This window comes from Pseudomonas sp. SAR267, assembly GCF_052077595.1.
Classification (GTDB): Bacteria; Pseudomonadota; Gammaproteobacteria; order Pseudomonadales; family Pseudomonadaceae; genus Aquipseudomonas; species Aquipseudomonas vlassakiae.
Genome location: NZ_JBQIHU010000001.1, coordinates 5055001 through 5112475, shown reverse-complemented (window position 1 = coordinate 5112475; position 57475 = coordinate 5055001). Strand labels below are relative to the sequence as shown.

Genomic DNA, 57475 nt, shown 5'->3' with positions numbered 1-57475 from the left:
GGCCGTTCGAGCCATTCGTCAACAATGGCCTGTTCCGCGCCATCGCCGGCTACCAGGCGCACCACCCGCAAGTGGTGATGCTGCGCGGTGGCAGCATCACCCTGGCGCAGTTGCACGACGCCCTGAATGATCCACGCATCCTCAAGCGCTACAAGGACGGCTACCTGCTCAGCTACCCGCTGATGATCGCCAGCGATGCCGGACTGGTGCTCGAAGGCACCAGCCTGTACCTCTCGAGTTTCTCCGGCACGGCGCTGATCAACCAGGGCTGGCTCGGGCTCAACCAGTCCAGCCTGGAGAGCATGGCCGGCGACAAGCCGGGCAGCACCGACCGGGCCTGGCGGCCGTTCGTGGTGGCCTGGGCCGGCAGCCATACCCAGGTGATCGGCTCGACGCTCAAGCGCCTGGGCTACAACGCCAACCTCTCCCATGGCCTGACCACCGCCTTGAGCACCCAGCAGGCCGCCAGCACGCGCCCGGCCACGCTGATCATCCGCGACAGCCAGTTCAGCGAGATGTCCAGCGCGGTGGAGCTGCAACACAGCCAGGCGACCATCACCGGCAGCCAGTTCGGGCAGTCGCAGCAATACGCCATCGATGTGCAGAACAGCCAGGTCAGGCTGCAGGGCAACCAGCTGCGCGGCATCGACAACAACAGTGGCGTGCGCCTGCGTGGCCAGACCCGCGCCCTGGTCGAAGGCAACCTGATCCTCGGCGCGACCAAGGCCGCCATCGAAGTCAGCGAGCAACAAGGCGCAGTGCTGCTGGCCGGCAACCGCATCGGCGACAGCCGTGGCAACGGCATCCAGCTGCGCGACCTGGCACCCACTGCAACGGCACCGCTGGTGATCGACGACAACCTGCTGGCCAGCAGCCAGGGCAGCGCGGTGGATGCCAGCGAGGTGGGCGCGGTGGCGCTGCTCGACAACCGCATCGGTAATACCGCGGAATATGCCATCAGCCTGCGCAATGCCACGCCGCTGGCCGGGCCCTTGCTGCTCAGCGGCAATCGCCTGGGCCGGGTCGGCAAGGCGCTGGTGCGGGTCGAGGGTGTGCGGGATGTGGTGCTGGGGGGCAACAGCTTCGATGGCAAGCCGTTGCTGCAAAACCTGTTGATCGGCGATTTGTTGCCCTTGCAGGGGCAGTTGCTCGAGGCCACGGTTCGCCAGGGTGAGACTGTGCGTGTGAGGCAGCAGTGATCCAGCATCTGCTGTAACTGCACCGCCCTCTTCGCGGGCTCGCCCGCTCCCACAGGTACTCCACAACATTCAGAATTGTGGTGATCCTGTGGGAACGGGCGAGCCCGCGAAGAGGCCGGCACAGGTCAACCGATAACTCGCTGCATCCTCACAAAGCAATCATCCTCACCCATCTCGACAAACCCATGGCGCAGGTACAACTGCCGCGCCGGGTTGCTCCTGAACACCATCAACCTCAAGAGTGGCAAACGCCGCTGCGCCGCCCAGTCTGCCAGGGTTTCCAGCACCTGGCTTCCCACCCCGCGCCCACGCTGCTCCGGCACCAGGTGCAACTCACGAATGAACAATGCCTGCCGGTCCTGGCTGAGGCTGCAGAAACCCAGCACGACCTCCCCTTCCATCACCAGCCATTGCTCGCGCCAGCCCCAGGCTTCGTCGAAGGCCGCCTCGATCCACAACAGGTCGAACTCGCGGTAATAGGGCAACATCGCCCGTCGCGTCAGGTCCCGGGCAAACGTGCACCAGGCATCGCTCGCGGCGATCAGCTCAACGGGCATAGCACACCGGCGAGCTGCCCGGGCCGCGCCGCTCCAGTTCGTCTTCCAGCCAGGCCGCCAGCACCTGGGCATTGTTGTGCCCGGCGTCCTTGCCGGCATACAGCAAGGTCAGGTTGCCTTTGGCCGCGAGGTCCAGCAGCGGATACCAGTGTTCCGGGTGCGCCGCCAGTTCCTGCTGATAGCGCTGGGTGAAACCGGCGAAATCCACCTCGCCCTGGTGAAACGCCTTGCGCAAATCAGTGGATGGCGCTACTTCGCGAAACCACTCGCCATGCAGTTGGTCCTTGCGTTTATTGCGCGGCCACAGGCGGTCGACCAGCACGCGCCGGCCATCTTCCTCCTCTGGCGCGTCGTAGACGCGCTTGCAACGAATCATGGGGTTCTCCTGCCTTTACCGTCTGTCTTGAGCCTAGGTAAATCATTGACCGAGGTCACGTCCAGCCGGGGAATTGTTTCTATGCTCAGAGCCACCCTCGCCGACGCCAATCGGAGCTCCCATGGCAACCCCGTCCCTGGCCAGCCAGCCGCCACTGGTCCACAGCGATGCTCGCCCGCAGCTTTCACACAAACCCGGGCGCGCCACCCTCGTGCTGTTCTTCGGCCTGCTGCTGGCCGGCATCGCCTACACCGCCTGGAGCCTCAAGCAGGACGTGGCCGCCAGTGGGACGGCGATCACCACCGTCACGCCGTTTCTGCTGCTGGGCCTGGCGCTGCTGATTGCCCTGGGCTTCGAATTCGTCAACGGTTTCCATGACACCGCCAACGCGGTGGCCACGGTGATCTACACCCACTCGCTGCCGGCACCGGTGGCGGTGGTCTGGTCCGGCTTGTGCAACTTTCTAGGCGTGTTGCTTTCCAGTGGCGCGGTGGCCTTCGGCATCATCGCCCTGTTGCCGGCAGAGCTGATTCTACAGGTCGGTTCCTCGGCTGGCTTCGCCATGGTCTTTGCCTTGCTGCTGGCGGCGATCATCTGGAACCTCGGCACCTGGTGGCTGGGGTTGCCGGCGTCCTCCTCGCATACACTGATCGGCTCGATCATCGGCGTCGGCGTGGCCAACGCGCTGATGCATGGGCGTGATGGCACCAGCGGGGTCGACTGGGCGCAGGCCAGCAAGGTCGGCTATGCCCTGCTGTTCTCGCCGCTGATCGGCTTCGCCTGTGCCGCCGTGTTGCTGCTGGCGCTGCGCACGCTGGTCAAGCGCAAGGCGTTGTACCAGGCGCCGGAAGGCCGCACGCCGCCACCGTGGTGGATCCGCGGGGTGCTGATCCTGACGTGCACCGGGGTGTCGTTCGCCCACGGCTCCAACGACGGGCAGAAGGGCATGGGTCTGATCATGCTGATTCTGGTCGGCACCCTGCCGATGGCCTATGCCCTGAACAAGACCATGCCCAGCGAGCAGGCCCTGCAGTTCTCTGCCGTTGCCGAAGTCACCCGCCAGGCGCTGGTCCACACCGCGCCGGCGCCGGCCCCCGGCGACCCCCGCCAGGCATTGACCGCGTTCATTGCCGAGCCCAAGGCCACGCCCCAACTGGTACCGGCACTGGCCGCGCTCACCGGCCAGATCGGTGACCAGGTCAAAGGCTACGGTTCACTGAAGCGCGTGCCGGCCGAAGCCATGGCCAACGTGCGCAACGACATGTACCTGGCCAGCGAAACCATCCGCCTGATCGAAAAGAAACAGCTGGTGGCATTTGACGCCGACACCCACAGCCAGGTGCTGGCGTTCAAGACGCAACTGGACGACGCAACCCGCTACATCCCGCTGTGGGTCAAGGTGGCGGTGGCCATCGCCCTGGGCTTGGGGACGATGGTCGGCTGGAGACGTATCGTGGTGACGGTGGGCGAGAAGATCGGCAAGACCCACCTGAGCTATGCCCAGGGGGCTTCGGCGGAATTGGTCGCCATGTGCACCATTGGTGCGGCGGACATGTTCGGGCTGCCGGTGTCGACCACCCACGTGCTGAGTTCGGGGGTGGCCGGGACCATGGTCGCCAACGGCTCGGGGATTCAGAAGCGCACGCTGATCAACCTGCTGATGGCCTGGGTGCTGACGCTACCGGCGGCGATGCTGTTGGCCGGCAGCCTGTACTGGCTGCTGAACCAGATTTTCTAGACTGAAACACAGGACTTGTAGGAGCGGCCTCGTGTCGCGAAAGGGGTGCGAAGCAGCCCCAGCGATATGTGCATTCACACTGAAATCCTGGGGCCGCTTTGCGGCCCTTTCGCGACACAAGGCCGCTCCTACAAGGGCCGGTGTGAGCTGATCAGGCAGGGATTTTCAGGCCACGCTGCACGGCTGGCCGTTCAAGGAACTTCGCCAGCACCCGCTGCACTTCCTTGAATTCATCGAAGCCCACCAGCTCGCGGGCGTTGTAGCGTTCTACCAGGTTGCGCACCCAAGGGAAGATGGCAATATCGGCGATACTGTATTCGTCGACCATCCACTCACGCCCTTCCAAGTGGCGGTCCAGCACGCCCAGCAGGCGCTTCGATTCGTTGACGTAACGGTCCCGCGGGCGCTTGTCTTCGTATTCCTTGCCGGCAAAGAAATGGAAGAAGCCGACCTGACCGAACATCGGCCCGATGCCGCCCATCTGGAACATCAGCCACTGCAGGGTCTGGTAGCGCTGGGCCGGATCCTGGCTCAGCAACTTGCCGCTCTTTTCCGCCAGGTACTGCAGGATCGCCCCCGACTCGAACAGCGGCAACGGCTGGCCGCCTGGGCCGTTGGGGTCGAGGATCGCCGGGATCTTGTTGTTGGCACTGAGCGAAATGAACTCGGGGCTCAGCTGATCATCGTTGTCGAAGCTGACCTTGTGCGGCTCGTAGGCCAGGCCGATCTCCTCCAGCATGATCGACACCTTGACGCCGTTGGGCGTGGGCAGCGAGTACAGCTGCAGGCGCTCGGGATGTTTCGCGGGCCATTTACGGGTGATGGGGAAAGCGCTCAGATCGGTCATGGTCAACCTTGGGCTTGAGAGGGAACCGTCACTGTAGAGACATCCCGGCTGGCTGACCATCACCTGTCGTTTATCAGCTGGCCTGGCCGTGCGCCTTGAGCTTTTTTGTGTCTTCTAGACGCCTGTCTTGGGTTTTGTGGTGGTGCGGATATCGAGCGCCGCCCGCGCGGCGCATCGCGGGCAAGCCCGCTCCCACATTTGTTTCGGGCCAATCTCTCCTGTGAAGCCAACAGGGACCGCTTTGTTAGTATGGCGATGCATCTCGGTGGGCGCTGATGCCGCTCCACCTGTCTCCAGTCATGCACCAAGGCGGATCCTGTTGGCGGCACAGGAGTGACTGGCCCGAAACAGATGTGGGAGCGGGCTTGCCCGCGATGCGCCGCGCGGGCGGCGCTCGATCTCACAGACGCCACAAAACCCAAGGCGAACGCCCCGAATCAAAGCACCACCCTCAAGCGGTCTGGGCAACCACCTTGCCACCCTTCTGGGTCAGCGAGACCAGCAGGATGAACGCGGTCACACCGGCGGTCATCAACGTCTCATAGCGGTAGGCGTCGCTGAACAGCATGTAGCCCAGGACCATGACGATGGTGCCGATCACCAGCCAGGTCAGCCACGGGAACAGCCACATCTTCAGCTCCAGCGGCCGCCCTTCACGTTCGGCACGAGCGCGCATGCGCAGTTGCGACACGGCGATCACCAGGTATACCAGCAAGGCGATGGCGCCCGTGGTGGACAGCAGGAAGCCAAAGACCTTGCCCGGCAGTACATAGTTGACGAAGCAGCCGACGAAACCGGCCAGGGTCGAAAGGAGCACCGCCACGGTCGGCACGCCAGCACCGGAAATGCGCTTGGTCATGCTCAGCGCCTGGCCGCGGGCACCCAGCGAATAGAGCATCCGCGAAGCGGTATAAAGGCCGGAGTTCATGCAGCTGGTCACGGCCACCAGCACCACCAGGTCGACCAGCAGCTTGGCGCCCGGCACGTTGAGCACTTCCAGCACGCGCTGGAACGAGCCCACCGCTTTCAGGCCAGGGTCGTTCCAGGCTACCAGCGACACCACCAGGAAGATCGACGCCAGGTAGAAGATCGCGATGCGGTACACCACCAGGTTGGTGGCACGGCGGATCTTGTCTTTCGGGTTGGCGGTCTCGTCGGCGGCAATGGTGACGATCTCGGCGCCGAAGAACGAGAAGATGGTGATTAGCACGCCACCGAGCACGGTGCCGAAACCGTTGGGCATGAACCCACCGTTGTCCCACAGGCGGCTGATGCCGGAAACCTCGGCCAGCGGCCAGACGCCGAACACGGCCAGGCTGCAGACCGCGATGAAGGCGATGATGGCGACCACCTTGACCAGCGCGAACCAATATTCGAACGCACCGAAGTTCTTCACGCTGACCAAGTTGCTGCCCGACAGCACGACCATGATCAGGAAAGCGAACAGCCAGGATGGCACGCCCGGGAAGTAGGCATGCAGGATGTCTGCACCGGCGATGGCCTCGACCGGGATGATCAGCACCCAGAACCACCAGTACAACCAGCCGATGGTAAAGCCTGCCCAGGGGCCGATGGCCTCCGAGGCGTAAGTGGAGAACGAGCCGCTGTTGGGGTTGGCGATGGCCATTTCGCCCAGCATGCGCATCACCAGCAGCACCAGCAGGCCGGTCATGGCGTAGGAGATGAGAATGGCCGGGCCAGCCGTGGCGATGGCGTTGGAAGAACCGATGAACAGGCCGGCGCCGATGATGCCGGCAATGGAGATCATGGACACCTGACGCGAGGTCAGGCCGTGCTGCAAGGAACGCTGTTTGTTGTTGTGTAGCGAAGCCATGAAGAACCCTCGAATGGGTCGGCCGGCGTGCGGCTTGAGTGCCGTCGTCGGCTGAAAAGTTGGAGCAGAAGTCGGGTAGGTCGTATTGCTCGTTGTTGTTGTTTTATGTCGCCGGTCGCGCCGTTACCTCCTCTTCGCCGTACCGGTTGTAATCGTTGATCGAGGTCAGTATTAATCTATAGGGCGAGGTCAACAAACGACCTTTTCGAAGCACATGATTCCAATACGGAATGAACTTCATCTTTTTTTGCTCGGTACACGCCTGCCATGTCCAAACGCCTGATGCCCTCGACCACCGCCCTGCAGTGCTTCGAAGCCGCCGCCCGGCACCTGAGCTTCACCCGCGCGGCGCAGGAGCTGCACCTGACCCAGAGCGCTGTCAGCAAGCAGGTTGCGCAACTCGAGGACATGCTCTCGCATTCGCTGTTCCAGCGTATCCGCCGGCGCTTGCACCTGACCCCGGCCGGCGCGCTGTACCTCGCCGAAGTGAACAAGATCCTCAACCAGATCGACATCTCCAGCCGCTACATCCTCAGCTACGGCGACGAGACCGAGGTGCTGCGCATCGCCACCCAGCCAACCTTCGGTGCGCGCTGGCTGGTACCCAGGCTCAAGGGCTTCGGCGACCGCCACCCGCGCATCCACCTGGACATCCGCAACGAGCTGGAGCCGTTCGACCTGGTGCAGGCCAAGGCCGATATCGCCTTCTTCTTCGGCCAGGGCACCTGGCCGGGGGCCACCTGCATCGAGCTGTTCAGCGAGGAGGTGGTGCCGGTGTGCGCACCCGAGCTGCTGGCCCGGCACCGCTTCGACAGCGCCGAGGCACTCACCGAACACCGGCTGCTGCAGTGCGCATCACGGCCAGAGGCCTGGCATGAGTGGTTTTTGGGGTTGGGCTTGCACAGCCAGAACAGCTACCACGGGCCGCGCTTCGACACGTTCTACCTGTGCATCCGCGCGGCCATCGCCGGCTGTGGCATTGCCCTGATTCCGCGCTACCTGGTGGCTGAAGAACTGAGCGAAGGCAAGCTGGTGGTGGCCTGGGACCACCCGGTGGCGAGCAATGGCCGGCATTTCATCGCCCACGCCGAACACGCCGCCGAAGTGCCTAAGGTCAAGGCCTTCGTGCAGTGGATTCGTGAGCGGGTGGCCGAGGGGGATTGATGTCGCCTGTACCGGCCTCTTCGCGGGCGAGCCCGCCCCCACAGGTAATGCACAAGGCTTGAACCTTGCGCTGATCCTGTGGGAGCGGGCTTGCCCGCGAAGAGGTAAGTTCATGAATCTGAGGAATGACCGCAATCGAATAATTCGTTTGCGGAATAATACTGCGGCGCGCTTGGATATTAAGAAACTCGAACAAGGTCCGCGTGCCCATGAAACTGGAAAGTATCAGTCAATCCATTGCCATCGTTCATCCGATCACACTTTCCCATGGCCGTAATGCCGAAGTCTGGGATACTGACGGCAAACGCTACATCGACTTTGTCGGCGGTATCGGGGTGCTCAACCTGGGCCACTGCAACCCGGCGGTGGTCGAGGCGATCCAGGCCCAGGCCAGCCGCCTGACCCACTACGCGTTCAACGCCGCGCCCCATGGCCCGTACCTGGAGCTGATGGAGCGCCTGCGCCAGTTCGTCCCGGTCAGCTACCCGCTGGCCGGCATGCTCACCAACAGCGGTGCGGAAGCGGCGGAAAACGCCCTGAAGGTCGCCCGCGGTGCCACCGGCAAACGCGCCATCATCGCCTTCGACGGCGGCTTCCACGGCCGCACCCTGGCCACCCTGAACCTCAACGGTAAGGTCGCGCCGTACAAGCAGCGGGTCGGCGAACTGCCGGGGCCGGTGTACCACCTGCCCTACCCCAGCGCCGATACCGGCGTCACCTGCGAGCAGGCGCTCAAGGCCATGGACCGGCTGTTCAGCGTCGAGTTGGCGGTGGAAGACGTGGCGGCGTTCATCTTCGAGCCGGTGCAAGGCGAAGGTGGCTTCCTTGCCCTTGACCCAGCGTTTGCCCAGGCGCTGCGGCGCTTCTGTGACGAGCGCGGGATCCTGATCATCATCGACGAGATCCAATCCGGCTTCGGCCGTACCGGCCAGCGTTTCGCTTTCCCACGCTTAGGCATCGAACCGGATTTGCTGTTGCTGGCAAAGAGCATCGCCGGCGGCATGCCGCTGGGCGCAGTAGTCGGGCGTCAGGACTTGATGGCGGCACTGCCCAAGGGCGGCCTGGGCGGGACCTATTCGGGCAACCCGATCGCCTGCGCGGCGGCGCTGGCGAGCCTGGCACAGATGACCGACGACAACGTTGCCACTTGGGGTGAGCGCCAGGAACAAGCGATCGTTAGCCGCCACGCCCGCTGGAAGGCCTCGAACCTGAGCCCGTATATCGGCCGCCTGACCGGCACCGGCGCCATGCGTGGCATCGAGTTCGTCAATGCCGATGGCAGCCCGGCGCCAGCCCAGCTGGCCAAGGTGATGGAAGCGGCGCGGGCCAAGGGGCTGCTGCTGATGCCCAGCGGCAAGGCGCGGCACATCATTCGCCTGCTGGCGCCGCTGACCATCGAGGCCGAGGTGCTCGAGGAAGGGCTGGATATCCTCGAGCAGTGCCTGGCTGAACTGAGCTGAGGATTACAGGCCCAGTTCTTCAGGGGTGAGCATGTCGGACTCGAAGGCGATCCAGCCGCCTTCGAGTTCGGCGTGGCCGTTGACGATCGGGCCGTAGTAGGTCAGGCCATTCTCCAGGGTCACGCAGATGTGCGTGGCGGTTTTTTCGGGGGCCGCGAGCGTACCGACGAAATGCACCTTCTTCAGGGTTTCGGTCACCGCTTCCAGCCCGACGCGCATGCCCGGGTTTTCCGAGGCTTCGGTATCCCCCCCGCGGTCTTCGGCACTGATGGTCACGGTGGCGGTGTAAGGGTACTTGGTGCTCAAGCGGGGTTACCTCAAAAGGGTGTCTGGGTATATGGGCGCGTAGAGTACGGCAGGCGATCTCCGTTGTCTCTACCGGCCTCTTCGCGGGTAAACCCGCTCCCACAGGAATTTCACATTGCTCAAGGTGTGCACGGTACCTGTGGGCGAGCCCGCGAAGAGGCCAGGCCTGCAAAAGCTGCCCCGATCTGTTAGGGTGCCCGCCGATGCACGCCACACCACACGAGGACACCTGAGTGAGCGCCGAAGAACCCCTGATCGCCGACCTGTTCGAGGTCGACAAACGCCTGACCCTCAAGCCCGTCGTGGATTTCAACAGCTTCCTGCGCAACGCCTTTGGCGAAGGCCCGTGCCGCTGCCACCGCTGCGCCGAAGGCAGCGACCAAAGCAGCTACAGCCACGCCCACACGTTCACCTTCGAAGGCCGCCCGTGGCATCGCCGCTTCGCCAGCACCGCAGGCAGCGACGTCGCCCAGGTACTGAAAAAGGCCTGGCTGTCGTACACCAAGGCCGACCTCACCCTGCTCGGCGCGCTGGACCTCACCACCCTCAAGACATTCACTGAGGTCGCCCTGCACGAGCGCCTGCTGGCCCTGCTGCCGGCCAGCGGCCTGGCCCGCGAAATCGACGGCCAGTGGATGCTGCAAGCCCAGGCTGACTGACGGCCCGGCGGTCAGGCAGGATTCCCCCGCTCTGCTACCGTGGGGGAATCCGCCCATCTGCAGGTAGTCCGTCATGGCCCGTACAACGCCCATCGAGCTGTACCGCAATATCGGCATCGTCGCCCACGTGGACGCTGGCAAGACCACGACCACCGAGCGCATCCTGTTCTACACCGGGGTCAACCACAAGATGGGCGAGGTGCACGATGGCGCCGCGACCATGGACTGGATGGCCCAGGAACAGGAGCGCGGCATCACCATCACCTCGGCGGCGACCACGGCCTTCTGGCAGGGCTCGACCAAGCAGTTCGCCGACAAGTACCGCTTCAATATCATCGACACCCCCGGCCACGTCGACTTCACCATCGAGGTGGAGCGTTCACTGCGCGTACTGGATGGCGCGGTGGTGGTGTTCAGTGGCGCCGACGGCGTCGAGCCGCAGTCCGAGACGGTCTGGCGCCAGGCCAACAAGTACCACGTGCCGCGCCTGGCCTATATCAACAAGATGGACCGCCAGGGCGCCGACTTCCTGCGTGTGGTCAAACAGATCGACCAGCGCCTGGGCCACCACCCGGTGCCGATCCAGCTGGCCATCGGCAGCGAAGAGAACTTCATCGGCCAGATCGACCTGGTGAAGATGAAGGCGATCTACTGGAACGACAATGACCAGGGCACCAGCTACCGCGAAGAAGACATTCCCGCCGAACTGCAGGCGCTGGCCGACGAATGGCGCGCGCACATGATCGAGGCCGCGGCCGAAGCCAATGATGAACTGACCATGAAGTTTCTCGAGGGCGAGGAGCTGAGCGTCGATGAAATCAAGGCAGCCTTGCGCCAGCGCACCATCGCCAATGAAATCGTACCGACCATTCTCGGCTCGTCGTTCAAGAACAAGGGTGTGCCGCTGATGCTCGACGCGGTGATCGACTACCTGCCCGCGCCCTCGGAAATCCCGGCAATCAAGGGCACCGACCCGGACGACGAGGAAAAGCATCTGGAGCGTCACGCTGACGATAAAGAGCCCTTCTCCGCCCTCGCCTTCAAGATCGCCACCGACCCCTTCGTCGGTACCCTGACCTTCGCCCGGGTGTATTCCGGTGTGCTCAGTTCGGGCAACGCCGTGCTCAACTCGGTGAAAGGCAAGAAGGAACGCATCGGCCGCATGGTGCAGATGCACGCCAACCAGCGCGCCGAGATCAAGGACGTGTGCGCCGGCGACATCGCCGCGCTGATCGGCATGAAGGACGTCACCACCGGCGACACCCTGTGCGACATCGACAAGCCGATCATCCTCGAACGCATGGACTTCCCCGACCCGGTGATCTCGGTGGCGGTGGAGCCGAAGACCAAGGGCGACCAGGAGAAGATGGGCATCGCCCTTGGCAAGCTGGCCCAGGAAGACCCGTCGTTCCGTGTGCGCACCGATGAAGAAACCGGCCAGACCATCATTTCCGGCATGGGCGAACTGCACCTGGACATCATCGTCGACCGCATGAAACGCGAATTCAATGTCGACGCCAACATCGGCAAGCCGCAGGTGGCCTACCGCGAGAAGATCCGCAACACCTGCGAGATCGAGGGCCGCTTCGTTCGCCAGTCCGGCGGGCGCGGGCAGTATGGCCACTGCTGGATCCGCTTCGCCCCCGGCGATGAAGGCAAGGAAGGCCTGGAATTCATCAACGAGATTGTCGGCGGCGTGGTGCCGCGCGAGTACATCCCGGCGATCCAGAAAGGCATCGAGGAACAGATGAAGAACGGGGTACTGGCCGGCTACCCGCTGATCAACCTGAAGGCAGCGGTGTACGACGGCTCCTACCACGACGTCGACTCCAACGAGATGGCCTACAAGATCGCGGCGTCCATGGCCACCAAGCAGCTGTCGCAGAAAGGCGGTGCGGTGTTGCTGGAGCCGGTGATGAAAGTCGAGGTGGTGACACCGGAGGAGTATCAGGGCGATATCCTCGGCGACCTGAGCCGACGTCGGGGGATGATCCAGGATGGCGACGAGACCCCCGCCGGCAAGGTGATCCGCGCCGAAGTGCCGTTGGGCGAGATGTTCGGCTATGCCACCTCGATGCGCTCGATGACCCAGGGGAGAGCGAGCTTTTCGATGGAATTCACCCGCTATGCCGAGGCACCGGCTAGCATTGCCGATGCCATCGTCAAGAAAAACCGCGGGGAGTAAGCATTTTTCCTGTACCGGCCTCTTCGCGGGCGTGCCCGCGAAGAGGCCGGTACAGGCCACAACGATAGTCAGTGCTGCTCGCCAGCCCGCTTCAGCAGCTTCTTGCAACGCTCCGACAGATGCACCACCCGCAGATGCTTACCCGCCTTGGCATAACGCTCACGCAAGGTCTTCAACGCCGCAATCGCCGAATAATCGACAAAGCTCAGATGCTGGCAATCAAGGATGACCTTGGCCGGGTCATTGGCGGGGTCGAACTGGTTGAGAAACGGTGTGGTCGAGGCAAAGAACAACGTGCCATGCACCTGGTAATGCTTGCCCCCTTCCCCGTCCTCGTGGCTGTCGGCATACAGCTCACGGGCATGCTGCCAGGCAAAGTTGACCGCCGCGATGACAATGCCGAACAGCACCGCCACCGCCAGGTCGGTGAACACCGTCACCACGGTCACGGCGATGATCGCCAGCACGTCGCTCACCGGTACCTTGTGCAGCACCCGCAACGAGGCCCAGGCAAAGGTCTGCTGGGCCACCACGAACATCACCCCGACCAGCGCCGCCAGCGGAATGCGCTCGATCAGCGGCGACAGGAACAGTACGAACAGCAAGATCATCAGCCCCGCTACCACGCCTGACAACCGGCCACGGCCATTGGAGCTGAGGTTGATCACGGTCTGGCCGATCATTGCGCAGCCCCCCATGCCACCGCACAGGCCGGAGACCATGTTGGCCGCCCCCAACGCCACGCACTCGCGGTCCGGGTAGCCACGGCTCTCGGTGATCTCATCGGTGAGGTTGAGGGTCAGCAGGGTTTCCAGCAGGCCGACCATGGCCATCAGCACTGCGTAGGGGACGATGATTTTCGGGGTTTCCAGGTTCCAGGGCACCGCCGGCAGGGCCAGCTGCGGCAGGCCACCGGCAATATGCGCCATGTCACCGAGGGTGCGGGTCGGCAGGCCGAGCAGGTACACCAGCATGCCAACACCGAGAATCGCCACCAGCGCAGGCGGCACCGCACGGGTCAGTTTCGGCAACACATAGACCACCAGCATGGTCAGCGCCACCAGGCCGATCATCAGGTACAGCGGTGCGCCACTGAGCCAGTGCCCACCGTCCTTGAAGTGCTCGAGCTGGGCCAGGGCGATGACGATCGCCAGGCCGTTGACGAAGCCGAGCATCACCGGGTACGGCACCAGCCGCACCAGTTTGCCCAAACGCAGCAGGCCGAACAGGATCATCACCACCCCGCCCAGCAGGACGGTGGCCAGCAGGTATTGCACACCATGCTGCACCACCAGGGCGACGATCACCACCGCCATCGAGCCTGCGGCACCGGAGATCATCCCCGGGCGGCCACCGAACAGCGCCGTCAGGGTGCAGATGATGAAAGCGCCATACAGGCCCATCAATGGATTGAGGTGGGCCACCAGGGCGAAGGCGATGCACTCGGGCACCAAAGCGAACGAAGTGGTCAGGCCGGCGAGCAGGTCGGCACGTAGTCGGGCAGGTTTCATGGGCATCCTGTGGTGCGGTCCGGGCGGACGGTACGGAAAAACAAGGGGCGCGATGTTACGGAATTTGTCTGACAGCGGCCACCGCAGCGCCACGGCTTTTATCCTCAATTATCCGGCGGACAATATTTTATAGTTGGCCGGATAATTGAGGATAAAAGCCGTAGCCCGGCAGACTCCTGACAAATTTGCCATCATGTTGATTCCACCTGCGGAGATCATGGACATGCCGCTACGCCCCCTCTTCACTGCCCTGCTGCTGACTGCCAGCCTCACCGCCCAGGCCGCCACCGAAGTGGTGCCCCTGCAGCATCGCAGCAGCGCCGAACTGCTGCCCGCCGCACAGGCCTTCATTGGCCGCGACGGCACGGTGAGCGCTTTCGAGAACAAGCTGATCGTCAATGCCAGCCCCGAGCGCATCGATGACCTGCGCACGCTGCTGCAACAGTTGGACACCGCGCCCAAGCGCCTGCTGATCAGTGTCGACAACAACGACAGCAACTATCAGGACACCCGCGGCAACGGCCAGGTCATCCGCTACGGCACCAGTAACCGCGATGGCGGCTTGCAGCAAATTCAGGCCAGCGAAGGTCAGCCGGCATTGATCCAGATCGGCCAGAGCATCCCGATTACCAGCAGCAGCACCGACGGCTACGGGCGCATCCAGAGCAACACCGAATATCGCAATGTGACCCAGGGTTTCTACGTCACGCCGAGCTTGAGCGGAGATACGGTTCGTCTGCAAATTAGCAGCAATAATGACCGAGTGAGCCAGGAACGTGCCGATGTAGTGAAAGTGCAAAGTACCGACACGACAATCACCGGCAGGCTCGGTGAGTGGATCACCCTGGCCGGCTACAACCAGCAGAGCCAAGCCGACCGCAACCCTTCAAGCCGCACCTACAGCACGCAACGGGGTGAAAACATGACTTTGCGCGTCAAAGTCGACCTTCTGGACTGATCCCAGGCAATTCAAGGCCTCGACCAAAGGCCTTGAAACTGACCGCCAAGTCGCATTAGACCAAAGATGTAGTAATAGAAAAAAACCACTACAAAACATTTGACAGGGTCTTTTTGCCAAGGGCATGATGGCCTCGCTCCCGCTAATCAGGGGCCCTGGCAAGGGCCTTCGAGGCGCCCTCCTCCCACCCCTGGAGGCACCTCGTGTCTATACGGCCCACAAGGCGGTTCGACGGGATTGCGACTGCAACGAAGAAGTTGTCCCGAGGGACGGAAGCGCATCACCGCAGTTCTGGCAATCGCGTAGCACCGCAGCAAGGCAACCACGAGCCGACCTGCCGGAGCGCAACTGCGCCTGACCTGCATCTCCTTCCCCTTCGAGCCTTCGCGTTCGCCGCCGCATTCCCCCGCACAGGACAGCCGCCAGTCCCTGATGAGCCCCGAGCATCAGCACAATTAACCCAAGATCGATGCGACGAGGTTTATTTCCATGGCACTGACACGCGAACAGCAAATTGCAGCCCTCGAGAAAGACTGGGCCGAGAACCCGCGCTGGAAAGGCGTGACCCGTACCTACACCGCCGCCGATGTCGTTCGCCTGCGTGGCTCCCTGCAGCCGGAGCACACCCTGGCCCGCCTGGGTGCAGAAAAACTGTGGAAGCTGGTCACCGAAGGTGCCCACCCGTCCTTCCGCCCAGAAAAAGATTTCGTCAACTGCATGGGCGCCCTGACCGGCGGCCAGGCAGTGCAGCAGGTCAAGGCCGGCATCCAGGCCATTTACCTGTCTGGCTGGCAAGTGGCCGCCGACAACAACTCGGCCGAATCCATGTACCCAGACCAGTCGCTGTACCCGGTCGACTCGGTACCGACCGTGGTCAAGCGCATCAACAATGCATTCCGCCGCGCCGACCAGATCCAGTGGAAAGCCGGCAAGAACCCGGGCGATGAAGGCTACATCGACTACTTCGCGCCGATCGTGGCTGACGCGGAAGCCGGTTTCGGCGGCGTGCTGAACGCCTACGAGCTGATGAAGAACATGATCGAGGCAGGCGCCGCCGGCGTGCACTTCGAAGACCAGCTGGCCTCGGTGAAAAAATGCGGCCACATGGGTGGCAAGGTACTGGTACCGACCCAGGAAGCGGTGCAGAAGCTGGTGGCCGCACGCCTGGCTGCCGACGTATCGGGTGTACCGACCATCATCCTGGCCCGTACCGACGCCAACGCCGCCGACCTGCTGACCAGCGACTGCGACCCGTACGACCAGCCGTTCGTGATCGGCGAGCGTACCCGTGAAGGCTTCTACAAGGTGCGTGCCGGCCTTGACCAGGCCATCGCCCGCGGCCTGGCCTATGCCCCGTACGCCGACCTGATCTGGTGCGAGACCGCCAAGCCGGACCTGGACGAAGCCCGTCGCTTCGCCGAAGCGATCAAGAAGGAGTACCCGGACCAGATCCTGTCGTACAACTGCTCGCCTTCCTTCAACTGGAAGAAAAACCTGGACGACGCGACCATCGCCAAGTTCCAGCGCGAGCTGTCGGCCATGGGCTACAAGCACCAGTTCATCACCCTGGCCGGCATCCACAACATGTGGCACGGCATGTTCAACCTGGCGCACGATTACGCCCGCAACGACATGACCGCCTACGTGAAGCTGCAAGAGCAGGAATTTGCCGACGCCAACAAGGGCTACACCTTCGTGGCGCACCAGCAGGAAGTCGGCACCGGCTACTTCGACGACATGACTACCGTGATCCAGGGTGGCGCTTCGTCGGTGACTGCACTGACCGGTTCGACCGAGGAAGAGCAGTTCCACTGATCGTGGCTTGCTGACTGAGGCCCGGGGCTTGCGAAAGCCCCGGGCTTTTCATTTTCCTGTACTGGCCCTTTCGCGGGCACGCCCGCGAAAGGGCCAGTACAGGCTGAAGCAATTCCCAGGATCAGGGCTATGCTTGTGGCAGCCCAGCAGCAAGGACCGCCCATGCCCCGTCCAAGCCACCTGATGATGCTCGCCCTGGCCGCCGCCGCGCTCTATCTATATGCAGTGGCCAGCGACAACGCGCTGCTCGGCCTGCTGGCCAAGCCCATTCCAGTCATGGCACTGATTGCCTGGCTATACACAGCCCCCGCTACACCCTATCGCCGCCGGATCACCATCGGCCTGGCGTTCTCGGTACTGGGCGACATCCTCCTGGCCATCCCGGCCGACCTGTTCGTGTTCGGCCTGGCCGCGTTCCTTTGCGCTCACCTGGCCTACCTGCGCGCCTACTGCGGCAAGACCATCCGCCCCGCCCTGCCCGCACTGCTGCTAAGCGTCATCACCGGCGTCACCCTGTTCGGCGTACTGGCCAGCCACGGCCTTGGCCCGCTGCTGACTCCGGTCTCGGTCTATGCCCTGGCCATCAGCGCCATGCTCTGGCGCGCGCTTGCCTGCGGGGGTGTCGCCGCTTTGGGGGCCTGCCTGTTCGTCTTCTCCGACAGCCTGATCGGCATTGACCGCTTCGTCAGCCCGTTCGCTGCCGCGCCCTACTTGATCATCCTCGCCTACTGGCTGGGCCAGTGGGCGATCGCTTCGTCAGTCCGTCATGGCTCAAGCGCTGAAGTATTGACCCAGAGCGGTGCGCGCAGCACCGGAAGCTGCTAGAACACGAGTCTTTCGCATTTACAAGTAGGGTGAATCTGCAGATGAACTTTACAAGGCACAGAACAGCCAAATTCAAAGGCATCAGATCAAATGATATCAATTATCATTCCGAAGTTTGTAATTCGTTACCACTCGCAAGAAACATAATTAACAAAACCGCATGCAATGCCCGAATCTCATGGCTTTCAGCCAGTTAGGCGCGGGTTTTGTACTAAATCCTACGAATAAATTTGCAACGGAAATTTTACTTGCACCGGGTTTACCCATAAAATCAGCCCGATTGATTCAGCTGCGACATTTGGTCACTGCACCTGCGACACCACGTCGCCGCTCTACTTATTTCAGACTGCAGAGCTGGGTCTCTGTATAAGGATTTCTAGCATGTCCGATTCGGCAGGACTCATCGCCCACAACTGGGGCTTTGCCATCTTCCTCCTGGGTGTCGTCGGCCTGTGTGCCTTCATGCTCGGCCTGTCCAGCCTGCTCGGTAGCAAGGCCTGGGGCCGCGCCAAGAACGAACCTTTCGAATCCGGCATGCTGCCCGTCGGCAGCGCCCGCCTGCGCCTGTCCGCCAAATTCTATCTGGTCGCGATGCTGTTCGTGATCTTCGATATCGAAGCCCTTTTCCTGTATGCATGGTCTGTGTCCGTCCGCGAAAGTGGCTGGACCGGATTCGTCGAAGCACTCGTTTTCATAGCAATTCTGTTGGCTGGTCTTGTCTACCTATGGCGCGTCGGAGCTCTTGACTGGGCACCCGAAGGTCGCCGCAAGCGGCAAGCGAAGCTGAAACAATGAGGCTTTGGCAATGCAATACAATCTCACCAGAATCGATCCGGATGCGCCCAACGAGCAGTACCCGGTAGGTGATCGGGAAACCGTCACAGACCAGCTGCTCGAGGACCAGGTCCACAAGAACATCTTCATGGGCAAGCTTGAAGATGTGATGCGTGGCGCGGTCAACTGGGGTCGCAAGAACTCCCTCTGGCCGTACAACTTCGGCCTGTCCTGCTGCTACGTGGAAATGACCACGGCCTTCACGGCGCCCCACGACATCGCCCGCTTCGGCGCCGAAGTCATCCGGGCCTCGCCGCGTCAGGCCGACTTCATGGTCATCGCCGGTACCTGCTTCGTCAAAATGGCGCCGATCATCCAGCGCCTGTATGAGCAGATGCTCGAACCGAAGTGGGTCATCTCCATGGGTTCGTGCGCCAACTCCGGTGGCATGTACGACATCTACTCGGTCGTTCAGGGGGTCGACAAGTTCCTCCCCGTGGACGTCTACGTGCCTGGCTGCCCGCCGCGCCCCGAGGCTTTCCTGCAAGGCTTGATGCTGCTGCAGGAGTCGATTGGCCAAGAACGACGCCCGCTTTCCTGGGTGGTTGGTGATCAAGGCATCTACCGTGCCGAGATGCCAGCCCAGAAGGACCTGCGTCGTGAACAGCGCATTGCGGTTACCAACCTGCGCAGCCCCGACGAAGTCTGATCCAGCGACCTGCCGCCCGCTCCCGAAAGAGCCGGCGGCCTGGCTTCATTCTTAACGCTGACCCAAAGCGACCGAGACCATGACAGCGGACAACGCTATTTTCATTCCGCCTTACAAGGCAGACGACCAGGATGTGGTCGTCGAATTGCACAACCGTTTTGGCGCCGACGCATTCGTCGCCCAGGAAACCCGCACCGGCATGCCTGTGCTGTGGGTAAAGCGCGCCCAGCTCAAAGAAGTGCTGAGCTTCCTGCGCGGCGTCGCCAAGCCGTACAGCATGCTGTACGACCTGCACGGCGTCGACGAGCGCCTGCGCACCCAGCGCCGCGGCCTGCCCGCTGCCGACTTCAGCGTTTTCTACCACTTGCTGTCGATCGAACGTAACAGCGATGTGATGATCAAGGTGTCGCTCAGCGAAGGCGACCTGAACCTGCCGACCGTGACCGGCATCTGGCCCAACGCCAACTGGTACGAGCGCGAAGTCTGGGACATGTTCGGCATCGACTTTGCCGGCCACCCGCACCTGAGCCGCATCATGATGCCGCCGACCTGGGAAGGTCACCCGCTGCGCAAGGACTACCCTGCCCGCGCCACCGAGTTCGATCCCTACAGCCTGACCCTGGCCAAGCAGCAGCTTGAAGAGGAATCGGCGCGCTTCAACCCGGAAGCCTGGGGCATGAAGCGTCAGGGCGCCAACGAGGACTACATGTTCCTCAACCTCGGCCCGAACCACCCTTCGGCCCACGGTGCCTTCCGTATCGTCCTGCAGCTGGACGGTGAAGAGATCGTCGACTGCGTGCCGGACATCGGTTACCACCACCGTGGTGCCGAAAAAATGGCCGAGCGCCAGTCCTGGCACAGCTTCATTCCCTACACCGACCGTATCGACTACCTCGGCGGGGTGATGAACAACCTGCCGTACGTGCTCGCGGTCGAGAAGCTGGCCGGCATCAAGGTGCCACAGAAGGTCGACACCATCCGCGTGATGCTGGCCGAGTTCTTCCGTATCACCAGCCACCTGCTGTTCCTGGGTACCTACATCCAGGACGTCGGCGCCATGACCCCGGTGTTCTTCACCTTCACCGACCGCCAGCGCGCCTACACCGTGATCGAGGCGATCACCGGTTTCCGCCTGCACCCGGCCTGGTACCGCATCGGTGGCGTCGCCCACGACCTGCCACGCGGTTGGGACAAGCTGGTCAAGGACTTCGTCGAATGGCTGCCCAAGCGCCTCGACGAGTACGAGAAGGCCGCCCTGCGCAACAGTATCCTCAAGGGTCGTACCATTGGTGTTGCCGCGTACAACACCAAGGAAGCGCTGGCCTGGGGTACCACCGGTGCCGGCCTGCGTGCCACCGGCTGCGACTTCGACCTGCGCAAAGCGCGCCCGTACTCCGGCTACGAGAACTTCGAGTTCGAAGTACCGCTGGCCCACAACGGCGATGCCTACGATCGCTGCATGGTCCGTGTCGAGGAGATGCGCCAGAGTATCCGCATCATCGACCAGTGCCTGCGCAACATGCCGGAAGGCCCGTACAAGGCGGACCACCCGCTGACCACGCCGCCGCCGAAAGAGCGCACCCTGCAGCACATCGAAACCCTGATCACGCACTTCCTGCAGGTCTCGTGGGGCCCGGTCATGCCGGCCAACGAGTCGTTCCAGATGATCGAGGCGACCAAGGGCATCAACAGTTACTACCTGACGAGCGATGGCGGCACCATGAGCTACCGCACCCGGATCCGTACTCCGAGCTACCCGCACCTGCAGCAGATCCCTTCGGTGATCAAAGGCAGCATGGTCGCCGACCTGATTGCGTACCTGGGCAGTATCGACTTCGTTATGGCTGACGTGGACCGCTAAGCATGAACAGCACGCTTATCCAGACAGACCGTTTCGCCCTGAGCGAAACCGAGCGCTCGGCCATCGAGCACGAAATGCATCACTACGAGGACCCGCGCGCGGCGTCCATCGAAGCCCTGAAGATCGTCCAGAAGGAACGTGGCTGGGTGCCGGACGGCGCCATCCACGCCATCGGCGAAGTGCTGGGCATTCCCGCCAGCGACGTCGAGGGTGTGGCCACGTTCTACAGCCAGATCTTCCGCCAGCCGGTTGGCCGCCACATCATCCGCGTGTGCGACAGCATGGTCTGCTACATCGGTGGCCACGAATCGGTGGTCAGCCAGATCCAGAGCGAACTGGGCATCGGCCTCGGCCAGACTACCGCGGACGGGCGCTTCACCCTGCTGCCGGTGTGCTGCCTGGGCAACTGCGACAAGGCCCCGGCGCTGATGATCGACGACGACACCTTTGGTGACGTACAGCCGGCTGGCGTTTCCAAACTGCTGGAGGGTTACGTATGACCATTACTTCCTTCGGCCCGGCCAACCGCATCGCGCGCTCGGCCGAAACCCACCCGCTGACCTGGCGCCTGCGTGACGACGGCGAGCCAGTGTGGCTGGCCGAGTATGAGTCGAAGAACGGCTACGCTGCCGCGCGCAAGGCGCTGGCCGACATGTCGGCCGACGACATCGTGCAGAGCGTCAAGGACTCCGGCCTCAAGGGCCGCGGTGGCGCTGGCTTCCCCACTGGCGTGAAGTGGGGCCTGATGCCCAAAGACGAATCCATGAACATCCGCTACCTGCTGTGCAACGCGGACGAAATGGAACCGAACACCTGGAAGGACCGCATGCTGATGGAGCAACAGCCCCATCTGCTGGTCGAGGGCATGCTGATCAGCGCCCGCGCCCTGAAGGCCTACCGTGGCTACATCTTCCTGCGTGGCGAATACACCACCGCGGCGAAGAACCTCAACCGTGCCATCGACGAAGCCAAGGCCGCAGGCCTGCTGGGCAAGAACATCCTGGGTTCGGGCTTCGACTTCGAGCTGTTCGTGCACACCGGGGCCGGGCGCTACATCTGCGGTGAAGAAACCGCACTGATCAACTCCCTCGAAGGCCGCCGCGCCAACCCGCGCTCCAAGCCGCCCTTCCCGGCCGCCGTTGGCGTATGGGGCAAGCCGACGTGCGTGAACAACGTCGAGACCCTGTGCAACGTCCCGGCCATCGTCGCCAACGGCAACGACTGGTACAAGTCGCTGGCCCGTGAAGGCAGCGAAGACCACGGCACCAAGCTGATGGGCTTCTCCGGCAAGGTGAAGAACCCGGGCCTGTGGGAACTGCCGTTCGGCGTTACCGCCCGCGAGCTGTTCGAAGACTACGCTGGTGGCATGCGCGACGGCTACAAGCTCAAGTGCTGGCAGCCTGGCGGCGCCGGTACCGGCTTCCTGCTGCCCGAGCACCTCGACGCCCAGATGTATGCCGGTGGCATCGCCAAGGTCGGCACCCGTATGGGTACCGGCTTGGCCATGGCGGTCGACGACAGCATCAACATGGTCTCGCTGCTGCGCAACATGGAAGAGTTCTTTGCCCGCGAGTCGTGCGGCTGGTGCACCCCGTGCCGTGACGGCCTGCCGTGGAGCGTGAAGATGCTGCGCGCGCTGGAGAAAGGCCAGGGCCGCGCCGAAGACATCGAGACGCTGCTGGGCCTGGTCAACTTCCTCGGCCCGGGCCGTACCTTCTGTGCTCACGCACCGGGTGCCGTCGAGCCGTTGGGCAGTGCTATCAAATACTTCCGGTCCGAGTTCGAGGCTGGTGTCGCGCCAGCGTCCGCTGCAGACAGCCTGCGCCCTGACCTGGCCAAGCCGATCGTGGTCGGCGCATAACAAGATGACAAGGCGGGTGGCCCGTGCCGCTCGCCAGCTGACAGGCCCGAGTCGATCGTGGCGTGTCGCAAGCTCACCGATTTCCATTAGCCACGCCCGCTCACGCGGGCCAACGAAGAACTTTGAACAATGGCCACTATCCACGTAGACGGCAAAGCGCTCGAAGTCAACGGTGCAGACAACCTGTTACAGGCGTGTCTGTCGCTCGGCCTCGACATCCCTTATTTCTGCTGGCACCCGGCGCTTGGTAGCGTCGGCGCCTGTCGGCAGTGTGCGGTCAAGCAGTACACCGACGAGAACGACACCCGTGGTCGTATCGTCATGTCCTGCATGACCCCTGCCTCCGACGGCACCTGGATTTCCATCGACGATGACGAGTCCAAGGCGTTCCGCGCCAGCGTCGTCGAATGGCTGATGACCAACCACCCGCACGACTGCCCGGTGTGCGAGGAAGGCGGTCACTGCCACCTGCAAGACATGACGGTGATGACCGGCCACAACGAGCGCCGCTACCGTTTCACCAAGCGTACCCACCAGAACCAGGACCTTGGCCCGTTCATCGCCCATGAGATGAACCGCTGCATCGCCTGCTACCGCTGCGTGCGCTACTACAAGGACTATGCCGGTGGTACCGACCTGGGCGTGTACGGCGCCCACGACAACGTGTACTTCGGCCGCGTCGAAGACGGCGTGCTGGAAAGCGAGTTCTCCGGCAACCTGACCGAGGTCTGCCCGACCGGCGTGTTCACCGACAAGACCCACTCCGAGCGCTACAACCGCAAGTGGGACATGCAGTTCGCCCCAAGCATCTGCCATGGCTGCTCCAGCGGCTGCAACATCAGCCCGGGCGAGCGCTACGGCGAGCTGCGTCGCATCGAGAACCGCTTCAACGGTTCGGTCAACCAGTACTTCCTGTGCGACCGCGGCCGCTTCGGCTATGGCTATGTCAACCGCAAGGACCGCCCGCGCCAGCCACACCTGGCCGACGGCACCAAGCTGGGCCTGGACGCTGCGCTGGACAAGGCCGCCGACCTGCTGCGCGGCCGCACCATCGTCGGTATCGGCTCGCCACGCGCCAGCCTCGAAAGCAACTACGGCCTGCGTGAGCTGGTCGGCGCCGACTACTTCTACTCCGGCATGGAAGCAGGCGAACTGGCCCGCGTCCGCCTGGTCCTGGACGTGCTGAACAACAGCCCGCTGCCAGTACCGACCCTGCGCGACATCGAAGACCACGACGCCGTGTTCGTGCTCGGTGAAGACCTGACCCAGACCGCTGCCCGGGTTGCCCTGGCCGTACGCCAGGCCACCAAGGGCAAGGCCGAGGCCATGGCCGAAGCGATGAAGGTTCAACCGTGGCTCGACGCCGCCGTGAAGAACATCGGCCAGCACGCGCTGTACCCGCTGTTCATTGCCTCGCTGGCTGAAACCAAGCTGGACGACGTTGCCGAGGAATGCGTGCATGCCGCCCCGGCGGACCTGGCCCGCATCGGTTTCGCCGTGGCCCACGCCATCGATCCGAGCGCACCGGCAGTCGCCGGCCTGGACGACGAAGCCAAGGCCCTGGCCCAACGCATCGCCGATGCCTTGGTCGCCGCCAAGCGCCCACTGGTCGTGGCCGGTACTTCGCTGGCCGACCCGGCACTGATCGAAGCTGCCGCCAACATCGCCAAGGCCCTGAAGCTGCGCGAGAAGAACGGTTCGCTGAGCCTGGTGGTACCTGAGGCCAACAGCCTCGGTATGGCCATGATGGGTGGCGAGTCGGTCGATGCCGCACTGGATGCCGTCATCAGCGGCAAGGCCGACGCCATCGTCGTGCTGGAGAACGACTTGTACGCCCGCGTACCGGCCGCCAAGGTCGATGCTGCCCTGGCTGCGGCCAAGGTGGTGATCGTCGCCGACCACTCCAAGACCGCCACTGTCGACCGCGCCCACCTGGTGCTGCCGGCCGCATCCTTCGCCGAAGGCGACGGTACCCTGGTCAGCCAGGAAGGCCGCGCCCAGCGCTTCTTCCAGGTGTTCGACCCGCAGTACCTGGACAGCAGCATCCTGGTTCACGAAGGCTGGCGCTGGATGCACGCCCTGCGTGCCACCCTGCTCAACAAGCCGGTCGACTGGACCCAGCTGGACCACGTCACCAGTGCCTGCGCCGAAGCCGCCCCGCAACTGGCCGGCATCGTCAACGCCGCGCCGAGCGCCGCGTTCCGCATCAAGGGCATGAAGCTGGCCCGTGAGCCGCTGCGCTACTCCGGCCGTACTGCCATGCGCGCCAACATCAGCGTGCACGAGCCGCGTACCCCGCAGGACAAGGACACCGCGTTCGCCTTCTCCATGGAAGGCTATTCGGGTTCGGCCGAACCGCGTCAGCAGGTGCCGTTCGCCTGGTCGCCAGGCTGGAACTCGCCGCAAGCCTGGAACAAGTTTCAGGACGAGGTCGGCGGCCACCTGCGTGCCGGTGACCCGGGCGTGCGCCTGATCGAATCGCAAGGCGATCGCCTGAACTGGTTCACCGCCATCCCTGGCGCGTTCAACCCGGCCCGTGGGACCTGGACTGCGGTACCGTTCTTCCATCTGTTCGGCAGCGAAGAGAGTTCTTCGCGCGCAGCCCCGGTGCAAGAGCGCATCCCGTCCGCCTACGTGGCGCTGGCCAAGTCCGAAGCCGACCGCCTGGGGGTCAACGACGGCGCCCTGCTGAGCCTGAACGTCGCAGGCGTGGCTCTGCGCCTGCCGCTGCGCATCAATGAAGAACTGGGCGCTGGCCTGGTTGCCCTGCCCAAAGGCCTGGCCGGCATCCCGCCGGCCATCTTCGGTGCATCCGTCGAAGGTCTGCAGGAGGCAGCACAATGAGCTGGTTCACCCCCGAAGTGATCGATGTGATCCTCACCGTGGTCCGGGCTATCGTGGTCCTGCTCGCGGTGGTGGTGTGCGGCGCGCTGCTCAGCTTCGTCGAGCGCCGCCTGCTGGGCTGGTGGCAGGACCGTTACGGTCCGAACCGTGTCGGCCCGTTCGGCATGTTCCAGATCGCTGCCGACATGCTGAAGATGTTCTTCAAGGAAGACTGGAACCCGCCCTTCGTCGATCGCATGATCTTCACCCTGGCGCCAGTGGTGGCCATGAGCGCCCTGCTGATCGCCTTCTGCGTGATCCCGATCACCCCGCTGTGGGGCGTCGCCGACCTGAACATCGGCCTGCTGTTCTTCTTCGCCATGGCCGGCCTGTCGGTCTACGCGGTGCTGTTCGCCGGCTGGTCGTCGAACAACAAGTACGCCCTGCTGGGCAGCTTGCGTGCCTCGGCACAGACCGTGTCGTACGAGGTGTTCCTGGGCCTGGCGCTGATGGGCGTGGTGGTGCAGGTGGGCTCGTTCAACATGCGCGACATCGTTGAATACCAGGCTCAGAACCTGTGGTTCATCATTCCGCAGTTCTTCGGCTTCTGCACCTTCTTCATCGCTGGCGTCGCCGTGACCCACCGTCACCCGTTCGACCAGCCGGAAGCGGAACAGGAACTGGCCGACGGCTACCACATCGAGTATGCCGGCATGAAATGGGGCATGTTCTTCGTCGGTGAGTACATCGGCATCATCCTCATCTCGGCGCTGCTGGTGACCCTGTTCTTCGGCGGCTGGCACGGCCCGTTCGGCATCCTGCCGCAACTGTCGTTCCTGTGGTTCGCCCTGAAGACTGCGTTCTTCATCATGCTGTTCATCCTGCTGCGCGCTTCGATCCCGCGCCCACGCTATGACCAGGTGATGGACTTCAGCTGGAAGTTCTGCCTGCCGCTGACCCTGATCAATTTGCTGGTGACCGCTGCGATCGTGCTCTACAACACGCCAGCCGTCGCGGCCCAGTGAGGATTTGACCCATGTTCAAGTATATCGGCGACATCGTTAAGGGCACCGGCACCCAGCTGCGCAGCCTGGCAATGGTGTTCTCCCACGGGTTCCGCAAGCGCGACACCCTGCAGTACCCCGAAGAACCCGTGTACCTGCCGCCGCGCTACCGCGGCCGCATCGTCCTCACCCGCGACCCCGATGGCGAGGAGCGCTGCGTAGCGTGCAACCTCTGCGCGGTGGCCTGCCCGGTCGGCTGCATTTCGCTGCAGAAGGCCGAGACCGAGGACGGCCGCTGGTACCCGGAGTTCTTCCGCATCAACTTCTCGCGCTGCATCTTCTGTGGCCTGTGTGAAGAAGCGTGCCCGACCACCGCGATCCAGCTGACTCCGGATTTCGAAATGGCCGAGTTCAAGCGTCAGGACCTGGTGTACGAGAAAGAAGATCTGCTGATCTCCGGCCCCGGCAAGAACCCTGACTACAACTTCTACCGTGTTGCGGGTATGGCGATCGCTGGCAAGCCGAAGGGCGCTGCGCAGAACGAAGCCGAGCCGATCAACGTGAAGAGCTTGCTCCCATAAGGACAGAAAGATGGAATTCGCTTTCTACTTCGCATCCGGGATCGCCGTGGTCTCCACCCTCCGGGTGGTGACGGGCACCAACCCCGTGCACGCCCTGCTTTACCTGATCATCTCGCTGATCTCCGTCGCGATGATCTTCTTCGCCTTGGGCGCGCCGTTTGCCGGCGCCCTGGAAGTGATCGCCTACGCCGGCGCCATCATGGTGCTGTTCGTCTTCGTGGTGATGATGCTCAACCTCGGGCCAGCTTCGGTCGCCCAGGAACGGGGCTGGCTCAAGCCCGGCATCTGGGCCGGGCCGGTGATCCTGGCCGCCCTGCTGCTGCTGGAGCTGCTGTACGTGCTGTTCGTCGCGCCGAGCGGCGCGGCCATCAGCGGTACCACCGTCGGCGCGAAAGAAGTGGGTATCAGCCTGTTCGGCCCGTACCTGCTGGTGGTCGAACTGGCCTCGATGCTGCTGCTCGCTGCTGCCGTCACCGCCTTCCACCTGGGCCGCAACGAGGCGAAGGAGTAAATCATGGGTGCTATCCCTCTCGAACATGGTCTGGCAGTCGCCGGCATCCTGTTCTGCTTAGGTCTGGTTGGCCTGATGGTCCGCCGCAACATCCTCTTCGTGCTCATGAGCCTGGAAGTCATGATGAACGCCTCTGCCCTGGCGTTCATCGTCGCCGGTGCCCGTTGGGTCCAGCCCGACGGCCAGGTGATGTTCATTCTGGTGATCAGCCTGGCAGCCGCCGAGGCCAGCATTGGCCTGGCGATCCTGCTGCAGCTGTATCGCCGCTTCCACACTCTCGACATCGATGCTGCCAGTGAGATGCGCGGATGAACCTTCTCTTCCTGACTTTCGTCTTCCCCTTAGTCGGCTTCCTGCTGCTGTCGTTCTCGCGCGGGCGGTTCTCGGAGAACCTGTCCGCCCTGATCGGCGTCGGCTCGGTGGGCCTGTCGGCCGCCACCGCCGCCTACGTCATCTGGCAGTTCAACGTCGCCCCGCCTGAGGGTGGCGCCTACAGCCAGCTGCTCTGGCAGTGGATGTCGGTGGACGGCTTCGCGCCGAACTTCACCCTGTACCTGGACGGCCTGTCGGTCACCATGCTCGGCGTGGTCACCGGTGTCGGCTTCCTGATCCACCTGTTCGCCTCCTGGTACATGCGTGGCGAAGCCGGCTACTCGCGCTTCTTCTCGTACACCAACCTGTTCATCGCCAGCATGCTGTTCCTGATCCTCGGCGATAACCTGCTGTTCATCTACTTCGGCTGGGAAGGCGTGGGCCTGTGCTCGTACCTGTTGATCGGTTTCTACTACAGCAACCGCAACAACGGTAATGCGGCACTCAAGGCGTTCATCGTCACCCGTATCGGCGACGTGTTCATGGCCATCGGCCTGTTCATCCTGTTCGCCCAGCTGGGTACCCTGAACGTGCAGGAACTGCTGGTGCTGGCACCGCAGAAATTCCAGGCTGGCGACACCTGGATGGTCCTGGCGACCCTGATGCTGCTGGGTGGCGCGGTCGGTAAATCGGCCCAGCTGCCGCTGCAGACCTGGCTGGCCGACGCGATGGCGGGCCCGACCCCGGTTTCGGCACTGATCCACGCGGCAACCATGGTGACCGCGGGCGTGTACCTGATCGCCCGTACCAACGGTCTGTTCCTGCTGGCGCCGGACATCCTGCACCTGGTAGGCGTGGTAGGTGGCGTGACCCTGGTACTGGCCGGCTTCGCCGCGCTGGTGCAAACCGACATCAAGCGTATCCTCGCCTACTCGACCATGAGCCAGATCGGCTACATGTTCCTCGCCCTGGGCGTGGGCGCCTGGGACGCGGCGATCTTCCACCTGATGACCCACGCCTTCTTCAAGGCCCTGCTGTTCCTGGCCTCCGGTGCGGTAATCGTTGCCTGCCACCACGAGCAGAACATCTTCAAGATGGGCGGCCTGTGGAAGAAGCTGCCACTGGCCTATGCCAGCTTCGTGGTCGGTGGCGCTGCCCTGGCAGCCTTGCCGATCGTGACCGTGGGCTTCTACTCCAAGGACGAGATCCTCTGGGAAGCCTTCGCCAGCGGTAACACCGGCCTGCTGTACGCCGGCCTGGTCGGTGCGTTCATGACCTCGCTGTATACCTTCCGCCTGATCTTCATCGCCTTCCACGGTGAAGCCAAGACCGAAGCCCACGCTGGCCACGGCATCAGCCACTGGTTGCCGCTGGGCGTGCTGATCGTGCTGTCGACCTTCGTCGGCGCCTGGATCACCCCGCCGCTGGCCGGTGTACTGCCAGAAAGCGCCGGCCATGCCGGTGGCGAAGCCAAGCACGCGCTGGAGATCACCTCGGGTGCCATCGCCATCGCCGGCATCCTGCTGTCGGCCCTGCTGTTCCTGGGCAAGCGCAGCTTCGTCAGCGCGGTCGCCAACAGCGGCATCGGTCGGGTGCTGTCGGCCTGGTGGTTCGCTGCCTGGGGCTTCGACTGGATCTACGACAAGCTGTTCGTCAAACCTTACCTGCTGATCAGCCACGTCCTGCGCAAGGATCCGGTTGACCGCAGCATAGGCCTGATCCCGCGCCTGGCTCGCGGCGGTAACGTCGCCATGAGCAAGACCGAGACCGGCCAGCTGCGCTGGTACACCGCTTCGATCGCCGTTGGTGCAGTGCTGGTACTCGGCGCTGTGGTAGTGGCAGCGGTATGACCATGAACTTTGCGAACCTTGCGACTCTGCGAAAGGAAACCAACCCGTCATGATTTTGCCTTGGCTGATCCTGATCCCCTTCATCGGCGGCCTCCTGTGCTGGCTGGGTGAGCGCTTCGGCGCCACCCTGCCGCGCTGGATCGCGCTGCTGACCATGTCCCTGCTGCTCGGCATCGGCCTGTACCTGTGGGCCAACGGCGACTACACCCTGGCGCCCGCCCCGGGTGGCGAGCCTGCCTGGGCCCTGGAATACAAAGTCCAGTGGATCCAGCGCTTCGGCATCAGTATCCACCTGGCCCTCGATGGCCTGTCGCTGCTGATGATCCTGCTCACCGGCCTGCTCGGTGTGCTGTCGGTACTGTGCTCCTGGAAAGAGATCCAGCGCCACGTCGGCTTCTTCCACCTCAACCTGATGTGGATCCTCGGCGGCGTGGTCGGTGTGTTCCTGGCCCTGGACCTGTTCCTGTTCTTCTTCTTCTGGGAAATGATGCTGGTGCCGATGTACTTCCTCATCGCGCTCTGGGGTCACAGCTCGGCAGATGGCAAGAAGACCCGGATCTACGCGGCGACCAAGTTCTTCATCTTCACCCAGGCCAGTGGCCTGATCATGCTGGTGGCGATCCTGGGCCTGGTGCTGGTCAACTACAGCAACACCGGCGTGATCACCTTCAACTACAGCGACCTGCTCAAGGCCGAGCTGCCGGCCGGTACCGAGTACCTGCTGATGCTGGGCTTCTTCATCGCCTTCGCGGTGAAGCTGCCGGTGGTGCCGTTCCACTCCTGGCTGCCTGACGCTCACGCCCAGGCGCCGACCGCAGGTTCCGTAGACCTGGCCGGTATCTTGCTGAAGACCGCGGCCTATGGCCTGCTGCGCTTCGCCCTGCCGCTGTTCCCGAACGCCTCGGCCGAGTTTGCGCCGATCGCCATGACCCTGGGCCTGATCGGTATCTTCTACGGTGCCTTCCTGGCCTTCGCGCAGACCGACATCAAGCGCCTGATCGCCTTCTCCAGCGTTTCGCACATGGGCTTCGTGCTGATCGGTATCTACTCCGGCAGCCAGCAGGCCCTGCAAGGCGCGGTGATCCAGATGCTGGCCCACGGCCTGTCGGCTGCCGCGCTGTTCATCCTGTCCGGCCAGCTGTACGAGCGCCTGCACACCCGTGACATGCGCCAGATGGGCGGCCTGTGGCACCGCATTGCCTACCTGCCAGCCATCAGCCTGTTCTTCGCCGCCGCGTCGCTGGGCCTGCCAGGTACCGGTAACTTCGTCGGCGAGTTCCTGATCCTGATCGGCAGCTTCGTGCATGTACCGTGGATCACCGTGATCGCCACCACCGGCCTGGTATTCGGTTCGGTGTACTCGCTGATCATGATCCACCGCGCCTACTTCGGCCCGGCCAAGGCCGACACCGTGCTGGCCGGCATGGACGGTCGCGAGCTGGTCATGGTGCTGGGCCTGGCGGTACTGCTGATCCTGCTGGGCGTGTATCCGCAGCCGTTCCTCGATACCTCTGCCGCCACCATGTCCGGCGTGCAGCAGTGGCTCGGTTCCGCTTTCACTCAACTCGCTTCGGCCCGGTAAGAGCGCTATGGAATTCACCACTCAACACTTCATCGCATTGGCGCCGATGCTGATCACCACCATCACCACCGTGGTGGTGATGCTGGCGATCGCCTGGAAGCGCAACCACTCGCAGACCTTCCTGCTGTCTACCGTGGGCCTGAACCTGGCCCTGCTGTCGATCCTGCCGGCACTGAAAGTCGCGCCCTTGGCGGTGACCTCGCTGGTCACCATCGACAAGTTCGCCTGCCTGTACATGGCGATCATCCTGGTGGCCACGCTGGCTTGCGTCACCCTCGCCCACGCCTACCTCGGCGAAGGCTCCAAGGGGTTCCCGGGCAACCGTGAAGAGCTGTACCTGCTGCTGCTGATGTCTGCCCTCGGTGGCCTGGTGCTGGTCAGCGCCAACCACCTGGCCGGCCTGTTCATCGGCCTGGAGCTGCTGTCGGTACCGGTCTATGGCCTGGTGGCATACGCCTTCTTCAACAAGCGTTCGCTGGAAGCTGGCATCAAGTACATGGTGCTGTCGGCCGCAGGCTCCGCCTTCCTGCTGTTCGGCATGGCCCTGCTGTACGCCGACGCTGGCAGCCTGACCTTCGACCAGCTGGGCAAGGCCCTGGCCGCCACCAGCATGCCAAGCCTGCTGGCGCAGCTGGGCCTGGGCATGATGCTGGTCGGCCTGGCCTTCAAGCTGTCGCTGGTACCGTTCCACCTGTGGACCCCGGACGTGTACGAAGGCGCCCCGGCGCCGGTCGCCGCGTTCCTCGCCACCGCCAGCAAGGTTGCGGTATTCGCCGTGGTCGTGCGTCTGTTCATGCTCTCCCCTGCTGCTAGCAGCGGCGTGCTGAGCACCGTCCTGGCCGTGATCGCGGTAGCGTCGATCCTGATCGGTAACCTGCTGGCACTGACCCAGAGCAACCTCAAGCGCCTGCTCGGTTACTCGTCCATCGCCCACTTCGGCTACCTGGTCATCGCCCTGGTCGCCAGCAAGGGCCTGGCCCTGGAAGCCATGGGCGTGTACCTGGTCACCTACGTGATCACCAGCCTCGGTGCCTTCGGTGTCATCACCTTGATGTCGTCGCCTTACGCCGGCCGTGACGCCGACGCCCTGTACGAGTACCGCGGCCTGTTCTGGCGCCGCCCGTACCTGACCGCGGTGCTGACCGTGATGATGCTGTCGCTGGCGGGTATCCCGCTGACCGCTGGCTTCATCGGCAAGTTCTACATCATCGCCACCGGCGTTGAATCGCAGCTGTGGTGGCTGGTCGGTGCGCTGGTGATCGGTAGCGCCATCGGTGTCTACTACTATCTGCGCGTCATGGTCACCCTGTACCTGGTCGAGCCCAACCTGCGTCGCCACGACGCCCCGCTGAAGTGGGAACAGCGCACAGGTGGCGTGATGCTGCTGGCCATCGCCATCCTCGCCTTCGTCCTCGGTGTATACCCGCAGCCTCTGTTGGACATGGTCCAGCACGCCGGCCTGCAACTGCTGGGCTGATCACTCGGCAATACGCAAAACCCCGCCTCGGCGGGGTTTTTCTTTTTCAAAGGTTACACAACGAAAGCTGTGCTTCGTCTGACACTTGCAGCGTCAGAATCCCGCTTATCGATCTGGAACCCCTGAAATGCGCCCCACCCTCCCCCTTTCGCTGCTGGCCCTGCTGGTCACCAGCGCCGCCCAGGCCGCTGGCAATATCGAACTCGACCAAGTACTGATCGATGATCGGCAACAGACCGAACTGGAGACTGCCGCCGAGCGTCTGCGTGAGATCCCAGGCGCCAGCAACCTGGTCGACATGGACAAGGTGGGGCAAGGACGGGTGGCCAGCAATCAGGACGTGCTGGCCTATCAACCTGGCGTGTTCGCCCAGTCCGCGGGTAACGATGGCATCAAGTTGTCGATCCGCGGCTCGGGCATCAACCGTGCGCCTGGAGCCCATGGCTCCGGGGTCTACACGATGTTCGACGGCCTGCCGCTGACAGGCCCGGGCGGTACGCCCTACGAGCTGTTCGAACCCCTGTGGCTGAGCCGTGCCGAAGTACTGCGCGGGGCCAACGGTTTCGATCAAGGCTCGCTGGCCCTGGGCGGGGCCGTCAACTATGTGACCCATACCGGTTACGACGCCGCGCCGCTGCAGGTGCGATACGAGGTCGGCAGCCGAGGCTACCAGCACCGGCAGATCAGTTCCGGGCAAGTACTGGGCAACCTCGATTATTACGTGGCCCTGACCGACTCGGAGTACGACGGCTATCAGGACCACAGCAGCGGCAGCTCGAAAGGCATTGCCGCCAATGTCGGCTACCGCTTCAACCCGAACCTGGAAACGCGCTTCTACCTGCGCTACCGGGAAACCGAAAACGAACTGGCCGGGCGCCTGACCAAGGACCAGATCAGACATGACCCTCGCGCTGCCAACCCAGGCTATCTGTCGCGCAACGACAGCCGCCCGCAACCGGGCAGCACCTGGGTGGGCAACAAGACCACCTTCTTCCTCGACGACGATTCGCGGCTGGAGGCCGGGCTGGTCTATCACGACTACCCGATGGACCTGCGCGAGGGCGCCATGCGCCTGAAGGTGGCCTACACCGATGTCAGTGGCACGCTGAACTACTTCCGGCGTGACACCCTGCTTGGCCATGAGAGCAAGACCACCGTTGGCTGGCGCACCACCAAGCACCTGCCCAACAGTGGCGCCTCGCAGTTCTCCCGGGTCAATGACGTGGTCGGCGCGCGCACGCGTGACTTCACCTACCAGGGTTCGGACACCGTGCTGCACCTTGGCAATGATCTGGAACTGGTCCCCAACCTGTGGCTGACCACGGGACTTGCGGTGATCTATACCCGACGTGAAAGCGATGTGACTTACCCCGCCGATGGCGGCAAAGTCAGCCAGCATGACTGGGACTATGCCCCGCGTGTGGGCCTGCGTTACGACATTCGCCCGGACCTGCAGGTTTACGGCAATCTCAGCCGCTCGGTCGAACCGCCTCACCCATGGTCGCTGATCTGGAGCGCACCGACCAAGTTCCAGCCCATCGAGATGCAGAACCAGACCGCAACCACGCTGGAGCTCGGCGCCCGCGGTGAATCACTGCTCGGCCGCTGGGACCTGGCCTGGTACTACGCCCAGGTGCGTCACGAACTGCTGGCAGTGGAGCTGGCCCCAGGCATCACTGGCGAATACAACGCCAGCCCCACCGTACACCAAGGCGTCGAAGCCGGCCTGGACAGCCTCCTCTGGGAGCAACCCGGCACGGGCAAGCTGAGCCTGCGCCAGGCCTACACCTTCAGCGACTTCCACTACCGCGACGACGACAAATTCGGCGACAACCGCCTACCTGGCATCCCCATGCACTACTACCAGGCGGAACTGCGCTACGACTGGCCGAGCGGGTTCTACGCCGGGGTCAACACGCAGATGGCGTCGAAAGTCCAAGTCGACTACGCCAACAGCTACCACGCCGACGCCTACGCCTTGTTCGGCGCTCGCCTGGGCTGGGATTCGCCGAAGCAGGACTGGCAGACCTGGCTGGACCTGCGCAACCTGACCAACCAACGCTACGCGGCGACCGTGACGCCGGGGTACAACGATGCCGGCAAGGACGTTGCCCGCTCGACACCGGGCGAAGGCTTCGGCGTGTATGCCGGGGTTTCGTTCAGCTTCCGCTGATACCGTCTCAGGACGGTAACTGCACCTGCGGCTTGGCCGCAGCGAAGATCGCCCAGCTGGAAACGAACAACGCCGCAATCAACGGCCCGATCACGAAGCCGTTGAGCCCGAATACCGCGAGCCCGCCCAGGGTGGACACCAGGATCAGGTAATCGGGCATCCGCGTGTCCTTGCCCACCAGGATCGGCCGCAGCAGATTGTCCACCAGGCCGATCACCAGCACGCCGAACGCGGTCAGGATCAACCCTGGCAGAATCGCCCCAGTCAACAGGAAGTAGGCTGCCACCGGCGCCCAGACAATCCCCGCGCCGACCGCTGGCAATAGCGACAGGAATGCCATCAGTACTGCCCAGACCAACGCACTGGGGATATCCAGCACCCAGAAGATCAAACCACCCAGCGCACCCTGGGTGATGGCCACCAGCACATTGCCCTTGACCGTAGCCCTTACCACCCGGTTGAACTTCAACTGCAGCCGGCGCTTCTGGTGTTCCGGCAACGGCACGGCCAGGCGCACCCGGCGCGCCACGTCGGCCCCCTCGCGCAGGAAGAAGAACAACAGGTACATCATGATGCCGAAGCTCACCACAAACTCGAAGGTGCCCTGGCCAAAGTTGAATGCCTGGCTGGCCAGCACCTGGCTGCCCTGGGTGGCCCATTTGGTGATCTTGTCACGCAGCCCGTCCAGGTTGCCCATGCCCATGCGATCCAGACCGTGTTGGGCAAAGGCCGGGAGCATGTCCTTGCCGCGCTCGACGTAGCCGGCGATGTCCAGCTGCCCACTCTCGATTCGCTGGTACAGGGTGGCGCCTTCCTGCACCAGCAAGGCGCTGGTGATGATCACTGGCAGCACGGCCACCAGCAGGCACACCAGCACGGTACAGGCCGCCGCCAGATTGCGTCGGCGGCCGAAGCGGATCAGCAGGTGACGCTGCAACGGTGCGAACAGGATGCCGAGAATCACGGCCCAGAAGATGGCGCCGTAATACGGCAGCAGGATCCACACGAAGGCGATGGTCACCAGGGTCAGGAGTACGGCCAGGGCTTTGTTCTGCAGGGCGTCTTGGTTCATGGCAACTCCTCAGGGGTCATGGTCATTAGTGCACACCGCCTGGGCAAAAGTGCCACCCTGCCGTTGATTCAAATCAATACCACGGCCCCGGCCAGCCGCTAGCATCCGCGCCTTTGCCCCGGTGCGCCCATGACCCTACCTGCCAAGCCCGAACTACTTGCCCCCGCCGGCAGCCTCAAGACCATGCGCTATGCCTTCGCCTACGGTGCCGATGCGGTCTACGCCGGCCAGCCGCGTTACAGCCTGAGGGTGCGCAACAACGAATTCGACCACGCCAACCTGGCGCTGGGCATCAACGAAGCGCATGCCCAGGGCAAGCGTTTCTACGTGGTGGTCAACATCGCGCCGCACAATGCCAAGTTGAAGACCTTCCTCAAGGACCTGGCACCGGTGATCGAGATGGCGCCCGATGCGCTGATCATGTCCGACCCCGGGCTGATCATGCTGGTGCGCCAGCATTTTCCGCAGATGCCGGTGCACCTGTCGGTGCAGGCCAATACGGTCAACTGGGCCAGCGTGCAGTTCTGGCAGCAGATGGGCCTGAGCCGGGTGATCCTGTCGCGTGAACTGTCGCTGGAGGAGATCGAGGAAATCCGCCAGCAGGTACCGGCCATGGAGTTGGAAGTGTTCGTCCACGGCGCACTGTGCATGGCCTACTCCGGTCGCTGCCTGCTGTCCGGTTACCTGAACAAGCGCGATGCCAACCAGGGCACTTGCACCAATGCCTGCCGCTGGAAATACCAGGCCACCCCAGCCACGGAAAACGCCACCGGCGACATCGTCCGAGAGGTCGAGCCGACCCTGGGCCTGGGCGCGCCCACCCAGCAGGTGTTCCTGTTGCAGGAGAGCAATCGCCCAGGCAGCGAGATGCCCACCTTCGAGGACGAGCATGGCACCTACATCATGAATGCCAAGGACCTGCGCGCCATCCAGCACGTCGAGCGCCTGGCGGCCATGGGTGTGCACTCGCTGAAGATCGAAGGGCGGACCAAGAGTCACTTCTACTGCGCCCGGGCCGTGCAGTCCTACCGCAAGGCCATCGACGACGCGGCAGCCGGTAGGCCGTTCGACATGGCCTTGATGGACAACCTCGAATCGCTGGCCCAGCGCGGCTATACCGAAGGCTTCCTGCGCCGCCATGTACACGACGAATACCAGAACTACCTGCGCGGCAACTCGCTGTCTGAGCGCCAGCAGTTCGTCGGCGAGCTGACGGGCTTGCGCGTCGATGGCCTGGCCGAGGTCAAGGTCAAGAACCGCTTCGCTTTGGGTGACCACCTGGAGTTGATGACCCCGCGTGGCAACTACCACTTCGACCTGCACCGCCTGTTCGACCGCCAACAGCACGCCATCGATGTTGCGCCCGGCGACGGCCATGTGGTGTACCTGCCGATTCCCGAGCAGGTTGCGCTGGAGTACGGCCTGCTGATGCGCGACCTGGGCGATGCCGAACAGGCTGCCTGACAAGGCTGTAACCTGCGCCTCAGCCAGCTGACAGGCGCAACCGGCGAGGATCGTGTCTCCCCCGCACGAGACCACGCCATGTTGCGCAACCCTACCCGCCGCACCTTCGTCAAAGGCCTGGGCGCTGCCACCACACTGGCCGGCCTGGGCCTGTGGCGGCCGCTGGCCCAGGCCAGCGATGGCCGCGAACTGGCCGGCCAGCACTTCGAGCTGTTCATTGGCCAGACGCCGGTCAATATCACTGGCCGGCCACGCACCGCGCTGACCATCAATGGCAGCCTGCCCGGCCCGCTGCTGCGCTGGCGCGAAGGCGACACGGTGACCCTGCGCGTGCGCAACCGCCTCGACCAGGACACCTCGATCCACTGGCACGGCATCCTCCTGCCGGCCAACATGGATGGCGTACCGGGGCTGAGCTTCGCCGGCATCGCGCCGGGTGGCGATTACCTGTACCGGTTCACCCTGCGTCAGAGCGGCACCTACTGGTACCACAGCCATTCCGGCCTGCAGGAACAGGCTGGGGTGTATGGCGCGATCGTCATCGAACCCCGCGAGCCCGAGCCGCATGCCTACCAGCGCGACCATGTGCTGCTGTTCAGCGACTGGTCCGACCAACCACCCGAAGCGTTGCTGGCAACCCTGAAGAAACAGTCCGACGCCTTCAACTACCACAAGCGCACACTCGGCGACTTTGTCACCGATGTTGCCGACAACGGTTGGGGCGCTACCGTCGACGAACGCCTGGCCTGGGCGCGCATGCGCATGAGCCCGACCGATCTGGCCGACATCAGCGCCGCCAGCTACACCTACCTGCTCAACGGCCAACCCCCGGACGGCAACTTCACCTGCCTGTTCCAGCCCGGCGAAACCGTGCGCCTGCGCCTGATCAATGCGTCGGCCATGACCTATTTCGATTTCCGCATTCCGGGCCTCACGCTGACGGTGATCGCCGCCGACGGCCTGCCGGTGACGCCGGTGACCGTGGACGAGCTGCGCATCGCGGTGGCCGAAACCTACGACGTGCTGGTGACCGTCGGCGACCTGCCCGCCTACACCCTGTTCGCCCAGAGCATGGACCGCAGCGGTTACGCCCGCGGTACCCTGGCACGTGCCAACGGTCTGCAGGCAGCGGTGCCCGCGCCTGACCCGCGCCCCGTGCTGAGCATGGCCGACATGGGCCACGGCAACATGGCTGCGATGCATCACGGCAACATGGCCGGCATGGACCACGCCAGCATGAGCGGCATGCAAGGCCACCCCACCAGCGAGGCCGGTAACCCGTTGGTGGACATGCAGACCATGGCCCCGCGCGCCAACCTGGCCGACCCTGGCATCGGCCTGCGTGACAACGGCCGCCGGGTGCTGACCTATGCCGACCTGCGCAGCCCCTACCCTGACCCGGACGGCCGCGAACCTTCACGGGATATCGAACTGCACCTGACAGGGCACATGGAGCGCTTCGCCTGGTCGTTCGACGGGGTCAAGTTCAGCGATGCCGCGCCGTTGCGCCTGGCCTACGGCGAGCGGGTGCGCATCACCCTGGTCAACGACACGATGATGACCCACCCCATCCACCTGCACGGCATGTGGAGCGATCTGGAGGATGAACACGGGCGCTTCCTGGTGCGCAAGCACACCGTCGACATCCCGCCCGGCAGCCGCCGCAGCTACCGCGTAACTGCCGACGCCCTGGGCCGCTGGGCCTACCACTGCCACCTGCTCTACCACATGGAGACCGGCATGTTCCGCGAGGTACGGGTCGATGAATGAGATCAGCAACCGGCGCCTGGTCACGGGCGTCGCCCTGGCCGCGCTGCTGGCCAGCGAACGGGCCCCGGCCGCCAGCATGGAGCACATGGAACATGGCGTCATGCCGATGGACCACAGTCAAATGAACCACGGCACAGCCCCAAGCCAACCCCGCACACCGCTCCCCGTGCTGACCGACGCCGACCGCCAGGCCGCCTTCCCGCCCCTGCCTGGCCATCAGGTGCATGACCGCGCCGTCAACTGGGCGGTGATCGTCGATCAGCTGGAATACCAGGACTTCGAAAGCAGCAACGCCCTCAAGTGGAACGCCACGGCCTGGGTCGGTGGCGACATCGACCGCCTGTGGCTACGCACCGAGGGCGAACGGCAACAAGGCAATACCCATAAGGCAGAGTTGCAGGCGCTGTGGGGCCACGCGATCAGCCCCTGGTGGGAGTTGGTCGGCGGCCTGCGCCAGGACCTCAAGCCGGCCAGCGGGCAAACCTGGGCCGCCTTCGGCATCCAGGGCACCCCGCTGTATGGCCTGGAGCTGGAAGCCACCGCCTATGCCGGTGAGCGACAACAGAGCGCGCTGCGCCTGGAAGCTGCTTACGCTATCCTGCTGACCAACCGCTGGATCCTCGAGCCGAACCTGGAAGCCAACTTCTACGGCCGCAACGATACCGGCCACGAACAGGGCGCCGGGCTTGCCGACAGCGAGGTCGGCCTGCGCCTGCGCTACGAAATCAGCCGGGGCTTCGCGCCCTATGTCGGGGTAAGCTTCGAGCGCCTGCACGGCAACCGCGCCGACCAGGCCCGTGAAGACAGCGAAGACCTCGGCCAGACCCGTCTGGTGGCAGGCATACGCCTGCGTTTCTAAGGAGATGTTCCACCATGCTGCGTAAACACCTGATCACCTTCGGCCTGCTGGCCATCACCGGGCTTGCTCAGGCAGCCGAAACCATCGATGTCTATCGCGACCCCAACTGCGGCTGCTGCAAGGCCTGGATCAGCCACCTGCGCGACAACGGCTTCACCGTCAACGACCATGTCGAGCCGAACATGAGCGCCGTCAAACAGCGCCTGGGCGTGGCGCCGCGCCTGGCGTCGTGCCACACCGGGGTGATCGAGGGCAAGTTCGTCGAAGGCCATGTGCCCGCCGAACAGGTGCGCCTGCTGGCCCAGCGCAATGATCTCAAGGGCCTGGCCGTGCCAGGCATGCCCATGGGGTCGCCCGGCATGGAAATGGGTGACCACAAGGATGCCTACCAGGTCATCGGCGTGACCCAGGATGGCCAGGACACCGTGGTTGCCAGCTACTGATGCTGAGCCTTTGGGCGCTGTTTCTCAGCGCCTTCGGTGCCGCCACCCTGCTGCCGCTGCAATCGGAGGCAGTGCTGGTCGGCTTGTTGCTGCGTGAGCCCGACGCCTGGGTGACCTTGCTGCTGGTAGCCACCTTGGGCAATGTGCTCGGTTCGCTGGTCAACTGGCTGCTAGGCCGGGCCATCGAGCACCTGCGCGACCGGCGCTGGTTCCCGTTCAGCGCCAGCCAGCTGCAACGGGCGCAGCGGCGTTACCAGCGTTGGGGGCAATGGTCGCTGCTGCTGAGCTGGATGCCCGTGATCGGCGATCCGCTGACGCTGATTGCCGGCGTCATGCGTGAACCATTCTGGCGTTTTCTGCTGCTGGTGACCCTGGCCAAGGGCGGGCGCTATATCGTCGTGGCGATGATTACCCTGGGCTGGTTTCATGCCTGGTAACACCTTTAACGTTTAAGGTGGTCCACTGACTGCTAAAGTCGCCAATTCCTACATGGTCCTACACGGAGTGCCCCAATGCTGCGCGCAACCGCCCTGGCCCTGGCCTGCCTCGTCGGCGCCCCGGCCATCGCTGCCGAATCGCCCACCTACGGCAAACAGCTCGAAGGCTTCAGCTACCCCCACCCCCTCCGGCATTTCGACTTCCAGTCCCAGGGCCAGCACCTGCAGATGGGCTACATGGATGTGCCAGCACAGGGCCAGGTCAATGGCCGCAGCGTGGTGCTGATGCACGGCAAGAACTTCTGCGCCGCCACCTGGGAGACCACCATCGACGCCTTGAGCCAGGCTGGCTACCGGGTCATCGCGCCAGACCAGATCGGCTTCTGCACTTCAAGCAAGCCGGCGCAGTACCAGTACAGTTTCCAGCAGCTGGCAGTGAACACCCATGCCCTGCTCGAACAACTGGGCGTCAAGCAGGCCATCGTGCTCGGCCACTCCACCGGCGGCATGCTCGCCACTCGCTATGCGCTGATGTACCCGCAGCAGGTCGAGCGCCTGGCGATGGTCAACCCGATCGGCCTCGAGGACTGGAAAGCACTCGGGGTGCCCTACCGCACGGTGGACCAGTGGTATGCCCGCGAGCTCAAGCTCGATGCCGAAGGCGTGCGCGAGTATGAACGCAAGACCTACTACGCGGGGCGCTGGAAGCCTGAATACGAGCGCTGGGTACAGATGCTGGCGGGCCTTAACAAGGGGCCGGGGCATGAGGCGGTGGCGTGGAACTCGGCGCTGATCTACGACATGATCTTCACCCAGCCGGTGTATCACGAGTTCAAGGACCTGAAGATGCCGACCCTGCTGCTGATCGGCGACCAGGACACCACGGCGATCGGCAGCGACATCGCCCCGCCTGAAGTAAAGGCCAAGCTGGGCAAGTACAAGGAACTCGGGCCGCACGTGGCCAAGCTGATTCCACAAGGCGAGCTGGTGATCTTCGAGGGCATGGGGCATGCGCCGCAGATCGAGGAGCCGCGGCGCTTCAACCGGACGCTGGTGGAGTGGCTCGGGCGCTAACCCTTCCAGACCTGCGCTTCGCTCCAGCCGAGTTCGGCGAAGTCCAGGGCGCGCAGGTCGGCCTCCTCTTCACAGAAAAACTCATCCAGCTGCGGCGGCCGCACCGCTGTGTCACTGAGCATCGCATGCACCTGCCCACGGTGATGGATCTGGTGCTCGAACAAATGCGCCAGCAGGCGCAAGCGCTGTTCGCGCTGGATCCGCCCAGGCCGCACGATGCTCACGTAGCGCGCCAGCTGATCGTCCTGCAACTGCCTGCAATAGGCGATCAGCCGGTGGTCGGCCTGGGCCTGCTCGGCATGCAGGTCGGTACAGGTAGCAAACGGTTGCTCCGGCTCGAAAAAGCGCTCGCCGTCAGGGTTCGGCGTTTCACCGCGCTGTTCGCACTCGAGCATGTCCAGATAGAACCAGTCCACCGTCAGCAGATGGTTGAGGGTGGCCTTGATCGACGGGAAGAAACTGCAACGGGGGGCGACGAACTCGTCGTGGGTCAGTTGCAGGCAGGCTTTGTACAGGCGATGGTTGGCCCAGCCATTGTTGTAGGCCTGGGTCAGCAGATGATGCGACAGCGGCTGCATGATTCGGCTCCTTCAGACGAAGCGTTGCAGTTGCATCTCCCGTAACCGGCTCAGGGTGCGTTGGTACGGGAACGCCAGATACCCTTGAGTGTAGAGCGCATCGAGCGGCACCTGCGCCTCCAGGTACAGGGCCACACGCCGATCGTAGCATTCGTCGACCAAAGCAATGAAACGGCGCACGGCGTCATCCCTGGGTGACAGCATCGGCAATTCCCGGTCGCCTGCCACGACACGCGCGGCGCCATTCTTCGGTGCCGCGGGCAATGCGCCCGGCCCGCTGTTCACCGCCCAAGGCCGGAATACCCTCGACCAGGATCGCCGGAAACTGGTCGCACAAGGCCATGAACTCCATGGCGGCCAAGGGCCGTTCACAGAGTTCGGTAAAGTGGCACCAGACCGCCTGGTTGCTGCGCCGGATCACCTCGACCTGCCGCGAGCCAATCAACAAAGGCGCAGTGCTACCGGGTTCACCCGCGCTGAGCTGGAGGAAAACAGCTTCGAGCGCACCGCCTTTGCTCCCCGCTTCGGCCACCCAGTAACGCTGGCACTGTGCGCCGGGATGCAAGCGATGGTCCTGCTCGCCGGCCACCGACAGCACTTGCATGTGCCGCTCGATGGCGCTGATGGCCGGCAGGAAGCGCTCGCGATTGAAACCGTCGCGGTACAGCTGTTGCGGCGGCTGGTTGGAGGTAGCGACCACCGCCACGCCGTGGTCGAACAGCACTTGAAACAGCCGGCCGAGAATGATCGCATCGCCGATGTCGCTGACAAACAGCTCGTCGAAGCACAACACACGGATCTGCCCGGCCAGCTCCCGCGCCAATGCCTTCAAGGGGTCGGCAGTGCCGTTGAGCTGGAACAGGCGCTGGTGGACCCAGGCCATGAAGTGGTGAAAGTGCTGGCGCCGGGACGGGACGCTGAGGCAGCGGTGGAACAGGTCCATGAGCCAGGTCTTGCCGCGGCCGACCGGGCCCCAGAGGTACAGGCCCTGGGCAGCATGGCAACTTTCCAGGGCTTCGAAACAGCTTTGCAGGGCCGTGACCGCCTGGGCTTGAGCAGGGTCATGGGCGAAGCCCTGCTCGGCGAGCGCCTGGAGATAGAGAGACTGCGGATCGAGGGGCATATAGTCGGTGGCTTGGGCAGTTAGCCCTCTATTGTCTGCACTGGCCCCTTCCCACAAGGATCGCACCGCCCCTCAGGCTTGTGGTGAACCTGTGGGAGCGGGCTTGCCCGCGAAAGGGCCAGTGCAGGAAAAAGCGCCTTCAGCCCTCGCTCAGGCCCACCTTCAGCAGTGTGCCGTCCTTGGCATCGGTGAGAATGTACAGGTAACCGTCCGGCCCCACCCGCACATCACGAATGCGTGCCTTCAACGCTCCCAGCAAGCGTTCTTCGTGGACGATCTTGTCACCGTCGAGCTGCAGGCGGATCAATTCCTGAGCCGCCAGCGCGCCGACGAACAGGTTGTGATCCCAGGCCTTGAAAGTCGGGCTGTCATAGAACGCCATGCCGCTGATGCCAGGCGACTTCTCCCAGACATGGTGCGGGTCGACCATGCCGTCGACATGCTTGCCCTTGGCTTCAGGGATTGGCATGAGCGAATAGTTGATACCGTGCGTAGCGATCGGCCAGCCATAGTTCTTGCCTGGCTCCGGGATGTTGATCTCGTCGCCGCCACGCGGGCCGTGTTCATGGGTCCAGAGTTTGCCGGTCCACGGGTTGAGCGCTGCGCCCTGCTGGTTACGATGGCCAAACGACCAGATTTCCGGGCGCACATTCCGCTTGCCGACGAAGGGGTTGTCCTTTGGCACTTCGCCGTCCGGCAGGATCCGCACCACCTTGCCCTGCAGCTTGTCCAGGTCCTGCGCTGTCGGGCGCTGGTTGTTCTCGCCCAGGGCAATGAACAGGAAACCGTCGCGGTCGAATACCAGCCGCGCGCCAAAGTGATTGCCTTCGGAGAGCTTAGGTTGCTGGCGGAAGATCACAGTGAAGTCTTCCAGCCGTGCGCGGTCCTCGGACAGCTGGCCACGACCCACTGCCGTGCCGGCCTTGCCATCACTGCCCTCCTCGGCATACGACAGGTACACCGTGCGGTCCTTGGCAAACTCAGGCGACAGCACCACGTCAAGCAGGCCACCCTGGCCCTCGGCCCAGACCTTGGGCACGCCGCTGATGGGTGGGCCGACCTTGCCCTCGGCGCTTACCACCCGAAGATTGCCGGGGCGCTCGGTGACCAGCATGTCCTTGCCACCCGGCAGGAAAGCCAGCGCCCAGGGGTTGCGCAGGCCATCCGCCACGGTGCTGACGGTAAGTTGGCCCTCTTCGCTGGGAAATTGCTGCTCAGGGGCGGCGTGGGCCAGCAGTGGCAACAGCGCAGCAGCGGTCAAGGTGGTCAGCCAGTTGATTCGGGTCATGCAGGATTCCTTTCTGAGGCTCAGGCGATGGATCAGGGCACACGCTGGCTATCACGCGCTGGCCGCGTCGGCTCCAGATTGGGAGCCTGCTGCTGGCGGCGCAGGTTGTCGCCATTGCCGATGCCGCGGTTATCCAGGCTTGGCGTACGGTAGATGGGCTGGGTGGACGGGCCGCGAACGGGCGGTGTGGCCGGCATGCTGCCCTGGCGACTGTTGGGGTTGGCACGCTGGATCGGGCTGTTGTAGGGGTTGTTGTTGCCTGCTGCGAGCTGCAATGGCTGCGCAAACGCAGCCTGTAACGACAGGCCCAGCGTCAAGCCGAAGAACAAGGCTGGCACCCTGGGTTTCATGCTTCACCTCCTGTACGAAAAAGCGCGCCATGTGGGTTTGGATAGCCTAGGGCGCGAAGGGTTCGCGGCAAAAGTGTGAATGCGATTCCTGATGTTTCAGTATGGGCCTGATGGCACGGCGCATCAGGCCCGCCGATCACCGGGCGGCGCCGACCTTGTGCCGTGCCGCATACAGGCACAGCATCTCCATGGCCAGGGTAGCCCCGGCCAGCGCAGTGATATCGGCGTGGTCATAGGCTGGCGCCACTTCCACCAAGTCCATCCCTACCAGGTTGATACCGCGCAGGCCGCCGAGGATCTCCAGCGCCTGCAGCGTGCTCAACCCCCCGCATACCGGGGTGCCGGTGCCTGGCGCATAGGCTGGGTCCAGGCAATCGATGTCGAAGGTCAGGTACACCGGCCGGTCGCCGACCCGCTGGCGGATCGCCGCGATGATCGCCTCGGTGCCTTGGCGGTGAACCTGCCGGGCATCGAAGATGGCGAAGCCCTGGCTGTCGTCATTGGTGGTGCGCAGGCCGACCTGCACCGAGCAGGATGGATCGACCAGGCCCTCGCGGGCGGCATGCCAGAACATGGTGCCATGGTCGATGCGGCCCTCTTCGTCCGGCCAGGTGTCGCTGTGCGCATCGAAATGGATCAGCGCCAGCGGGCCGTGGCGGCGGGCATGGGCCTTGAGCAGCGGGTAGCTGATGAAATGGTCACCGCCCAAGGTGAGCATGGCGCAACCGGCTTCAAGTATGTGCTCGGCATGGGCCTGGATACTCTCCGGGACCGACTGCGGGGTGCCACTATCGAAAGCGCAGTCGCCGTAGTCGATCACTGCCAGATGGTCGAACGGGTCGAAGGCCCAGGGCCAGTGGCGCGCCCAGGCCTGCTGCACCGAGGCGGCACGGATTGCGCGCGGCCCGAAACGCGCCCCGGGGCGGTTGCTGGTGGCGTTGTCGAAAGGCACACCGCTGACCACCACATCCACTCCACGCAGGTCGCGACTGTAGCGACGACGAGAGAAACTGGTAATACCTGCGTAGGTACTTTCCGCTGCAGTACCGTACAGGCTGTCACGGGTCATGGCCTGGTCGTTGTTCTGGGCTTGTTCCACGGTTGGGCTCCTTTGTGTTTATCAGTCACTGGCGGCTACGGAAGGCGGTCCACAGCCGGTTGCGCTGACGCAGGTCGGACAGCGCCATGCTGCGGTCGGCATACAAGCGCTCACGCACATCGGCAGGCGGGTAGATATCCGGGTCATTGCGCACGGCGTCATCGACCAGAGCCGTCGCGGCCTGGTTGGCATTGGCAAAGAACAGCGTATTGGTGAGCGCAGCCACCGACTCAGGTTTCAACATGAACGCAATGAACGCCCGGGCAGCTTCCGGGTGTGGGGCGTCCTTGGGGATGACCAGGTTGTCCTGCCACACCAGCGTGCCTTCACGGGGAATGCGGTAGATCAGCTCGAACGGCTTGCCGGCGCGGCGCGCCTGGTCGGCGGCCATGGCCGCGTCGCCGTTGTAGGTCAGCGCCAGGCACACGCTGCCGTTGGCCAGGTCACTGATCTGTCGGCCATTGGCGACGTAGCTGATCGACGGCTGCAGCTGGTTGAGCAGGTCCTGCGCCGCCGCGAGGTCGGCCTTGTCTTGGCTGTAAGGGTCCTTGCCGAGGTAGTTGAGGGCGACACCGATCACTTCCTGTGGTGAGTCCGGCATGGCAATGCCACACGCCTTGAGGCGGCTGGCGTACTCGGGCTTGAACAGCAGGTCGAGGCTATCCAGCGGTACATCGCCCAGGCGCTGGCGCACCGCCTCGACATTCACCCCCAGGCCCAAGGTGCCCCAGGTATAGGGCACCGCGTAGCGGTTGCCTGGGTCGGTCTCGGCCAGCTTGGCCAGCAGGTCCTTGTCAAGGTTGGCGTAGCCGGGCATGCCTTGCGCATCGAGCGGTTGCAGGGCATTGGCCTTCAGCGCCCGGGCCAGCACGGTGGCTGATGGCACCACCACGTCGTAGCCGCTGCCGCCAGTGAGCAGCTTGGTTTCCAGGACTTCGGTGGTGTCAAAGGTGTCGTAACGCACCTTGTAGCCGGTTTCCTTTTCGAAGCGTTGAAGGGTTTGCGGCGCGACGTAGTCGGCCCAGCTGTAGAGGTTGACGACCTTTTCTTCGGCCTGCAGCGGCAGAGCCAGGATCAAGGATAACAGGCACAGCGATCGACGCATGACGGGAACCTCGGCAAGTGGGTGGATGCCGCCAGCATGCCATCCGGGTAACATTGCAAGAATGGCAAGCTTGCAAAGCTGACATTCATCAGGAGCAATGTGATGCTCGGACAACTGCACGACCCCGACCTGCACCTGCTGCGGCTGTTCGTCACTGTAGTAGAGGCAGGCGGCTTCAGTGCCGCCCAGGGCGTACTGGGGCTGAGTCAGCCCACCATCAGCCAGCGCATGGCGCAGTTGGAAACGCGCCTGGGTTACCGCCTGTGCAGCCGCGGCAAAGGCGGTTTTCGGCTGACCGACAAGGGCGAGTTGCTGCTGGAAGCGGCACGCGGGCTGTTGCTGAACGTCGAGTCGTTCCGTCAGCAGGCCAACGGCGTCGCCGGGCGCTTGCTGGGGACGGTGCGGGTGGGCATGGCCGAGCACCAGGATGCGGCCGTGAGCCTGCGCCTGGCCACGGCCATCTCACGCTTTCGCCGGCGCGAAGAAGCCGTGCAACTGGAGCTGATCAGCGCACCACCGGCGGAGCTTGAGCGACTGCTGCTGGAGCAACGGCTCGACGTTGCCATCAGCTATTTTTCCGGCAACCAGGCGGCGTTCGACTATCAGCCTTTGTTCGAAGAGCGCCAGCGCTTGTACTGCGGCAAAGGGCATGTGCTGTTCGACAAGGCCAAGGTGACGCACGAGCAGTTGCTGGAGGCGGACCAGGTGCGCCACCCGTACCGCTTTCTCAAAGGCGGCGAGCCGTTCCAGAGCCGACGCAGCATGGCGGTGGCGGAACAGATCGAGAGCGTGCTGACGCTGATACTTTCGGGGCGGCATATTGGCTACCTACCGTGTCATTGTGCAGCGAGCTGGGAAGACCAGGGGATGTTGCGGGCGCTGGATACGGAGCTGGATTTCGTGGTGCCGTTCACCTTGGCTCGGCATCGGGCACAGCGGCCTGGGGAGGCGCAGGCCGCATTTGTAGAGGATTTGCTGGTAGCGTTCTCCTGACATGGCCTGTTCGCGGGTAAACCCGCTCCTACACGTTCATCACAGCCTTCAAGACCTGTGCTGTACCTGTACAAGGAGCGGGTTTACCCGCGAAGAGGCCAAGTCAGGCGGCGACCTCTAGTAAGCCATGCTCCAGGTCAGGGTGTAGGTGCGGCCCCGGCCCTGGTAGTCATACAGATAGGCCGGCCCGTAGGTCGGCGAGTAGAACAGCGTCGCCCGCTGCCCCCACACGGTGCTGTACTGCTTGTCCAGCAGGTTCTGTATCCCCGCGCTGAAAGTGCCAAAACCGCTGTCCTGGCTGGCCAGCAAGTCAAAGGTGGTGTAGCCGTCGATTTCATGATCGGCATCGTCCTTCAAGCTGAAGGCGTGGTTGGCCTGCAGCCGCGCACTGCGGCCATCGCCCTTCCAGCCGACGAACGCGGTGGCCTTGGACAGCGAGGCATAGCGGGCATCGCGCTTGATCCAGTCGCCGTCGGCATCTTCTTCCTCGGAACGGGTCAGGTGCAGCGTTCCACCCGCCTCCCAGCCCGCCAGGAAATGCCGGGTCAATGCGCCCTCGAAGCCGAAATCGCGGCTTTTCTGATCCTCGACGTCGATGGTCAGCGTCTGCGAGTCGACGTTGATGATTTTGTCCGACCAGATGTAGTACAGCGCCGCCTGCGCGTCCCATTCGAGGTCGGCATAGCGCCAGCCCAGCTCGACCTGGCGGCTCTTGATGCCGGCCAGCGGGTTGTCCGCCACGCTCAGGCCAGGCTTGCCGTAGTACTTGGCCGGGTCTGGCAGGTCGAAACCTTCACCATAGTTGGTCCACAGCTGATGACCGTTCTTGAAGTCGTAGATGGCGCCGACGTTGTACAGGTTGACCTCATAGTCGTTACTACCACCGGGTACGCCCTTGAAGTCGCTGACATCCACATCCATCTGCTGGCGCCGGGCGCCGCCGGACAAGGTCAGGTTGTCGCTGGCATGCCAGTCGAGCTGGGCGTAGACCGAAACGCCGTCGACCCGATAGCTGGGGTAGCGCTCGGCCTTGCTTTGCTTGTCCAGGTCCAGCCCACCGCTCTGAGAGGACGTCAGCGCATCGAACGTGGTCTGGTCGGCGTTGAAACGCTCGCGATCCAGGTCGACGCCGTAGGTCAGCTTGAGGCTGTCCCATTGCTTGGCGAACAGCCCCTTGAGGCTGGTGACTTCGAAGTTCTGTTGCGAGGCAGCGAAGTACACGCCACGCGACCCGCTCGGAGTGGCACGGTTGTAGTACGGGAACGGATAGAAATTGTCGTCTTCCTTGCGGTACGAGGCCTGCAAGTAGAAGTCCTGGCCCAGCACGTCGGTGTGGTGGTAATTGGCGTTGAGCAACAGGCGCCGGGTGCGTGGCTCAAGGTCAGAGGAATAACCGCCGCGCAGTTCGGCGTCCTCCAGGTCCGAGGGGGCGTTGTAGTTGAGGTTGGGGAAGTAGATGCCGGTACTGCCGTGGTTGCCGGAATCGTAGTACTGGGCCAGCAGGTCCAGGCTTTGCTCGTCGGTGAGTTTCAGGCCGAGGGTGCCCAGCACATCGACAGTGCGGTTGTACTGCAGGTCGGTCTGGGTGTTATCGATGAAGATCTGCTCGCCTGCGCCATCGTAGAAGGCTTCGTTCTGCTCCCCGGAAATCCCCAGGCGCGCGTTGACCCGGTCGTTGCCGCCACTGATCGACTGGGCGAAACGAGTGGCCAAGTCATCACTGTTGTTGAAACCGCTGCTGGCACCGAGCTGGGTCTCGAAGCGTGCCGGGCCCGCTTCGCCCTTTTTAGTGACGATATTGATGATGCCGCCCGTTGCGCCACCGCCGTAGATGGCACTGGCGCCAGACAGCACCTCGACGCGTTCGACGTTGAACGGCGAAATGCTGTCGAACTGGCGCGACAGGCCGCGCGAGCTGTTCTGGCTGACACCGTCGATCATCACCAGCACATTGCGACCGCGCATGTTCTGGCCGTAGTTGGTGCGCCCTTCGGGCGCCAGGTCGAGGCCCGGCACCAGCTTGCCGATAGCCTCCTTGAGGCTGACGCCGCTGTCGATCTGTTCACGCAGCTGCTGTTGGTCAACCACCCACACCGTGCCGGGGATTTCGCTGATGGCGGTGCTGGTGCGCGAGGCAACACTGACTTCGATGGGCTTGAGGTTGACCGCCTGCGGCGCGGGCACGGTCTTGCGCAGGGTGACCGTGCCGGCATCGCTGAATTGCCAGGCCATGTCACTGCCTGCCAGCAGCAGCTGCAGCGCCTGCTCGATACTGTAGCTGCCCTGCAGTGCCGGGCTGTTCAGGCCGGCCACATCCCCGGTGGTGTACAGCAGGTGCAGGCCAGCCTGGTCGGCAAAGGCGGTCAGGGCCTGATCCAGCGTTTGTGCTGGCAGGTCCAGTTGAACCTGGCGCGCCTGAACCTGCGCTGCCACGTCTGTGGCGGCCCACGCCTGCAAGGGGCCGGCGAACATGGCCAGGGCACTGCAGGACATCAGGGCATGGTGAAGGCGACCGCCGCGACGGTAGTTGGGCTTGGGCAAGAGAGGCACGAATGAGCTTCCAGACAAGTCGTGAAAGAGAACGGGTTGCTGATCAGTCCCACTACGACGTTCTGGCTTGCACGAACTTGCAGCGCCAAATGAAAAAAATTTCGATTATTTTTTACAGGCTCAATGCACGACGGCCAGCCAGGGCAGATAGGTGACTTTCAGGCCATAACGCTGCTCCAGGGTGCGCAGCAGGGCCTGCGGCTCGTTCAAATCGAACACACCGCTGACTTCGAGAGCCGACAGCGTGTGGTCGGAGAGCAGAATGCGGCCATGCTGGTAGCGCTCGAGTTCGGCCAGTACCTGCCCAAGCGGTTTGCCATTGAAGATCAGCTTGCCACGCTGCCAGGCCGTCTGCGCGCTGGCGTCGACGGCGATGGCCAGGTTGTGCTCGCCAAGCCGGGCTGCCCCCTTGGCCAGCACAACCTGGCCGTCACGACGCACACTGAAGGTGGCCGCACTGCCCTGCACGGCCTCGACGGCGGTTTCGACGACGAAGGGCCGTGGGTCATCGGTGGTTTCGAACAGGGCCTCGCCAGCTTGCAGCGTCACCCGGCGTTCGTTGGCGCTGAAGGCCACACTGAGGGCGCTGGCGCTGTTGAGCAGTACCCGCGAACCGTCTGCGAGGGTGATGCTCTGCCGCTCGCCCATGCCCGTGTGATAGTCCGCCAGCCACACCGGCACCTGTTGCCAGCTGCCGTAACCTGCCACCAGCAGCACAAGCGAGGCAGCGATGCCTGCCGCCCAGTGACGCTTGCTGCTGCGCCCGGGCGCGGCTTCCAACGCTTGGGCAGCCTGTGTATTCCCCAGATCCTGCCACAGCGCTTCGGCCTCATGTGCCGCCTCGGCATGCGCCGGGCTGAGCTGGCACCAGCGCAGATAGCGTGCCCGATCGGTCGCACTGGCCCGCCCCGAGTGCAGCAGTACCTGCCAGTCGAGGGCATCGTCGGACAAGTCACTGATCGGCTGCGGAGCGTGCATGGTCGAAGTTTCAGTCATGGTTGTGCTTGAGCCAGTCGCGGCAATGGCGAAGGGCCTGGCCGATGTATTTTGCCACCATGCTCTCGGAAACGCCCAACCGTTGTGCGATCTGCGCCTGGGTCAGGCCTTCGACACGGTTCAGCAGCAACGCCTGGCGAGCATTGCTGGATAACTGCAGCAGTGCTTGGTCGAGTATCTGCAGGCGCTCCCGGGCCAACAGCGTCGCCTCAGGCGCCGGCGCCGGGCAGGCCACCTCTTCTGCGCCATCGCTGCCCTCATGGCTGGAGGCGATGCGCTGTTCGCGGCGCAGCGCATCGATGGCCAGATTGCCAGCCACGCGGAAGATGAAGCTGCGCGCATGCAGCACCGGCACCGCCTGCTCGTCGATCTTGACCAGTTTCAGGTAAGTCTCCTGCGCCACGTCGGCGGCACGCTGCCGATCACTCATGCGCCGGGTGAGGAACTGCAGCAGGTCGTCGTAGTGCTCCTGGAAACTTGCCAGCAGAGCGGACACGGGAGACGTCAGCATGGGGTAAAGCACTGCCAGTAGGAGAAATTATCGGGCGTTAATGAGAAACAGTATCTTTCATAACACCCTGTGCTTTCAACGCTGCCGTGCTTTTGCCACACTGCAGGCACCACTTCGTCGGTAAGGACCTTCCATGGCTGCCCATTTGCGCCGTTCCCTTCGCTTGCTGCTGGTGTTGCTGCTGGCGGGCGGGCTCAACGCCTGCGCACTGTTCCAGGCCCGCGACCCGCTTGCTATCAGCGTGATCGGCATCGAGCCGCTGCCAGGGCAGGAGCTGGAAATGCGCATGGCGGTGAAAATGAGAGTGCAGAACCCCAACGAGTCGCCCATCGACTATAACGGCGTTGCGTTGAACCTGGAGGTGAACGGCCAGCCGCTGGCGTCTGGGGTCAGTGATCAGCAAGGGCGCATCGGCCGTTATGACGAAGCCGTGATCGTGGTGCCAGTGAGCATTACGGCGTTCGCCTTCCTGCGCCAGGCCTATGGCCTGGGCAAGCTCGATACATTGCAAGGGATGCCTTACAAGCTGCGAGGCAAGCTGGCCAGCGGGCCGTTTGGCACCGTGCGCTTCACCGATGAGGGCAAGCTGGACCTGCCCAAGGAGGGCAGCCTGTATTGGTAGGGCGTGGGATCAGCGACTGGCGCTGGCGGCAGCCATCATCTTGTTGACCTCGCTGCGGACCATACTGGCGAATTCTGGCGGCGACATCGCGTCCAGCTCACCACGCACCCACTCAGCCCACTTGCCTTTGCGGCGCGGCTTTTCAGCGATCAGTCGCGCAGCTTCACCCTTGGCCTTGCCCAGGTTGTTCTGCCACAGCTCGAACAGCCGGGCCTTTTCCGCCTCGATCTGCGCCCGTTCCTCGAAGCTCATGTTGGCCAGATTGAAAGTCATGAAGGTACCTGCCGGTTGAAAATGGCCGCTATCTTACACTCAGGCGGCGCATCATCGGCAAAGCCTTCGCAACTTTCCCGCCGCGCAGGCATCCATTGTTCTAACAATCCCATCGACGAGGACGTGTTCATGGCCCGGAAAAACGCCGCACTGGCAGACAGTGATCAGATCAAGGACCAGGTGTTCAGTGAACTGCAGGCATTGATCGAAGAATCGGAAAAACTGCTCAACGACAGCGCCGCACTGGTTGGCGAAGAAGCCGAGACGCTGCGTGCCCAGGTCAGCCTGAAACTGCGCCAGGCTCGCCAGGCCGCCGGCCAGGTGCGCGCCAAGGCGCAACCGGTGGTGGACGCCACCCAGGACTACATCGGTGGCCATCCATGGCAGACCGTGGCAGTGTCTGCAGGCTTTGGCTTGGTGGTCGGCCTGCTGCTGGGGCGCCGCTACTGAGCGTCAGGCCGCTAGCGCCATCGGGATGCCGCTGTGAAAACGTAGCTCCTGGTCCGGTGACAGGATCAGTTCGGCTTCGGCTTCACGCACCAGGGTGACGCGGCGGGCAATATCCGCCTCGTCACCGTACTGCTGGGCCAGCTTCAGGTAACCCTGATAGTGGCGTGCTTCGCTTTTCAACAAGCCGTGATAGAAGGTGCCGAGCTCTTCATCGAGGTGCGGCACCAAGGCAGCAAAGCGTTCGCAACTACGGGCTTCGATGAATGCCCCGACCACCAGCGTATCCACCAGTTTCACCGGCTCGTGAGCGCGCACCAGACGGCGCAGGCCAGACGCATAGCGCCCTGCTGAAACCGGCCGCAATGGCACGCCACGACGCTTCATCAGCCGCAGTACCTGCTCGTGATGCACCAGCTCTTCGCGGGCCAGGCGCGACATCATGTTGATCAGGTCCAGGTGGGTGTTGTACTTGGCGATCAGGCTCAGGGCCGTGCTGGCCGCCTTGAACTCGCAATTCTTGTGATCGATCAGTAGGGTTTCCTGGTCGGCGAGTGCCGCTTCGATCCAGGCGTCTGGGGTCGGGCAGCCGAGAAAGGCATCGATTTCGGGGATCAGCGACATAAGCGAACAACCACACTGGACAGGCAAGACCGGCGATTATACCGAGGGCGGCGGGTATCACCAGTGACTATGCTTGATGTATATCAAACGGCGACGCGGGAAGCGCCGACTATAGTCAGGCATTGGTCGCAACCTTTGAACGGAGTTCACGCCCATGCAAGAGGTTCGCAGCATCCTCGTTGTCCTCGACCCCGAACATGCCCATAGCCGTGCACTGACCCGGGCCAAGCTGATTGCCAGCGTAACCGGTGCTCGCCTGCACCTGCTGATGTGTGACAAGAAGCATGACCACAGTGCGTTGCTCAGTTTGCTCAGCAGCCAATTGCATGATGCTGGCTATGACAATGTCAGCCATGAGCAGAACTGGCACGAGAACTTGCATGAATCGATCATCGCCGTGCAGCAGGCCGAGGGTTGCGAGCTGGTGATCAAAGAGCACCGGCCGGAAAGCCCGCTTAAGAAGGCCCTGCTGACGCCTACCGACTGGAAGCTGTTGCGCCAGTGCCCCTGTGCGGTACTGATGGTCAAGAGCGAACGACCCTGGACCGGTGGCGTGGTTCTGGCAGCGGTGGATGTCGGCAACCAGGACGAGGATCATCGTCGCCTGCATGCCAGCATTATCGACCACGGTTATGCGATTGCCGGGTTGGCCAAGGGCGACCTGCATGTCGTCAGTGCGCACCCCTCCCCCATGCTGTCGGCATCAGACCCGGTTTATCAGCTGAGTGAAACGATCGAGAAGCGCTATCGCGAGGCCTGCAGTGCGTTCCAGGCCGAATACGATATCAGTGAAGACCGCCTGCATGTCGCCGAAGGGCCAGCTGATGTGTTGATTCCCCATTTGCAGAAGCAGCTCGATGCCGTGGTCACGGTGATCGGCACTGTAGCCCGCACAGGGATTTCCGGGGCCCTCATCGGCAATACCGCAGAAGTAGTGCTCGATTCGCTGGAAAGCGATGTGCTGGTGCTCAAGAGCGAAGAAGCGACAGCACACCTGGCGGAACTGGCCCGGGGCTGAAAGTTTCCTGGGCCAGAAAGACAAAACCCCTACCTGCATGCGCAGATAGGGGTTTTGCGAAATGAATCTTGACGATGACCTACTCTCACATGGGGAAACCCCACACTACCATCGGCGATGCATCGTTTCACTACTGAGTTCGGGATGGGATCAGGTGGTTCCAATGCTCTATGGTCGTCAAGAAATTCTGTTGCCAGAATGTCTTTTGAACACTCTTGGCTAATTCGGATATGTGAATTTGTGATCTTGCGAACTTTCGGTTCGTATCATCTTCACCACCGCAATCTGCGCTAGCAAATTGCTTGGGTGTTATATGGTCAAGCCTCACGGGCAATTAGTATTGGTTAGCTCAACGCCTCACAGCGCTTACACACCCAACCTATCAACGTCGTAGTCTTCGACGGCCCTTCAGGGAACTCAAGGTTCCAGTGAGATCTCATCTTGAGGCAAGTTTCCCGCTTAGATGCTTTCAGCGGTTATCTCTTCCGAACATAGCTACCCGGCAATGCCACTGGCGTGACAACCGGAACACCAGAGGTTCGTCCACTCCGGTCCTCTCGTACTAGGAGCAGCCCCTCTCAAATCTCAAACGTCCACGGCAGATAGGGACCGAACTGTCTCACGACGTTCTAAACCCAGCTCGCGTACCACTTTAAATGGCGAACAGCCATACCCTTGGGACCGGCTTCAGCCCCAGGATGTGATGAGCCGACATCGAGGTGCCAAACACCGCCGTCGATATGAACTCTTGGGCGGTATCAGCCTGTTATCCCCGGAGTACCTTTTATCCGTTGAGCGATGGCCCTTCCATACAGAACCACCGGATCACTAAGACCTACTTTCGTACCTGCTCGACGTGTTTGTCTCGCAGTCAAGCGCGCTTTTGCCTTTATACTCTACGACCGATTTCCGACCGGTCTGAGCGCACCTTCGTACTCCTCCGTTACTCTTTGGGAGGAGACCGCCCCAGTCAAACTACCCACCATACACTGTCCTCGATCCGGATAACGGACCTGAGTTAGAACCTCAAAGTTGCCAGGGTGGTATTTCAAGGATGGCTCCATGAGAACTGGCGTCCCCACTTCAAAGCCTCCCACCTATCCTACACAAGCAAATTCAAAGTCCAGTGCAAAGCTATAGTAAAGGTTCACGGGGTCTTTCCGTCTAGCCGCGGATACACTGCATCTTCACAGCGATTTCAATTTCACTGAGTCTCGGGTGGAGACAGCGCCGCCATCGTTACGCCATTCGTGCAGGTCGGAACTTACCCGACAAGGAATTTCGCTACCTTAGGACCGTTATAGTTACGGCCGCCGTTTACCGGGGCTTCGATCAAGAGCTTCGCTTGCGCTAACCCCATCAATTAACCTTCCGGCACCGGGCAGGCGTCACACCCTATACGTCCACTTTCGTGTTTGCAGAGTGCTGTGTTTTTAATAAACAGTCGCAGCGGCCTGGTATCTTCGACCGGCATGGGCTTACGGAGCAAGTCCTTCACCCTCGCCGGCGCACCTTCTCCCGAAGTTACGGTGCCATTTTGCCTAGTTCCTTCACCCGAGTTCTCTCAAGCGCCTTGGTATTCTCTACCTAACCACCTGTGTCGGTTTGGGGTACGGTTCCCAGTTATCTGAAGCTTAGGAGCTTTTCTTGGAAGCATGGCATCAACCACTTCGCGCTCTAATGAGCACTCGTCATCAGCTCTCGGCCTTGAAATCCCGGATTTGCCTAAGATCTCAGCCTACCACCTTAAACTTGGACAACCAACGCCAAGCTGGCCTAGCCTTCTCCGTCCCTCCATCGCAATAACTGGAAGTACAGGAATATTAA

General features: G+C 63.2%; 49 protein-coding genes, 2 rRNA genes and 2 pseudogenes (2 of these 53 running past the window's edge). 33 read left to right on the top strand and 20 right to left on the bottom strand.

From position 1 onward, the window contains the following. On the top strand, positions 1–1199 hold the 3' portion of the coding sequence (locus ACTORR_RS23860) for a right-handed parallel beta-helix repeat-containing protein (protein ID WP_313364941.1). The gene continues 256 nt to the left of window position 1, outside the view; 1199 of the gene's 1455 nt are visible here — the last part of the coding sequence; its start codon lies beyond the left edge, outside the window; the stop codon is at positions 1197–1199. Positions 1200–1324: 125 nt separating this feature from the next. Here ACTORR_RS23860 and ACTORR_RS23855 read toward each other — a convergent pair whose 3' ends face one another. After that, positions 1325–1756, bottom strand: coding sequence for a GNAT family N-acetyltransferase (locus ACTORR_RS23855; RefSeq protein WP_313364942.1), 432 nt, complete (start codon positions 1754–1756; stop codon positions 1325–1327). Continuing rightward, complete coding sequence (locus tag ACTORR_RS23850) at positions 1746–2132, bottom strand: DUF488 domain-containing protein (RefSeq protein ID WP_054884898.1); 387 nt, start codon at positions 2130–2132, stop codon at positions 1746–1748. Before ACTORR_RS23850 ends, ACTORR_RS23855 begins: the two co-directional genes overlap by 11 nt. Positions 2133–2253: 121 nt before the next feature. Here ACTORR_RS23850 and ACTORR_RS23845 point away from each other — a divergent pair, with 121 nt between their 5' ends. Continuing rightward, positions 2254–3870, top strand: coding sequence for an inorganic phosphate transporter (locus tag ACTORR_RS23845; RefSeq protein ID WP_313364944.1), 1617 nt, complete (start codon positions 2254–2256; stop codon positions 3868–3870). Positions 3871–4021: 151 nt separating this feature from the next. Here the strand turns inward: ACTORR_RS23845 and ACTORR_RS23840 are convergent, their stop codons facing one another. Together ACTORR_RS23840 and ACTORR_RS23835 are read right to left on the bottom strand one after the other, a co-directional pair. After that, a complete protein-coding gene (locus tag ACTORR_RS23840; RefSeq protein WP_313364945.1) occupies positions 4022–4717 on the bottom strand; it encodes a glutathione S-transferase N-terminal domain-containing protein in 696 nt (231 codons plus the stop codon). 451 nt (positions 4718–5168) lie between these two features. Then, positions 5169–6551 (bottom strand): amino acid permease, encoded by a 1383-nt coding sequence (locus tag ACTORR_RS23835; protein ID WP_313366012.1) that lies wholly within the window; start codon positions 6549–6551, stop codon positions 5169–5171. 267 nt (positions 6552–6818) lie between these two features. Here ACTORR_RS23835 and gcvA point away from each other — a divergent pair, with 267 nt between their 5' ends. Together gcvA and ACTORR_RS23825 are read left to right on the top strand one after the other, a co-directional pair. Further along, the gene (gene gcvA, locus ACTORR_RS23830) at positions 6819–7715 is read left to right on the top strand and encodes a transcriptional regulator GcvA (protein ID WP_054884892.1); all 897 of its coding nucleotides are present in this window, start codon (positions 6819–6821) and stop codon (positions 7713–7715) included. Positions 7716–7924: 209 nt separating this feature from the next. Further along, positions 7925–9175, top strand: coding sequence for a 2-aminoadipate transaminase (locus ACTORR_RS23825; protein ID WP_441343921.1), 1251 nt, complete (start codon positions 7925–7927; stop codon positions 9173–9175). A gap of 3 nt (positions 9176–9178) precedes the next feature. On the opposite strand, the gene ACTORR_RS23820 is transcribed toward ACTORR_RS23825, so the two are convergent. Next, a complete protein-coding gene (locus ACTORR_RS23820) occupies positions 9179–9481 on the bottom strand; it encodes a hypothetical protein (protein WP_054884890.1) in 303 nt (100 codons plus the stop codon). Between the two features lie 233 nt (positions 9482–9714). Here ACTORR_RS23820 and ACTORR_RS23815 point away from each other — a divergent pair, with 233 nt between their 5' ends. Together ACTORR_RS23815 and fusA are read left to right on the top strand one after the other, a co-directional pair. Further along, the gene (locus tag ACTORR_RS23815; protein WP_099815223.1) at positions 9715–10140 is read left to right on the top strand and encodes a hypothetical protein; all 426 of its coding nucleotides are present in this window, start codon (positions 9715–9717) and stop codon (positions 10138–10140) included. Positions 10141–10213: 73 nt separating this feature from the next. After that, positions 10214–12325 (top strand): elongation factor G, encoded by a 2112-nt coding sequence (fusA, locus tag ACTORR_RS23810; protein ID WP_054884888.1) that lies wholly within the window; start codon positions 10214–10216, stop codon positions 12323–12325. A gap of 68 nt (positions 12326–12393) precedes the next feature. On the opposite strand, the gene ACTORR_RS23805 is transcribed toward fusA, so the two are convergent. Further along, positions 12394–13836, bottom strand: coding sequence for a SulP family inorganic anion transporter (locus ACTORR_RS23805; RefSeq protein WP_441343920.1), 1443 nt, complete (start codon positions 13834–13836; stop codon positions 12394–12396). A 223-nt stretch (positions 13837–14059) separates the two neighbouring features. Here ACTORR_RS23805 and ACTORR_RS23800 point away from each other — a divergent pair, with 223 nt between their 5' ends. The 17 genes from ACTORR_RS23800 (at position 14060) to ACTORR_RS23720 (ending at position 34952) form a co-directional block, all read left to right on the top strand. Further along, a complete protein-coding gene (locus ACTORR_RS23800) occupies positions 14060–14794 on the top strand; it encodes a secretin N-terminal domain-containing protein (protein ID WP_054884976.1) in 735 nt (244 codons plus the stop codon). A 489-nt stretch (positions 14795–15283) separates the two neighbouring features. Further along, a complete protein-coding gene (gene aceA / locus ACTORR_RS23795; protein ID WP_054884886.1) occupies positions 15284–16609 on the top strand; it encodes an isocitrate lyase in 1326 nt (441 codons plus the stop codon). Positions 16610–16771: 162 nt separating this feature from the next. Next, the gene (locus ACTORR_RS23790) at positions 16772–17434 is read left to right on the top strand and encodes a lysoplasmalogenase (RefSeq protein ID WP_313365784.1); all 663 of its coding nucleotides are present in this window, start codon (positions 16772–16774) and stop codon (positions 17432–17434) included. Positions 17435–17815: 381 nt separating this feature from the next. Further along, positions 17816–18229, top strand: coding sequence for an NADH-quinone oxidoreductase subunit A (locus ACTORR_RS23785; RefSeq protein WP_011534614.1), 414 nt, complete (start codon positions 17816–17818; stop codon positions 18227–18229). 10 nt (positions 18230–18239) lie between these two features. Then, positions 18240–18917 carry a NuoB/complex I 20 kDa subunit family protein gene (locus ACTORR_RS23780; RefSeq protein WP_027920598.1) on the top strand — a complete coding sequence of 226 codons (678 nt, stop codon included), beginning with the start codon at positions 18240–18242 and terminating at the stop codon, positions 18915–18917. Between the two features lie 79 nt (positions 18918–18996). Continuing rightward, positions 18997–20778, top strand: a complete 1782-nt coding sequence (nuoC, locus tag ACTORR_RS23775; protein ID WP_054884885.1) for an NADH-quinone oxidoreductase subunit C/D — start codon at positions 18997–18999, stop codon at positions 20776–20778. Positions 20779–20780: 2 nt separating this feature from the next. Then, the gene (gene nuoE, locus ACTORR_RS23770; protein ID WP_003251433.1) at positions 20781–21278 is read left to right on the top strand and encodes an NADH-quinone oxidoreductase subunit NuoE; all 498 of its coding nucleotides are present in this window, start codon (positions 20781–20783) and stop codon (positions 21276–21278) included. Further along, positions 21275–22639, top strand: a complete 1365-nt coding sequence (gene nuoF, locus ACTORR_RS23765; protein WP_054884884.1) for an NADH-quinone oxidoreductase subunit NuoF — start codon at positions 21275–21277, stop codon at positions 22637–22639. Before nuoE ends, nuoF begins: the two co-directional genes overlap by 4 nt. Positions 22640–22768: 129 nt before the next feature. Further along, on the top strand, positions 22769–25483 hold the full coding sequence (gene nuoG / locus ACTORR_RS23760) for an NADH-quinone oxidoreductase subunit NuoG (RefSeq protein ID WP_054884883.1): 2715 nt from the start codon (positions 22769–22771) through the stop codon (positions 25481–25483). Then, complete coding sequence (gene nuoH / locus ACTORR_RS23755) at positions 25480–26487, top strand: NADH-quinone oxidoreductase subunit NuoH (RefSeq protein ID WP_054884882.1); 1008 nt, start codon at positions 25480–25482, stop codon at positions 26485–26487. Before nuoG ends, nuoH begins: the two co-directional genes overlap by 4 nt. A gap of 11 nt (positions 26488–26498) precedes the next feature. Further along, positions 26499–27047 (top strand): NADH-quinone oxidoreductase subunit NuoI, encoded by a 549-nt coding sequence (nuoI, locus tag ACTORR_RS23750; RefSeq protein WP_016488223.1) that lies wholly within the window; start codon positions 26499–26501, stop codon positions 27045–27047. Positions 27048–27057: 10 nt separating this feature from the next. After that, positions 27058–27558, top strand: coding sequence for an NADH-quinone oxidoreductase subunit J (gene nuoJ, locus ACTORR_RS23745; RefSeq protein WP_054884881.1), 501 nt, complete (start codon positions 27058–27060; stop codon positions 27556–27558). Between the two features lie 3 nt (positions 27559–27561). Further along, positions 27562–27870: an NADH-quinone oxidoreductase subunit NuoK gene (gene nuoK, locus ACTORR_RS23740; RefSeq protein WP_008096201.1), complete on the top strand. Its 309-nt coding sequence runs from the start codon at positions 27562–27564 to the stop codon at positions 27868–27870. Beyond that, positions 27867–29720, top strand: coding sequence for an NADH-quinone oxidoreductase subunit L (gene nuoL, locus ACTORR_RS23735; protein WP_099815219.1), 1854 nt, complete (start codon positions 27867–27869; stop codon positions 29718–29720). Before nuoK ends, nuoL begins: the two co-directional genes overlap by 4 nt. 49 nt (positions 29721–29769) lie before the next feature. After that, entirely contained in the window at positions 29770–31302 is a 1533-nt protein-coding gene (nuoM, locus tag ACTORR_RS23730) for an NADH-quinone oxidoreductase subunit M (RefSeq protein ID WP_054884879.1), read from the top strand. Between the two features lie 7 nt (positions 31303–31309). Beyond that, positions 31310–32779, top strand: a complete 1470-nt coding sequence (gene nuoN / locus ACTORR_RS23725; RefSeq protein WP_054884878.1) for an NADH-quinone oxidoreductase subunit NuoN — start codon at positions 31310–31312, stop codon at positions 32777–32779. Positions 32780–32906: 127 nt separating this feature from the next. Continuing rightward, positions 32907–34952: a TonB-dependent receptor family protein gene (locus ACTORR_RS23720; RefSeq protein WP_313365402.1), complete on the top strand. Its 2046-nt coding sequence runs from the start codon at positions 32907–32909 to the stop codon at positions 34950–34952. A gap of 7 nt (positions 34953–34959) precedes the next feature. On the opposite strand, the gene ACTORR_RS23715 is transcribed toward ACTORR_RS23720, so the two are convergent. After that, entirely contained in the window at positions 34960–36024 is a 1065-nt protein-coding gene (locus ACTORR_RS23715; protein ID WP_054884876.1) for an AI-2E family transporter, read from the bottom strand. A 129-nt stretch (positions 36025–36153) separates the two neighbouring features. Here ACTORR_RS23715 and trhP point away from each other — a divergent pair, with 129 nt between their 5' ends. The 6 genes from trhP (at position 36154) to ACTORR_RS23685 (ending at position 42071) form a co-directional block, all read left to right on the top strand. Continuing rightward, positions 36154–37488, top strand: a complete 1335-nt coding sequence (gene trhP / locus ACTORR_RS23710) for a prephenate-dependent tRNA uridine(34) hydroxylase TrhP (RefSeq protein WP_313365401.1) — start codon at positions 36154–36156, stop codon at positions 37486–37488. Between the two features lie 78 nt (positions 37489–37566). Then, a complete protein-coding gene (locus tag ACTORR_RS23705) occupies positions 37567–39258 on the top strand; it encodes a copper resistance system multicopper oxidase (protein ID WP_054884874.1) in 1692 nt (563 codons plus the stop codon). Continuing rightward, complete coding sequence (locus ACTORR_RS23700; RefSeq protein ID WP_313365400.1) at positions 39251–40117, top strand: copper resistance protein B; 867 nt, start codon at positions 39251–39253, stop codon at positions 40115–40117. Before ACTORR_RS23705 ends, ACTORR_RS23700 begins: the two co-directional genes overlap by 8 nt. Before the next feature lie 14 nt (positions 40118–40131). Continuing rightward, positions 40132–40560 (top strand): DUF411 domain-containing protein, encoded by a 429-nt coding sequence (locus ACTORR_RS23695; protein ID WP_054884872.1) that lies wholly within the window; start codon positions 40132–40134, stop codon positions 40558–40560. Then, positions 40560–40997 (top strand): YqaA family protein, encoded by a 438-nt coding sequence (locus tag ACTORR_RS23690; protein WP_054884871.1) that lies wholly within the window; start codon positions 40560–40562, stop codon positions 40995–40997. Before ACTORR_RS23695 ends, ACTORR_RS23690 begins: the two co-directional genes overlap by 1 nt. Before the next feature lie 75 nt (positions 40998–41072). After that, positions 41073–42071 carry an alpha/beta fold hydrolase gene (locus ACTORR_RS23685; protein ID WP_054884870.1) on the top strand — a complete coding sequence of 333 codons (999 nt, stop codon included), beginning with the start codon at positions 41073–41075 and terminating at the stop codon, positions 42069–42071. Here the strand turns inward: ACTORR_RS23685 and ACTORR_RS23680 are convergent. The 6 genes and pseudogenes from ACTORR_RS23680 to ACTORR_RS23655 form a co-directional block, all read right to left on the bottom strand. Next, positions 42068–42649, bottom strand: coding sequence for a DinB family protein (locus ACTORR_RS23680; RefSeq protein ID WP_054884869.1), 582 nt, complete (start codon positions 42647–42649; stop codon positions 42068–42070). The two genes, ACTORR_RS23685 and ACTORR_RS23680, sit on opposite strands and share 4 nt — an antisense overlap. Positions 42650–42661: 12 nt before the next feature. Further along, positions 42662–43772 (bottom strand): annotated as a pseudogene (zapE, locus tag ACTORR_RS23675) (cell division protein ZapE). Positions 43773–43911: 139 nt separating this feature from the next. Continuing rightward, a complete protein-coding gene (locus ACTORR_RS23670; protein ID WP_054884867.1) occupies positions 43912–45060 on the bottom strand; it encodes a PQQ-dependent sugar dehydrogenase in 1149 nt (382 codons plus the stop codon). A 32-nt stretch (positions 45061–45092) separates the two neighbouring features. Further along, positions 45093–45410 carry a hypothetical protein gene (locus ACTORR_RS23665; RefSeq protein WP_262110226.1) on the bottom strand — a complete coding sequence of 106 codons (318 nt, stop codon included), beginning with the start codon at positions 45408–45410 and terminating at the stop codon, positions 45093–45095. A 136-nt stretch (positions 45411–45546) separates the two neighbouring features. Further along, positions 45547–46509 carry an agmatinase gene (speB, locus tag ACTORR_RS23660; protein ID WP_313365535.1) on the bottom strand — a complete coding sequence of 321 codons (963 nt, stop codon included), beginning with the start codon at positions 46507–46509 and terminating at the stop codon, positions 45547–45549. 25 nt (positions 46510–46534) lie between these two features. Beyond that, positions 46535–47614, bottom strand: coding sequence for a polyamine ABC transporter substrate-binding protein (locus tag ACTORR_RS23655; RefSeq protein ID WP_099815209.1), 1080 nt, complete (start codon positions 47612–47614; stop codon positions 46535–46537). Positions 47615–47716: 102 nt separating this feature from the next. On the opposite strand from ACTORR_RS23655, the gene ACTORR_RS23650 reads away from it, so the two are divergent. After that, positions 47717–48607, top strand: coding sequence for a LysR family transcriptional regulator (locus ACTORR_RS23650; RefSeq protein ID WP_054884864.1), 891 nt, complete (start codon positions 47717–47719; stop codon positions 48605–48607). A 117-nt stretch (positions 48608–48724) separates the two neighbouring features. Here the strand turns inward: ACTORR_RS23650 and ACTORR_RS23645 are convergent, their stop codons facing one another. From ACTORR_RS23645 to ACTORR_RS23635, 3 genes and pseudogenes are all read right to left on the bottom strand, one after another. Continuing rightward, positions 48725–51148 (bottom strand): TonB-dependent receptor, encoded by a 2424-nt coding sequence (locus ACTORR_RS23645; protein ID WP_441344131.1) that lies wholly within the window; start codon positions 51146–51148, stop codon positions 48725–48727. 129 nt (positions 51149–51277) lie between these two features. Continuing rightward, positions 51278–52153 carry a FecR family protein gene (locus tag ACTORR_RS23640; RefSeq protein ID WP_313365534.1) on the bottom strand — a complete coding sequence of 292 codons (876 nt, stop codon included), beginning with the start codon at positions 52151–52153 and terminating at the stop codon, positions 51278–51280. A 7-nt stretch (positions 52154–52160) separates the two neighbouring features. After that, positions 52161–52664 (bottom strand): annotated as a pseudogene (locus tag ACTORR_RS23635) (RNA polymerase sigma factor); the annotation flags it as partial. 133 nt (positions 52665–52797) lie between these two features. Between ACTORR_RS23635 and ACTORR_RS23630 the strand changes: the two are divergent. Then, positions 52798–53286 carry an LEA type 2 family protein gene (locus ACTORR_RS23630; protein WP_054884861.1) on the top strand — a complete coding sequence of 163 codons (489 nt, stop codon included), beginning with the start codon at positions 52798–52800 and terminating at the stop codon, positions 53284–53286. 9 nt (positions 53287–53295) lie between these two features. Here the strand turns inward: ACTORR_RS23630 and ACTORR_RS23625 are convergent, their stop codons facing one another. After that, positions 53296–53559 carry a hypothetical protein gene (locus ACTORR_RS23625; RefSeq protein WP_054884860.1) on the bottom strand — a complete coding sequence of 88 codons (264 nt, stop codon included), beginning with the start codon at positions 53557–53559 and terminating at the stop codon, positions 53296–53298. Positions 53560–53688: 129 nt separating this feature from the next. Between ACTORR_RS23625 and ACTORR_RS23620 the strand changes: the two genes are divergently transcribed. Next, positions 53689–54009 (top strand): DUF883 family protein, encoded by a 321-nt coding sequence (locus ACTORR_RS23620; RefSeq protein ID WP_054884859.1) that lies wholly within the window; start codon positions 53689–53691, stop codon positions 54007–54009. A gap of 3 nt (positions 54010–54012) precedes the next feature. Here the strand turns inward: ACTORR_RS23620 and ACTORR_RS23615 are convergent, their stop codons facing one another. Beyond that, the gene (locus tag ACTORR_RS23615; RefSeq protein ID WP_054884858.1) at positions 54013–54630 is read right to left on the bottom strand and encodes a tRNA-(ms[2]io[6]A)-hydroxylase; all 618 of its coding nucleotides are present in this window, start codon (positions 54628–54630) and stop codon (positions 54013–54015) included. A 154-nt stretch (positions 54631–54784) separates the two neighbouring features. On the opposite strand from ACTORR_RS23615, the gene ACTORR_RS23610 reads away from it, so the two are divergent. After that, on the top strand, positions 54785–55648 hold the full coding sequence (locus ACTORR_RS23610; RefSeq protein WP_054884857.1) for a universal stress protein: 864 nt from the start codon (positions 54785–54787) through the stop codon (positions 55646–55648). A 66-nt stretch (positions 55649–55714) separates the two neighbouring features. Here ACTORR_RS23610 and rrf read toward each other — a convergent pair. Then, positions 55715–55830 (bottom strand): 5S ribosomal RNA (gene rrf, locus ACTORR_RS23605). A gap of 131 nt (positions 55831–55961) precedes the next feature. Beyond that, positions 55962–57475 (bottom strand): 23S ribosomal RNA (locus tag ACTORR_RS23600); it runs 1379 nt beyond the window's last position.

Excerpts from the sequence above, each read along its gene's own strand:
- nuoF (WP_054884884.1), top strand. The coding sequence starts at position 21,275 with ATGACCATTACTTCCTTCGGCCCGGCCAACCGCATCGCGCGCTCGGCC.
- ACTORR_RS23610 (WP_054884857.1), top strand. The coding sequence starts at position 54,785 with ATGCAAGAGGTTCGCAGCATCCTCGTTGTCCTCGACCCCGAACATGCC.
- ACTORR_RS23805 (WP_441343920.1), bottom strand. The coding sequence starts at position 13,836 with ATGAAACCTGCCCGACTACGTGCCGACCTGCTCGCCGGCCTGACCACT.
- ACTORR_RS23695 (WP_054884872.1), top strand. The coding sequence starts at position 40,132 with ATGCTGCGTAAACACCTGATCACCTTCGGCCTGCTGGCCATCACCGGG.
- trhP (WP_313365401.1), top strand. The coding sequence starts at position 36,154 with ATGACCCTACCTGCCAAGCCCGAACTACTTGCCCCCGCCGGCAGCCTC.
- ACTORR_RS23835 (WP_313366012.1), bottom strand. The coding sequence starts at position 6,551 with ATGGCTTCGCTACACAACAACAAACAGCGTTCCTTGCAGCACGGCCTG.
- ACTORR_RS23825 (WP_441343921.1), top strand. The coding sequence starts at position 7,925 with ATGAAACTGGAAAGTATCAGTCAATCCATTGCCATCGTTCATCCGATC.
- nuoI (WP_016488223.1), top strand. The coding sequence starts at position 26,499 with ATGTTCAAGTATATCGGCGACATCGTTAAGGGCACCGGCACCCAGCTG.
- ACTORR_RS23720 (WP_313365402.1), top strand. The coding sequence starts at position 32,907 with ATGCGCCCCACCCTCCCCCTTTCGCTGCTGGCCCTGCTGGTCACCAGC.
- ACTORR_RS23845 (WP_313364944.1), top strand. The coding sequence starts at position 2,254 with ATGGCAACCCCGTCCCTGGCCAGCCAGCCGCCACTGGTCCACAGCGAT.
- ACTORR_RS23615 (WP_054884858.1), bottom strand. The coding sequence starts at position 54,630 with ATGTCGCTGATCCCCGAAATCGATGCCTTTCTCGGCTGCCCGACCCCA.
- aceA (WP_054884886.1), top strand. The coding sequence starts at position 15,284 with ATGGCACTGACACGCGAACAGCAAATTGCAGCCCTCGAGAAAGACTGG.
- nuoM (WP_054884879.1), top strand. The coding sequence starts at position 29,770 with ATGATTTTGCCTTGGCTGATCCTGATCCCCTTCATCGGCGGCCTCCTG.
- fusA (WP_054884888.1), top strand. The coding sequence starts at position 10,214 with ATGGCCCGTACAACGCCCATCGAGCTGTACCGCAATATCGGCATCGTC.
- nuoL (WP_099815219.1), top strand. The coding sequence starts at position 27,867 with ATGAACCTTCTCTTCCTGACTTTCGTCTTCCCCTTAGTCGGCTTCCTG.
- ACTORR_RS23715 (WP_054884876.1), bottom strand. The coding sequence starts at position 36,024 with ATGAACCAAGACGCCCTGCAGAACAAAGCCCTGGCCGTACTCCTGACC.
- ACTORR_RS23855 (WP_313364942.1), bottom strand. The coding sequence starts at position 1,756 with ATGCCCGTTGAGCTGATCGCCGCGAGCGATGCCTGGTGCACGTTTGCC.
- nuoC (WP_054884885.1), top strand. The coding sequence starts at position 18,997 with ATGACAGCGGACAACGCTATTTTCATTCCGCCTTACAAGGCAGACGAC.
- ACTORR_RS23780 (WP_027920598.1), top strand. The coding sequence starts at position 18,240 with ATGCAATACAATCTCACCAGAATCGATCCGGATGCGCCCAACGAGCAG.
- ACTORR_RS23625 (WP_054884860.1), bottom strand. The coding sequence starts at position 53,559 with ATGACTTTCAATCTGGCCAACATGAGCTTCGAGGAACGGGCGCAGATC.
- nuoK (WP_008096201.1), top strand. The coding sequence starts at position 27,562 with ATGGGTGCTATCCCTCTCGAACATGGTCTGGCAGTCGCCGGCATCCTG.
- nuoE (WP_003251433.1), top strand. The coding sequence starts at position 20,781 with ATGAACAGCACGCTTATCCAGACAGACCGTTTCGCCCTGAGCGAAACC.
- ACTORR_RS23790 (WP_313365784.1), top strand. The coding sequence starts at position 16,772 with ATGCCCCGTCCAAGCCACCTGATGATGCTCGCCCTGGCCGCCGCCGCG.
- gcvA (WP_054884892.1), top strand. The coding sequence starts at position 6,819 with ATGTCCAAACGCCTGATGCCCTCGACCACCGCCCTGCAGTGCTTCGAA.
- ACTORR_RS23840 (WP_313364945.1), bottom strand. The coding sequence starts at position 4,717 with ATGACCGATCTGAGCGCTTTCCCCATCACCCGTAAATGGCCCGCGAAA.
- ACTORR_RS23655 (WP_099815209.1), bottom strand. The coding sequence starts at position 47,614 with ATGCGTCGATCGCTGTGCCTGTTATCCTTGATCCTGGCTCTGCCGCTG.
- ACTORR_RS23670 (WP_054884867.1), bottom strand. The coding sequence starts at position 45,060 with ATGACCCGAATCAACTGGCTGACCACCTTGACCGCTGCTGCGCTGTTG.
- ACTORR_RS23640 (WP_313365534.1), bottom strand. The coding sequence starts at position 52,153 with ATGACTGAAACTTCGACCATGCACGCTCCGCAGCCGATCAGTGACTTG.
- ACTORR_RS23785 (WP_011534614.1), top strand. The coding sequence starts at position 17,816 with ATGTCCGATTCGGCAGGACTCATCGCCCACAACTGGGGCTTTGCCATC.
- ACTORR_RS23685 (WP_054884870.1), top strand. The coding sequence starts at position 41,073 with ATGCTGCGCGCAACCGCCCTGGCCCTGGCCTGCCTCGTCGGCGCCCCG.
- nuoG (WP_054884883.1), top strand. The coding sequence starts at position 22,769 with ATGGCCACTATCCACGTAGACGGCAAAGCGCTCGAAGTCAACGGTGCA.
- nuoN (WP_054884878.1), top strand. The coding sequence starts at position 31,310 with ATGGAATTCACCACTCAACACTTCATCGCATTGGCGCCGATGCTGATC.
- ACTORR_RS23800 (WP_054884976.1), top strand. The coding sequence starts at position 14,060 with ATGCCGCTACGCCCCCTCTTCACTGCCCTGCTGCTGACTGCCAGCCTC.
- nuoH (WP_054884882.1), top strand. The coding sequence starts at position 25,480 with ATGAGCTGGTTCACCCCCGAAGTGATCGATGTGATCCTCACCGTGGTC.
- ACTORR_RS23650 (WP_054884864.1), top strand. The coding sequence starts at position 47,717 with ATGCTCGGACAACTGCACGACCCCGACCTGCACCTGCTGCGGCTGTTC.
- ACTORR_RS23705 (WP_054884874.1), top strand. The coding sequence starts at position 37,567 with ATGTTGCGCAACCCTACCCGCCGCACCTTCGTCAAAGGCCTGGGCGCT.
- ACTORR_RS23620 (WP_054884859.1), top strand. The coding sequence starts at position 53,689 with ATGGCCCGGAAAAACGCCGCACTGGCAGACAGTGATCAGATCAAGGAC.
- ACTORR_RS23665 (WP_262110226.1), bottom strand. The coding sequence starts at position 45,410 with ATGAAACCCAGGGTGCCAGCCTTGTTCTTCGGCTTGACGCTGGGCCTG.
- ACTORR_RS23850 (WP_054884898.1), bottom strand. The coding sequence starts at position 2,132 with ATGATTCGTTGCAAGCGCGTCTACGACGCGCCAGAGGAGGAAGATGGC.
- ACTORR_RS23680 (WP_054884869.1), bottom strand. The coding sequence starts at position 42,649 with ATGCAGCCGCTGTCGCATCATCTGCTGACCCAGGCCTACAACAATGGC.
- nuoJ (WP_054884881.1), top strand. The coding sequence starts at position 27,058 with ATGGAATTCGCTTTCTACTTCGCATCCGGGATCGCCGTGGTCTCCACC.
- ACTORR_RS23630 (WP_054884861.1), top strand. The coding sequence starts at position 52,798 with ATGGCTGCCCATTTGCGCCGTTCCCTTCGCTTGCTGCTGGTGTTGCTG.
- ACTORR_RS23700 (WP_313365400.1), top strand. The coding sequence starts at position 39,251 with ATGAATGAGATCAGCAACCGGCGCCTGGTCACGGGCGTCGCCCTGGCC.
- ACTORR_RS23690 (WP_054884871.1), top strand. The coding sequence starts at position 40,560 with ATGCTGAGCCTTTGGGCGCTGTTTCTCAGCGCCTTCGGTGCCGCCACC.